The 56,833-nt window shown below is 68.3% G+C and carries 48 protein-coding genes (1 of these 48 cut by a window edge); 19 read left to right on the top strand and 29 right to left on the bottom strand.

What is annotated here, in order from left to right; genetic code table 11:
* A protein-coding gene (rhmD, locus tag QZ814_RS16080; RefSeq protein WP_294334269.1) for an L-rhamnonate dehydratase crosses the window boundary here: on the bottom strand, positions 1-1,106 show its 5' portion. Its footprint begins 85 nt before the window's first position; 1,106 of the gene's 1,191 nt are visible here — the first part of the coding sequence; its start codon is at positions 1,104-1,106; its stop codon lies beyond the left edge, outside the window.
* A 194-nt stretch (positions 1,107-1,300) separates the two neighbouring features.
* Here rhmD and QZ814_RS16075 point away from each other — a divergent pair, with 194 nt between their 5' ends.
* The 3 genes from QZ814_RS16075 to QZ814_RS16065 are packed head-to-tail and all read left to right on the top strand — an operon-like array spanning position 1,301 to position 3,706.
* On the top strand, positions 1,301-2,137 hold the full coding sequence (locus QZ814_RS16075; RefSeq protein ID WP_294334268.1) for an IclR family transcriptional regulator: 837 nt from the start codon (positions 1,301-1,303) through the stop codon (positions 2,135-2,137).
* 16 nt (positions 2,138-2,153) lie between these two features.
* Positions 2,154-2,918: an SDR family NAD(P)-dependent oxidoreductase gene (locus QZ814_RS16070; protein ID WP_294334266.1), complete on the top strand. Its 765-nt coding sequence runs from the start codon at positions 2,154-2,156 to the stop codon at positions 2,916-2,918.
* Positions 2,915-3,706 carry a rhamnogalacturonan acetylesterase gene (locus QZ814_RS16065; protein ID WP_294334264.1) on the top strand — a complete coding sequence of 264 codons (792 nt, stop codon included), beginning with the start codon at positions 2,915-2,917 and terminating at the stop codon, positions 3,704-3,706. The genes QZ814_RS16070 and QZ814_RS16065 overlap by 4 nt, the downstream gene beginning before the upstream one ends.
* On the opposite strand, the gene QZ814_RS16060 is transcribed toward QZ814_RS16065, so the two are convergent.
* The 4 genes from QZ814_RS16060 to QZ814_RS16045 are packed head-to-tail and all read right to left on the bottom strand — an operon-like array spanning position 3,703 to position 7,245.
* Entirely contained in the window at positions 3,703-4,464 is a 762-nt protein-coding gene (locus QZ814_RS16060) for an AAA family ATPase (RefSeq protein ID WP_294334262.1), read from the bottom strand. The genes QZ814_RS16065 and QZ814_RS16060 overlap by 4 nt on opposite strands.
* A 14-nt stretch (positions 4,465-4,478) precedes the next feature.
* Positions 4,479-5,513 (bottom strand): aldo/keto reductase, encoded by a 1,035-nt coding sequence (locus QZ814_RS16055; protein ID WP_294334260.1) that lies wholly within the window; start codon positions 5,511-5,513, stop codon positions 4,479-4,481.
* Positions 5,510-6,391 carry an amidohydrolase family protein gene (locus QZ814_RS16050; protein ID WP_294334258.1) on the bottom strand — a complete coding sequence of 294 codons (882 nt, stop codon included), beginning with the start codon at positions 6,389-6,391 and terminating at the stop codon, positions 5,510-5,512. Before QZ814_RS16050 ends, QZ814_RS16055 begins: the two co-directional genes overlap by 4 nt.
* Positions 6,391-7,245, bottom strand: coding sequence for a fumarylacetoacetate hydrolase family protein (locus QZ814_RS16045; RefSeq protein WP_294334255.1), 855 nt, complete (start codon positions 7,243-7,245; stop codon positions 6,391-6,393). Before QZ814_RS16045 ends, QZ814_RS16050 begins: the two co-directional genes overlap by 1 nt.
* A 256-nt stretch (positions 7,246-7,501) precedes the next feature.
* Here QZ814_RS16045 and QZ814_RS16040 point away from each other — a divergent pair, with 256 nt between their 5' ends.
* Positions 7,502-8,515: a zinc-binding alcohol dehydrogenase family protein gene (locus tag QZ814_RS16040; RefSeq protein ID WP_294334254.1), complete on the top strand. Its 1,014-nt coding sequence runs from the start codon at positions 7,502-7,504 to the stop codon at positions 8,513-8,515.
* 18 nt (positions 8,516-8,533) lie between these two features.
* On the opposite strand, the gene QZ814_RS16035 is transcribed toward QZ814_RS16040, so the two are convergent.
* A complete protein-coding gene (locus QZ814_RS16035) occupies positions 8,534-9,610 on the bottom strand; it encodes a PLP-dependent cysteine synthase family protein (RefSeq protein ID WP_294334252.1) in 1,077 nt (358 codons plus the stop codon).
* A 216-nt stretch (positions 9,611-9,826) separates the two neighbouring features.
* On the opposite strand from QZ814_RS16035, the gene QZ814_RS16030 reads away from it, so the two are divergent.
* The 3 genes from QZ814_RS16030 to QZ814_RS16020 all read left to right on the top strand — a co-directional run bounded on the left by QZ814_RS16030 (position 9,827) and on the right by QZ814_RS16020 (position 13,208).
* Positions 9,827-11,872 carry a M3 family metallopeptidase gene (locus QZ814_RS16030; protein WP_294334250.1) on the top strand — a complete coding sequence of 682 codons (2,046 nt, stop codon included), beginning with the start codon at positions 9,827-9,829 and terminating at the stop codon, positions 11,870-11,872.
* Positions 11,873-11,907: 35 nt separating this feature from the next.
* A complete protein-coding gene (locus QZ814_RS16025; protein ID WP_294334249.1) occupies positions 11,908-12,384 on the top strand; it encodes an Lrp/AsnC family transcriptional regulator in 477 nt (158 codons plus the stop codon).
* Positions 12,385-12,494: 110 nt separating this feature from the next.
* Positions 12,495-13,208: an alpha/beta hydrolase gene (locus QZ814_RS16020; RefSeq protein ID WP_294334248.1), complete on the top strand. Its 714-nt coding sequence runs from the start codon at positions 12,495-12,497 to the stop codon at positions 13,206-13,208.
* On the opposite strand, the gene QZ814_RS16015 is transcribed toward QZ814_RS16020, so the two are convergent.
* Genes QZ814_RS16015 through QZ814_RS15975 form a run of 9 tightly spaced genes read right to left on the bottom strand, consistent with a single transcriptional unit; the run spans position 13,205 to position 23,457 of the window.
* A complete protein-coding gene (locus tag QZ814_RS16015) occupies positions 13,205-14,170 on the bottom strand; it encodes a fumarylacetoacetate hydrolase family protein (RefSeq protein WP_294334246.1) in 966 nt (321 codons plus the stop codon). The two genes, QZ814_RS16020 and QZ814_RS16015, sit on opposite strands and share 4 nt — an antisense overlap.
* Positions 14,161-15,087: an NAD-dependent epimerase/dehydratase family protein gene (locus tag QZ814_RS16010; protein WP_294334244.1), complete on the bottom strand. Its 927-nt coding sequence runs from the start codon at positions 15,085-15,087 to the stop codon at positions 14,161-14,163. Before QZ814_RS16010 ends, QZ814_RS16015 begins: the two co-directional genes overlap by 10 nt.
* Before the next feature lie 2 nt (positions 15,088-15,089).
* Complete coding sequence (locus QZ814_RS16005) at positions 15,090-15,653, bottom strand: cupin domain-containing protein (protein WP_294334241.1); 564 nt, start codon at positions 15,651-15,653, stop codon at positions 15,090-15,092.
* An 11-nt stretch (positions 15,654-15,664) separates the two neighbouring features.
* On the bottom strand, positions 15,665-16,849 hold the full coding sequence (locus QZ814_RS16000; protein ID WP_294334239.1) for an MFS transporter: 1,185 nt from the start codon (positions 16,847-16,849) through the stop codon (positions 15,665-15,667).
* Entirely contained in the window at positions 16,846-18,003 is a 1,158-nt protein-coding gene (locus QZ814_RS15995; protein WP_294334237.1) for an alpha/beta fold hydrolase, read from the bottom strand. The genes QZ814_RS16000 and QZ814_RS15995 overlap by 4 nt, the downstream gene beginning before the upstream one ends.
* Positions 18,004-18,007: 4 nt before the next feature.
* Positions 18,008-18,910 (bottom strand): VOC family protein, encoded by a 903-nt coding sequence (locus tag QZ814_RS15990; RefSeq protein WP_294334235.1) that lies wholly within the window; start codon positions 18,908-18,910, stop codon positions 18,008-18,010.
* A gap of 21 nt (positions 18,911-18,931) precedes the next feature.
* Entirely contained in the window at positions 18,932-20,047 is a 1,116-nt protein-coding gene (locus tag QZ814_RS15985) for an FAD-dependent oxidoreductase (RefSeq protein ID WP_294334232.1), read from the bottom strand.
* Positions 20,048-20,050: 3 nt separating this feature from the next.
* Positions 20,051-21,022, bottom strand: coding sequence for an MBL fold metallo-hydrolase (locus tag QZ814_RS15980; protein WP_294334229.1), 972 nt, complete (start codon positions 21,020-21,022; stop codon positions 20,051-20,053).
* A gap of 11 nt (positions 21,023-21,033) precedes the next feature.
* Positions 21,034-23,457, bottom strand: a complete 2,424-nt coding sequence (locus tag QZ814_RS15975; RefSeq protein ID WP_294334226.1) for a TonB-dependent receptor — start codon at positions 23,455-23,457, stop codon at positions 21,034-21,036.
* A gap of 108 nt (positions 23,458-23,565) precedes the next feature.
* On the opposite strand from QZ814_RS15975, the gene QZ814_RS15970 reads away from it, so the two are divergent.
* The 3 genes from QZ814_RS15970 to QZ814_RS15960 all read left to right on the top strand — a co-directional run bounded on the left by QZ814_RS15970 (position 23,566) and on the right by QZ814_RS15960 (position 26,403).
* The gene (locus QZ814_RS15970; protein ID WP_294334224.1) at positions 23,566-24,477 is read left to right on the top strand and encodes a LysR family transcriptional regulator; all 912 of its coding nucleotides are present in this window, start codon (positions 23,566-23,568) and stop codon (positions 24,475-24,477) included.
* Positions 24,478-24,580: 103 nt separating this feature from the next.
* Positions 24,581-25,666 (top strand): aromatic ring-hydroxylating dioxygenase subunit alpha, encoded by a 1,086-nt coding sequence (locus QZ814_RS15965; protein WP_294334222.1) that lies wholly within the window; start codon positions 24,581-24,583, stop codon positions 25,664-25,666.
* A 47-nt stretch (positions 25,667-25,713) separates the two neighbouring features.
* A complete protein-coding gene (locus QZ814_RS15960; protein WP_294334220.1) occupies positions 25,714-26,403 on the top strand; it encodes a GntR family transcriptional regulator in 690 nt (229 codons plus the stop codon).
* A gap of 3 nt (positions 26,404-26,406) precedes the next feature.
* Here the strand turns inward: QZ814_RS15960 and QZ814_RS15955 are convergent, their stop codons facing one another.
* Positions 26,407-27,417: an aldo/keto reductase gene (locus QZ814_RS15955; RefSeq protein ID WP_294334218.1), complete on the bottom strand. Its 1,011-nt coding sequence runs from the start codon at positions 27,415-27,417 to the stop codon at positions 26,407-26,409.
* 2 nt (positions 27,418-27,419) lie between these two features.
* Complete coding sequence (pobA, locus tag QZ814_RS15950) at positions 27,420-28,589, bottom strand: 4-hydroxybenzoate 3-monooxygenase (protein WP_294334216.1); 1,170 nt, start codon at positions 28,587-28,589, stop codon at positions 27,420-27,422.
* A gap of 114 nt (positions 28,590-28,703) precedes the next feature.
* Between pobA and QZ814_RS15945 the strand changes: the two genes are divergently transcribed.
* Positions 28,704-29,597 (top strand): helix-turn-helix domain-containing protein, encoded by an 894-nt coding sequence (locus tag QZ814_RS15945; RefSeq protein ID WP_294334214.1) that lies wholly within the window; start codon positions 28,704-28,706, stop codon positions 29,595-29,597.
* Positions 29,598-29,716: 119 nt separating this feature from the next.
* Here the strand turns inward: QZ814_RS15945 and QZ814_RS15940 are convergent, their stop codons facing one another.
* From QZ814_RS15940 to QZ814_RS15915, 6 genes are all read right to left on the bottom strand, one after another.
* Positions 29,717-30,658, bottom strand: a complete 942-nt coding sequence (locus tag QZ814_RS15940; protein ID WP_294334212.1) for a Gfo/Idh/MocA family oxidoreductase — start codon at positions 30,656-30,658, stop codon at positions 29,717-29,719.
* Positions 30,659-30,681: 23 nt separating this feature from the next.
* Entirely contained in the window at positions 30,682-31,527 is an 846-nt protein-coding gene (locus QZ814_RS15935; RefSeq protein WP_294334210.1) for a class III extradiol dioxygenase subunit beta, read from the bottom strand.
* Positions 31,527-31,937, bottom strand: coding sequence for a protocatechuate 4,5-dioxygenase subunit alpha (ligA, locus tag QZ814_RS15930; RefSeq protein WP_294334208.1), 411 nt, complete (start codon positions 31,935-31,937; stop codon positions 31,527-31,529). The genes QZ814_RS15935 and ligA overlap by 1 nt, the downstream gene beginning before the upstream one ends.
* Complete coding sequence (locus QZ814_RS15925) at positions 31,934-32,959, bottom strand: amidohydrolase family protein (RefSeq protein WP_294334206.1); 1,026 nt, start codon at positions 32,957-32,959, stop codon at positions 31,934-31,936. Before QZ814_RS15925 ends, ligA begins: the two co-directional genes overlap by 4 nt.
* Positions 32,956-33,828, bottom strand: a complete 873-nt coding sequence (locus tag QZ814_RS15920; RefSeq protein ID WP_294334204.1) for an NAD(P)-dependent oxidoreductase — start codon at positions 33,826-33,828, stop codon at positions 32,956-32,958. Before QZ814_RS15920 ends, QZ814_RS15925 begins: the two co-directional genes overlap by 4 nt.
* Positions 33,829-33,892: 64 nt before the next feature.
* On the bottom strand, positions 33,893-35,050 hold the full coding sequence (locus QZ814_RS15915) for a LysR substrate-binding domain-containing protein (RefSeq protein ID WP_294334202.1): 1,158 nt from the start codon (positions 35,048-35,050) through the stop codon (positions 33,893-33,895).
* A 99-nt stretch (positions 35,051-35,149) separates the two neighbouring features.
* Here QZ814_RS15915 and ligK point away from each other — a divergent pair, with 99 nt between their 5' ends.
* The 3 genes from ligK to QZ814_RS15900 are packed head-to-tail and all read left to right on the top strand — an operon-like array spanning position 35,150 to position 37,753.
* Entirely contained in the window at positions 35,150-35,824 is a 675-nt protein-coding gene (ligK, locus tag QZ814_RS15910; RefSeq protein ID WP_294334201.1) for a 4-carboxy-4-hydroxy-2-oxoadipate aldolase/oxaloacetate decarboxylase, read from the top strand.
* Positions 35,817-36,878 carry a 4-oxalomesaconate tautomerase gene (locus QZ814_RS15905; RefSeq protein ID WP_294334199.1) on the top strand — a complete coding sequence of 354 codons (1,062 nt, stop codon included), beginning with the start codon at positions 35,817-35,819 and terminating at the stop codon, positions 36,876-36,878. Before ligK ends, QZ814_RS15905 begins: the two co-directional genes overlap by 8 nt.
* Positions 36,875-37,753, top strand: coding sequence for an amidohydrolase family protein (locus QZ814_RS15900; protein WP_294334198.1), 879 nt, complete (start codon positions 36,875-36,877; stop codon positions 37,751-37,753). Before QZ814_RS15905 ends, QZ814_RS15900 begins: the two co-directional genes overlap by 4 nt.
* On the opposite strand, the gene QZ814_RS15895 is transcribed toward QZ814_RS15900, so the two are convergent.
* Positions 37,729-38,664 carry a LysR substrate-binding domain-containing protein gene (locus tag QZ814_RS15895; RefSeq protein ID WP_294334197.1) on the bottom strand — a complete coding sequence of 312 codons (936 nt, stop codon included), beginning with the start codon at positions 38,662-38,664 and terminating at the stop codon, positions 37,729-37,731. The two genes, QZ814_RS15900 and QZ814_RS15895, sit on opposite strands and share 25 nt — an antisense overlap.
* A gap of 114 nt (positions 38,665-38,778) precedes the next feature.
* Here QZ814_RS15895 and QZ814_RS15890 point away from each other — a divergent pair, with 114 nt between their 5' ends.
* Positions 38,779-39,531: an SDR family oxidoreductase gene (locus QZ814_RS15890; protein WP_294334195.1), complete on the top strand. Its 753-nt coding sequence runs from the start codon at positions 38,779-38,781 to the stop codon at positions 39,529-39,531.
* Positions 39,532-39,674: 143 nt separating this feature from the next.
* Here QZ814_RS15890 and QZ814_RS15885 read toward each other — a convergent pair whose 3' ends face one another.
* Positions 39,675-40,385 (bottom strand): TetR family transcriptional regulator, encoded by a 711-nt coding sequence (locus tag QZ814_RS15885; protein WP_294334193.1) that lies wholly within the window; start codon positions 40,383-40,385, stop codon positions 39,675-39,677.
* Positions 40,386-40,411: 26 nt separating this feature from the next.
* On the opposite strand from QZ814_RS15885, the gene QZ814_RS15880 reads away from it, so the two are divergent.
* From QZ814_RS15880 to QZ814_RS15865, 4 genes are all read left to right on the top strand, one after another.
* Entirely contained in the window at positions 40,412-41,077 is a 666-nt protein-coding gene (locus QZ814_RS15880) for a class I SAM-dependent methyltransferase (protein ID WP_294334191.1), read from the top strand.
* 328 nt (positions 41,078-41,405) lie between these two features.
* Positions 41,406-44,300, top strand: a complete 2,895-nt coding sequence (locus tag QZ814_RS15875; RefSeq protein WP_294334189.1) for a TonB-dependent receptor — start codon at positions 41,406-41,408, stop codon at positions 44,298-44,300.
* Between the two features lie 20 nt (positions 44,301-44,320).
* Positions 44,321-46,966, top strand: coding sequence for a family 78 glycoside hydrolase catalytic domain (locus tag QZ814_RS15870; protein ID WP_294334186.1), 2,646 nt, complete (start codon positions 44,321-44,323; stop codon positions 46,964-46,966).
* A 24-nt stretch (positions 46,967-46,990) separates the two neighbouring features.
* Complete coding sequence (locus tag QZ814_RS15865; protein WP_294334184.1) at positions 46,991-48,235, top strand: MFS transporter; 1,245 nt, start codon at positions 46,991-46,993, stop codon at positions 48,233-48,235.
* Positions 48,236-48,265: 30 nt separating this feature from the next.
* Here QZ814_RS15865 and QZ814_RS15860 read toward each other — a convergent pair whose 3' ends face one another.
* From QZ814_RS15860 to QZ814_RS15845, 4 genes are all read right to left on the bottom strand, one after another.
* A complete protein-coding gene (locus QZ814_RS15860; protein ID WP_294334182.1) occupies positions 48,266-49,762 on the bottom strand; it encodes an efflux transporter outer membrane subunit in 1,497 nt (498 codons plus the stop codon).
* Positions 49,759-53,073 carry an efflux RND transporter permease subunit gene (locus QZ814_RS15855; protein WP_294334180.1) on the bottom strand — a complete coding sequence of 1,105 codons (3,315 nt, stop codon included), beginning with the start codon at positions 53,071-53,073 and terminating at the stop codon, positions 49,759-49,761. The genes QZ814_RS15860 and QZ814_RS15855 overlap by 4 nt, the downstream gene beginning before the upstream one ends.
* A complete protein-coding gene (locus QZ814_RS15850) occupies positions 53,070-56,180 on the bottom strand; it encodes an efflux RND transporter permease subunit (RefSeq protein WP_294334179.1) in 3,111 nt (1,036 codons plus the stop codon). Before QZ814_RS15850 ends, QZ814_RS15855 begins: the two co-directional genes overlap by 4 nt.
* A gap of 3 nt (positions 56,181-56,183) precedes the next feature.
* Positions 56,184-56,833: efflux RND transporter periplasmic adaptor subunit (locus tag QZ814_RS15845; protein WP_294334177.1), on the bottom strand; the 650-nt coding region annotated here is incomplete at its 5' end.

The following is a 56,833-nucleotide window of genomic DNA, read 5'->3' as shown; positions in this document are numbered from 1 at the left end:
CGGCCGTTCTGCGGCACCGGCTCGCCCAGCAGCTGCGGGTGGAACATCGGCACCACCTCGGTCGGCCCGGGATGCATCATCAGGAACTCGGCGAAGGGCGAGTTGTGGCGGGTGATGACGAAGTGATAGCTGTAGACCGACGACCCGTGCGGCACGACCAGCTTGCCGCGCGCATCGGCCAGTGCCGAGATCTTCAAGAGCTCGGTCACGCCGCCGCACCAGCCCACGTCCGGCTGGATAATGTCGCAGCAGTCCATCTCCAGCAGCATGCGGAAGCCCCAGCGGGTCGCCTCATGCTCGCCGGTGGTGACCAGCATGCCGCGGGGCACGTTGCGCTTGAGCTCGGCATAGCCCCAGTAATCGTCGGGGCTGATCGCCTCCTCGATCCATTTCAGGCCATGCTCGTGCGCGGCGATGGCGAGGCGGGTGGCATAGTCGACGTCGAGCGCCATCCAGCAGTCCCACATCAGCCAGAAATCGGGGCCGACGCGGCTGCGCATCTCGGCCAGTTCGGCGATGTTCTTCTTGAGCCCCTCGATCCCCTCGGCGGGGCCGTGGTGGAGGGGCAGCTTGCCGCCGATGAAACCCAGTTCCTTGGCGATGTCCGGCCGCGCGCCGGTCGCGTAGAATTGCAGCTCGTCGCGCACCGCGCCGCCGAGCATGTGATAGACCGGCTCGCCACGCAGCTTGCCCAGCAGGTCCCACAGCGCCAGGTCGACGCCGGAAATGGCGTTCACCACCAGCCCCTTGCGGCCGTAATACTGCGTCGAGAAGTACATCTGGTCCCAGATCTTCTCATACTCGGTAGGGCTGCGGCCCTCGAGGAAGCGCGCGAGATGCTTCTCGACGATGTAGCAGGCCGGCTCGCCGCCGGTGGTCACCGCAAAGCCGATCGTGCCGTCCTCGGCCTCGATCTCGACGATCAGTGTGCCGAGCACGTTGATGCCGAAGCTCTGCCGGCTTGCACGATAGTCGGGATAGCGCGCCATCGGCGTCGCGATGTGGTCGTCGATCCAATGGCCTTCGCCCTGGTCGTGATAATCGGCGCCGCCGCCGCGGACGGTATAGGCGCGTACCTGCTTGATCTTGGAGAGTCCGGCTATCACGGCTCGACGCTTCCCTTCTGACGTCCATCCCAGATGGCTGGACGGCTTCCGACAATGTGAAATTCGGGCGCGCGGCGTGCCAGCATGTGGTACGTTCGCACCCAAGAGGTTCGGGTGGGTCGCAGCCGCGATCGGCTGCCCGGCATCCTCCTATATGCTTTACTTTCTCACTTTATGGGATAGGATGTTAATTGATGGAACGATCCACGTCAAATGCTGAAAGTGCGGAGGGCGCTGCACCGGCCGGCGGGGGCGCCAAGATCCAGGGCAGCCAGACGCTGCTGCGGGGCCTGGACATGCTGGACAAGGTGATCGACGGGCCGGTGAAGCTGGCGGAATTGTCGGCGCGGATGGGGCTCACCCGCTCGACCACCCACCGCCTTGCCAATGCGCTGATCGACCGTGGTTTCCTCAGCTACCTGCCGCGCGACGGCTATCAATTGGGGCCGAAGCTGATCCAGCTCGGCTTCCTCGCGCAGAGCCAGGCGGACATCGTCCAGATCGCGCGCCCGCGCATGGAAGCGCTTGCGGCGGAGACCGAGGATACGGTGCATCTCGGCCGGATGGACGGCGACCTCGCCCTCTATCTCGACAAGATCTCCGGCCGCCGCCGCGTCGAAATTTCCAGCCGAATCGGCGACCGCCAGCCGCTGACCTCGACGGGGCTCGGCAAGGCCCTCCTGATCGACACGGGCGAGAGCGAATGGGAACGGCTCTACGCCGCCGACGAAGCGCGCGGCCAGCAGCATACCGATCGCGGCCTCTGGTTCGAGCGGATGCGCAGCTATGCGGGCGCCGGCCATGCCTTCGACCTGGAGGAAAACGAGGATCTGATCCGCTGCGTGGCGGCACCGGTGCGCGACGTCTCGGGCCGGATCGTCGCGGCGATCAGCGTGTCGAGCGCGGCGCAGTACATGGACGACGATCGCATGGCGGCGCTGAGTGCGCAGGTGCGCGGCACCGCGGAGGCGATCAGCACCGATCTCGGCTGGAGCGCGGAGATGCGCCCGGCGCGCAAACACCGACGATAACAAGGAGAGGATACCCGTGAAGCTGTTGGAGGGGAAGACGGTGCTGGTCACCGGCGGGTCGACCGGCATCGGCCGGGCGGCGGCGATCGGTGCGGCGGAAGCCGGTGCGGACGTGGCGATCAACTATCACAGCCGCGACGAGGATGCCGCGGCGGTGGTCGCCGCGATCGAGGCGAAGGGCCGGCGCGGGCTGGCGGTGAAGGGCGACGTCGCCGATCCCGCCACCGCCACCGACTTCGTCGCGCGCGCGGTGGCGGCATTCGGCAAGGTCGACGTGATGGTGTCCAACGCCGGTATCTGCCCCTTCCACGCGTTCCTCGACATGCCGGTGGAAACGGTGCAGCGGACCATGCAGGTCAACCTGCTCGGCGGCTATTTCATGTGCCAGGCGGCGGCGAACCAGATGGTCGCGCAGGGCCATGGCGGGGCGATCGTCGCGGTCTCGTCGATCTCGGCGCTGGTCGGCGGCGAATATCAGACGCACTACACCCCCACCAAGGCAGGCCTGCACTCGCTGATGCAGTCGGCTGCGATCGCGCTGGGACGGCACGGCATCCGCTGCAACTCGGTGCTGCCGGGCACGATCCTCACCGAGATCAACAAGGACGATCTCGCCGACGACGAGAAGCGGAAATACATGGAAGGCCGGGTGCCGCTCGGCCGGCTGGGCCAGCCCGAGGATCTTGCCGGGCCGATCATATTCCTCGCCTCCGACATGGCGGCCTATGTCACCGGCGCGGCGCTGCTGGTCGACGGCGGCGCCTTCGTGAACCTGCAATGAGGGGGGCGCTGTTCGCCGCGGCAGCGTGTCTCGCCGCCCTCGCCTCGCCCGTCGCCGCGCAGACCCGCCTGTTCATCGCGAGCGATTCGACCGCGCAGAACTACGCGGCCGATCGCTATCCGCAGACCGGCTGGGGGCAGATGCTCCCCTGCGGCATGACGCCGGACGCGGTGGTGGTGAACCGCGCGATCGGCGGCCGCAGCACCAAGTCGTTCCTCGCCGAGGGCCGCTGGGATTCGCTGCTCGCCGAAGCCAAGCCGGGCGACGTGGTGCTGATCCAGTTCGGCCATAACGACGCGAGCACGGGCAAGCCCGAACGCTATGCCCCTGCCGCGACGCTCTACCGCGACAATCTGCTGCGAATGATCTGGGAAGCGCGCGGACACGGGCTGGTCCCGGTGCTGGTCACCCCGCCGGTGCGGCGCAGCTTTGACGGCACCCGGGTGAAGGCCGACTTCGCCGCCTATAGCGAGGTGATGCGCGCGCTGGTTTCCAGCACCAACACGCCGCTGCTCGACCTGGAGGCGCGCTCGGCCGATCTGCTCCAGCGGCTGGGGCCGGACGGGTCGCGGAAGCTCTACCTGCACTATACGCCCGAGGACAAAGCCATCGGCTTCCCCAAGGGGATCGACGACGACACCCATTTCAGCGAGTTCGGCGCCCGCGCCATGGCCGAACTCGTCGCGCAGGAGCTGAAGAGCCTGAAGCTGCCGATCGCCGACAAGGTGCTGGCGACGCGTCCCGACCTTACCCGCACCACGCCGCTCGGCAGCGCCGCCTGCCACTAGGCGGCGCGCAGGCTGCGGCGTTCGTCGAGCGGCAGCACGAGGTCGGCCCGGCCCGGCATTTCCGCGAGGATATGCCGGGTCAGTCGCTCATAATGCTGGATGAAGCGGGCAACGGCGGCGTCGTCCATTACGCCGGGACCGCTGGCACCGGCGGCGCGGAGCGTTTGTTCCTGCTCGGTACGCCAGCGCAGCACCGTCTCCCAGCCGGGCGCTTCGAGCAGCACCAGCCGGTCGACGCGCGCGAACAGCGCCTGATAGGATCCGGCGAGCGCGGCATTCCAGCTGCGTCGCCAGCGGCCGTCGCCATCCTCGTTTCGTTCCAGCGCATTGATCGGCTCGGCCAGATCCGCGTCGGCGATCGGGCGGGCGCCGACGCACCAGCCCTCGAAGAGGATCAGTCGCACCGCCCCGGCCTCTGCCACGTCGCCGTCGGGCACCCGATCGTCGACCGCCTTGTCAAAGCGCGGCAGCCGGATGCGGGCACCGGCACGCAGCGCGTCGAGCGTCGCGATGCCCAGGTCGACGTCGTGGGTGCCAGGCACGCCGCGTGTCGCGAACAGTGGATGGATGGTGGCGGCTAGGTCACGCCGCGCCGCACGGGTGCGATAGAGGTCGTCGAGCGAGAGTATGACCGTGTCCGGCACCGCCCGCGCAACCGCTGCCGCCAGGGTGGACTTGCCGCTGCCCTGCGCGCCGCAGAGCCCGAGCACCACCGGCCCGGTCGCCTTGGCGAGCAGCCGGTCGACGAACCCGAGCAAGGCGGTTTCCGGCGTCAGGCGGCGTCCTCGGGCACCGGCGCGTCGGCGCGCAGCAGACCCTTGGCGCGGAGCTCCTGCCAGAAGGCGGCGGGGATGGCTTCGCGGTAGAGATCCACCGTCTGCGCGACGCGCGCCGCACTGCCGATGCCGGGAATGACGCTGGCGACCAGCGGATGCGCCAGCACGAAGGCGAGTGCCGCCGCCGGCAGCCGTACGCGGTGGCGATCGGCGACGGCCTCGATGCCGCGCACCTTTGCCACGACGGCTTCGGGCGCGGGCCCGTAATCATAGTGGAGCGTGCCGCCGCGCTTGGTGCCGGTGGCGAGAATGCCGCTGTTGTACGGGCCGCCGATCACGATCGAGGTTCCCGCTGCCGCACAGGCCGGGAACAGCGCGTCGAGCGCATTCTGCTCGAGCAACGTGTAGCGCCCGGCGAGCAGGATCGCGTCGAGGCGCGCCTCGCGCATGACATCCAGGCACACGGCGATCTCGTTCACGCCCACGCCGAAGCCGGCGATGCTGCCTTCCTCGCGCAGCCGTTCCAGCGCCTTCAGCCCACCGCCGGTGGTGAGCTGCTGCCAATAGCCCTCCGCCGCATCGCCATGCGTGTAGCTGCCGATATCATGGATGTAGAGCAGATCGACGCGTGCCACGCCCAGCCGCTGCAGGCTGTGCTCGTGGCTGCGCAGGATGCCGTCATGCGTATAGTCGTAGCGCATGCGGAAAGGCATGGGCGAGCGGAAGCCATCGCGCTCGCGATCGTCGACGACGCTGGTGTCCGGGTCCATCAAGCGGCCGACCTTGGTGGAGAGTACCACCTCGCGCTGGAGCCGTACCGCCTCGCCCACCCGGCGCTCGGAGAGGCCCCGGCCATAATGTGGCGCGGTGTCGACATAGCGGAGCCCCGCCGCCAGCGCCGCATCGATCGCGCCGCGCGCATCGGCATCGCTGACCGGCGCGTAAAGATTGCCGAGCGACGCCGCGCCGAAGCCGAGTTCGGGAACGGTCAGGCTGGTGCGGCCGATGGCACGGTGAGGAATGGCAGTCACAGGTCGAGATCCAGTCGATAGATGCGGGCGGCGTTGCGGCCCCAGAGGTCGCGGCGCTCGTCGTCGGAATAGCCGGCGAGCAGCGCCTCATAGGCGGCGAGCGTGGTGTCCAGCGGCGCGAACAAGCGATCGGTCGGGAAGTTGCTGGCGATCATCACCCGCTGGGTCCCGAACAGGTCGATCACCTCCGCGACGATCGGCGCGAAGGCGGTGGGGTCGAAGGGGGCGGCCACGAAGCCTGCGCCCGACAGCTTGATCGCCACCTGCGGCATCGCCGCCAGTGCAGTCAGCCCGGCCCGCCATGCCTCCAGCCCGTCCGCGAGGATCGGCAGCCCGAGATGATTGACGATCACCGGTACGTCCGGATGTGCCGCCGCCACGTCGGCCAACCCGGCCAGCTGGGGCGGGAAGCCGTGAAAGTCGTAGCTGAGGCGATGCCGTGCCAGCAGCCCGAAGCCGCGCCGCCAGGCCGGATCCACCGTCAGATCGCGCGGATAGGCCCGGCGAGCAGGATCCGGATGCCAGTTGATCAGATGGCGGATGCCCACCACCCGCGGCCGCACCGCCTGGCGGGCAAGCACCTCCGCCACATCCGGTGCATCGAGTTCGACCCGGGCGACGATCGCGCTCGGCAGCCCCTCGGCATCGGCGACGCCGTTCAGCCAGTCGGTCTCGCGCTCGCCGTCCTCCGGATGGGCGCCGGCATCGACGTGCACGGCGCCCACCAGGTTCCAGTCGGCCGCCGCCGCGCGGTGGTCCGCCACCCTGTAGGTCGCGGCGATCGACGCCTTGTCCGCCTCTTCCAGCCACGGGTAGCGCAGCCGCTCCCGATCCCAGAGGTGGAGATGCGCATCGACGAACGTCGGCCGCACGGGCATCAGCCCCGCGGCGTACAGGCGACGAAGTCCTGGCGCTGCTCGCCGAGCTTCTCGATGCCCAGCGTCACCACGTCGCCGGCCTTCAGATACCAGGGCTCGGGCTTCTGGCCCATGCCGACGCCCGGGGGCGTGCCCGTCGTGATGATGTCGCCCGGCTCCAGGGTCATGAACTGCGAGCAATAGGCGATGATCTCGGCGACGGTGAAGATCATCGTCTTGGTGTTGCCGTCCTGCACGCGCTTGCCGTTGACCTCGAGCCACATCGACAGGTTCTGCGGGTCGCCCACCTCGTCGGCGGTGACCAGCCAGGGGCCGACCGGACCGAAGGTCGGGAAGCCCTTGCCCTTGTCCCAGGTCGCGCCGCGCTCGATCTGCCAGTGGCGCTCGGACACGTCGTTGATCACGAGGTAGCCGGCGACGTGGCTAAGCGCCTCTTCCGCCGATACATATTCGGCGCGGGTGCCGATCACGACGCCCAGCTCGACCTCCCAGTCGGTCTTCTTCGAATCGCGTGGGATGACGACCGGGTCGTTCGGGCCCTGCAGACAGCTCACCCATTTGTTGAACACCACGGGCTCCGCGGGGATCGGCAGGTTCGATTCCGCGGCGTGATCGGCATAGTTGAGGCCGATCGCGACGAACTTGCGCGTGCCCGACACCGGCACGCCGTAGCGAGGTGAGCCCTCCACCAGCGGCAGGCTGGCGGGATCGATCGCGGCGAGCTTTGCCAGCACGTCCGGCGCCAGCGTCTCGGGCGTGATGTCGGCAATGCCGGCAAGCGCGCGCAGGTTGCCGTCGGCATCGATCAGGCCGGGTTGCTCGTGGCCGGGAGCGCCATAGCGACAAAGCTTCATGCGAATTCCTTTATGCGTGTCGAAGGGAAAGGGCCTGGGATGCGGCGACGGCACGGCAGGGCGCACCCGCATAGGACCGCGTCCGGTCCTTCCGCTTTTGCCTGCGATGATTCGTCGCACCCATGAAAACCCGGTCTCACAAAAGCGCGCGGGCGCCAAGGTGGCCCGGACTATCCTGCTTGCTTTCGCATATGAAAAAGCACTATCGCCTGCGCGAAACAGCGGCGTGTTGGGCGCCGGTGAAAAGAGAGATAGCATGAAGGCACTGGTCTGCGTCGGTCCCCATCAAGCCCGTATCGAAGAGCGGCCGGTGCCGGCGCTGCGCGAGGGCGAGGTGCTGATCCGGATGCGCCGCGTCGGCATCTGCGGTACCGACTATCATATCTTCGACGGCAGCCAGCCCTTCTTCACCTATCCCCGCCTGATCGGCCATGAGCTGTCGGGCGAGGTTACCGATGCACCGGCCGACAGCGGACTGGCGATCGGCGACGTGGTCACGGTCAACCCCTATCTGCCCTGCGGCACCTGCGTCGCCTGTCGCCGGGGACGGCCGAACTGCTGCAGCCGGATCAGCGTGCTGGGCGTCCACGCAGACGGGGGCATGGCCGAATATATCGCCGTCCCCGCTGCCGCGGTGATCCCCACCCCGGGCCTGTCGCTCGACCATGCCGCCATGGTGGAATTCCTCGCCATCGGCGCGCACGCGGTACGCCGCGCACGCATCGAGCCGGGTGCGCGGGTGCTGATCACCGGCGCCGGCCCGATCGGGATCGGCTGCGCGTTGTTCGCGCGGATTGCGGGAGCGGCCGAGATAGTGCTGCTTGATCGCAGCCCGGGTCGGCTCGCCACCGCAGCCCAGGCGTTCGGCTTCGACCACGGCGTTGTGGCGGGGCCGGACGCCACGGCCGCGCTCGCCGCGCACACCGACGACGAGATGTTCGACTATGTGTTCGACGCCACCGGCAACATTCACGCGATGAATGCCGGCATTGCGCACGTCGCCCATGCCGGCACCTACGTTCTGGTGGGACTCAACCGCGACGAACTCCGCTTCCCCGATCCCGAATTCCACAAGCGCGAGACAACGCTGCTCGCCAGCCGCAACGCGCTGTCGGCCGATTTCGCGCAGGTGGTCGCAGCAATCCGCGACGGCAGCGTCCCGATCGACCGATTCCTGACCCACCGGGTGGATCTGGCCGATGCGCCCGAGGCCCTGCCAGGGCTGATCGCGGCGCAGGAGGACGTTCTGAAGGCGGTCATCACGATCTAGCCTCGATGCCCTGCCGGCCTATCGATAGACGCCGGTCGAGAGGAAGTCCCGCATCCGTGCTTCCTCCGCGCCAACCGCGAGCGCGCGCGCCTCGATCCAGGCATCGTTGAAATAGGTCGAGGCATAGCGGTCGCCCGAATCGCACAGCAGGGTGACGATCGAGCCGTCGACCCCGGCGGTCGCCATCTCGGTCGCGAGCCGTGCGCACGCAACGAGGTTGGTGCCGGTCGAGCCCCCGACACGCCGCCCCAGGTGCTGCGAGAGCACCCGCGCCGCCCCGATCGAGGCCGCATCGTCGACCACTTCCATGCGGTCGATGACCGTGGGCACGAACGAGGGTTCCACCCGCGGCCTGCCGATCCCCTCGATCAGGCTGCAGCCACCGGCAGCGCCGCATATGGTCCGATCCCGCCAATGGCGGTGGAACACCGATGCTGCCGGATCGGCCACGCAGATACGGGTAGGATGGCGATGGTACCGCACGAACCGGCCCAGCGTGGCCGACGTGCCCCCGGTCCCCGCACCGCACACGATCCAGTCCGGGACCGGCGACGGTTCGCGAACCATCTGCGCGAAGATGCTCTCGGCGATGTTGTTGTTGCCGCGCCAGTCCGTCGCGCGTTCGGCGAAGGTGAACTGGTCCATATAATGCCCGCCACGCTCGGCGGCGAGCCGTTCCGCCTCGCCATAGACGGCGGCGGGTTCGCTGACGCGGTGGCACAGTCCGCCCAGCGCTTCGATCGCGGCAATCTTCTCCGCCGCGGTGCTGTGCGGCACGACGGCGATGAAGGGCAGCCCGAGCATGCGGGCGAAATAGGCCTCGGATACCGCCGTCGAGCCGGACGACGCCTCGACCACCGTTGTCTGCTCGGTGATCCAGCCATTGCACAGTGCGTGGAGGAAGAGCGAGCGCGCAAGCCGATGCTTGAGGCTGCCGGTCGGGTGGCTGCTCTCGTCCTTGAGATAGATCGCAACCCCCGGCAGCGCGGGCAGCGACAGCGGGATCAGATGGGTGTCGGCAGACCGGGTATAGTCGGCTTCGATCCGGCCGATCGCCCAGTCCGTCCAGCGCTCGCCGATGCAGCCCCCGACCATCGTCTCCTCCGAAAACCGCCCGTGCACGCTGCCTCGCCACCCTTTTTGCCGATAAGCGCAGGAATAGCAGCTTTATAGACCGATCCGGGTGCAAAGTTTTCGGCAAACGCCCATTTTCCTGCACGCCTGATGCACTATCTCGGCACCGTGCAAATTCGAATTGCACCGGGTGGCGTGTTTCGCCACGTTGGCGGAACCGTTCGCAGGAGAGTTCGTATGTCCCACCCCAACCCGCTGGTCCGCTTCGGCCGAAGCAGCGCGGCCCTTCCCGCCTTCGACGCGATCCGGCCGGAAGATGTGGTGGAAGGCGTTCGCACTGCCGTGGAGGACCATGCCCAGGCGATGGCCGCCTGCCGCGCCATGCCGGGGGATCCGGCGCTGCTCGCGCACAAGGAAGCGGCAGATCTGGCGCTGGAGCAGAGCTGGGGTCTTGTCGGTCATCTGCTCAGCGTATCCAACTCGCCTGCCCTTCGGGCCGCGCACGCAGAAGCACAGGCGATCGTCGACGCGCATCTTGCCGCCATCGGCCAGGACAAGGTGCTGCACGCGGCGATGGCGCAGATTCCGACCGAAGGCCTTGCGTCCGCCAGCCGCCGCGCGCTGGCCCTCGCCCTCCAGCAATTCGAGCTTTCCGGCGTGGCGCTGGAAGGCGAAGCCGCAAGCCAGTTCTCCGCGCGCTGGATGGAGCTCAGCCGCCTGTCGACCGCGTTCTCCAACGCGGTGCTCGATGCGACCGAGGCCTGGAAGTTGCACGTGACGGATGCGGAAACGTTGCGCGGCATTCCCGAGGCAGCGCGCGCCGGCATGGCCGCCGCGGCCGAGCAGGCGGAACTGCCCGGCTGGCTCGTCACCCTGCACGCGCCTTCGTTTCTCGCGGTGATGTCGCACGGCGAGGATCGCGACCTGCGCCGGCAGGTCTATGCCGCGTTCGGCACGCGCGCCTCCGATCAGGGGCCCAACGCCGGCCAGTTCGACAATAGCGCGACGATGCGGGAAATCCTCCGCCTGCGTGCTGCCCAGGCGCTGGCACTGGGCTTCGAAGATCCGGTCGCGCAATCGCTGGCGACCAAGATGGCGCCCGACGCGGACACGGTCGAGACATTCCTGCTTCGCCTCGCGCGCCTCGCCCGGGAGAAGGCGGAGGCGGACCTCGGCGACCTGCGGGCCCATGCGGCCGAGCATCTCGGCATCGAGACGCTCGAGCCGTGGGACATTGCCTTCGTCACCGAGCGGCTGCGCCAGGCGCGGCATGCGCTGGACAGCGCCGAGATCCGCGCCCATCTGCCGCTCGCCAAGGTGCTTGAGGCGCTGTTCGGAGTCGTCGGCGAGCTGTTCGACGTCGAGGTGCGGGAAGTAACCGGCACCGCGCTCTGGCACCCCGACGCCCGGCATTTCGAGCTGCACCGCCGCGGCGCGACGGACGGGGACCGCCCGATCGCCGCGCTGTTCGCCGACATGTTCGCCCGCGACGGCAAGCGCGGCGGCGCCTGGATGAATACCTGCCGCGCCTATCAGCAGGGCGGCGCGATCTGGCCTATCGCCTATCTCGTCACCAACTTCGCGCCCCCGGCCCCCGGCGCGGTCGCGACCGTCAACCATGACGAGATGGTGACGCTGTTTCACGAGATGGGCCATGTGCTCCACCACCTGCTGAGCGCGGTCGAGGTGCCCAGCGTCTCGGGCATTTCGGGGGTGGAGTGGGACGCGGTGGAGCTGCCCAGCCAGTTCCTCGAGAATTTCGCCTGGGAACCCGCGGTGCTGAAGGCCGCGTCCGCCCATGTCGAAACCGGCGCGCCGCTGCCCGACGCGCTGATCGAGCGGATGCTCGGCGCGCGCCATTTCCAGCTGGCACCGCTGCTGCTGCGCCAGGTGGAATTCGCGCTGTTCGACCTGCGGCTGCACCGCGCCGCCGGTGGCCCGAACGCGCCCGATCCGCAGGCGATCCTGGAGGCAGTGCGCGACGAAGTCGCCCTGGTCCGGCCACCCGCATGGCATCGCTTCGCGCATGCCTTCAGCCACATCTTCGCGGGCGGCTATGCGGCCGGCTATTATTCCTATCTCTGGGCGGAACTGCTCTCCAGCGACGCCTATGCCGCCTTCGAGGAAGCGCCGCTGGCCGATCGCCCCGCACTCGGCGCGCGGTTCCGCAACGAGGTGCTGTCGCCGGGCGGGTCGCGGCCGGCGATCGAGAATTTCGTCGCCTTCCGCGGACGCGAGCCCTCGGAAACCGCCCTGCTGGAAGCCTGGGGAATCGCCGCCTGAGGGCGTCGCGGATCATCGACGGACGGAGCGCGCCGATGCTGACACCACGAGACCGGGCCATCCTCGACATCCTGCAGCGGGACAGCGACACCCCGCTCGCCACGGTCGGCGAGCGCGTCCACCTGTCGCCTTCGGCCTGCTCGCGGCGGATCTCGAACCTGCGCGACGAGGGCGTGATCAAGCGCAACGTCGCGGTGCTCGATCGGGAGGCGCTGGGCCTGACGACGACGATCTTCGTCACCGTCAGCGCCACGGTGCACAGCGCGCAATGGACCGAGCGCTTCAAGGCGGCGGTGTGCGAGATCCCCGAGATCGTCGAGGTCTATCGGCTGACCGGCAGCATCGATTATCTGCTGAAGATCATCCTGCCCTCGGTCGAGGACTATGACACCGTCTACAAGGCGCTGGTCTCGCGCATCGAGATGAACGTGGTCTGCGCTTCGATCGTGATGGAGACCGTCAAGGACGCCGAAAGCCTTCCCCTCGTTCTGTCGACGAAACCGCGCCTCTAGCGCGATTCCGGTGGAGCGGACGTCGAAAGTCCCGTAGTTGGCATTGGATCCAAAATCCGCTCCAGACCACCGGCGGGCGGGATCGAACGATACGGAGGGGTAAGAGCAGGATGACGCGGCCGACGCTGGTGCTGCTGTGCGGATTGTTGTGCGACGCGCGCATCTGGGAGCCGGTTCGCGCGGCGCTGTCGCCCAGGCTCGATGCGCGGATCCTCGCTTTCCCCGGTTTTCGTACGATCGAAGCCATGGCTGCAGACGTTGCGGAACGCGTTCCCGGACCGCTGGTGGTGATCGGCCATTCGATGGGTGGCCGCGTTGCGCTGGACGTCGTTCGCCAGGCGGGCGACCGCGTGGTGGGGCTCGGGCTTGCCAATACGGGCATCCACCCCCCGGCGCCGGGCGAGGCGGCCGGTCGCCAGACGCTGATCGACTGCGCGCGCACCCGTGGCATGGAAGCGCTGGCCGATGCCTGGCTGCCGCCGATGATGGGCGCACCGGACGATCGCGTAGCCGCGCTGATGCCCGAGCTCCGCGCGATGGTCGCCGCCAACACGCGCGAGAGCTATGAAGGCCAGATCGCCGCGCTCCTGGCCCGCCCCGATGCCGAGACGCCGCTCCGCAGCTACAAGAAACCGCTGCTGCTGCTTGCCGCCGATCGGGACCGCTGGTCGCCCCCGGCGCAGCACGAGGCGATGCGGGACCTCGCGCCGCAGGGCGAACTGCATGTGCTGGCCGAGGCCGGGCACATGCTGCCGGTGGAGCGGCCGGAGGCAGTCGCCGCGCTGATCGACGACTGGTTCGGCCGCCATTGGCCGGCGGCCTAGCCGGCCGTCAGCCGCACCCGCTGGTCGATCCGGCCGAAAAGCGCCGCGTTCTCGCCCACCTGCATCTCCACCCGGTCGCCTTCCTGCAGGAAGCTCGTGCGGAATTCGCCATGCGCGATCTTCTCGATGGCGCGGCGCTCGGAGATGCAGGTCGACCCCACCACCGCATGATCGGCATTGGAAACGGTGCCCGAACCGATGATCGTTCCCGCCGGCAGGCTCCGGGTACGGGCGGCATGCGCGATCAGCTCGTGAAAGCCATAGGCCATGGCGCTGCCTTTCGGGCTGCCGAACCACGCGCCGTTTACCGTCACCGTGAGCGGCAGGCAGACGCGCCCATCCCGCCAGGCATCGCCGAGTTCGTCGGGCGTCACTGCAAACGGCGCGACGCTGCAGGCGGGCTTGGCCTGGACCCAGCCGAAGCCGGTCTTCATCTCGATCGGCGCGATGGTGCGCAGCGACCAGTCGTTGATCAGCACGATCAGCCGGACATGCGCCAGCGCCTCCTCGGCCGAACAGCCCATCGGCACCGCGCCGGTGACCACGCCGAACTCGCCTTCGAAGTCGATGCCGTCGGCGGCAGAGGGAAACGGGGCATCCTCGGTCGGGGCGAGGAACTGGTGACTCATGCCCTGGTACATCAGCGGCATGTCGGTCTCGATCGGTGGCAGGTTGAACGCCTGCTGCATCAGCTCGCCATGCGTCGGGAAGGCGGAACCGTCGAGCCACTGCCATGTCCGCGGCAGCGGGGCGCGAAGGGTGGCGGGATCGAGCGGCTCGCCTGCCCCGGCCGCCAGGCAGGCCCCGGCAGCGTGCAGTGCCAGCCGTGCGGTGTCCCAGCGCTCGAGCGCCGCGAGCAGCGTCGGGCTGTCGGGTCCGGCAGGCACGCAGCGCGTCCCGTCCGCGGAGACGAGAACGAGTTCGCCGTCTGGCGTGCCATTGTCGCGGGTGGCTAGGCGCATCGGGGATATCCTTGTGTCGAGTTCGGGGAGAGATCGGCCAGAACCGCGTCGATCAGCGCGTCGACGTCGGGTTCGGCGGTGAAGCCCAGCGCCGCTGCGCGCGAGGTAACGAGCGGCGGATAGCTGCCAAAGGTGCGGCGCAGCGCCACGTCCTCGGCGTGGGAAAGCGCCGCTCCCGGCAGACGGGCTTCGAGTGCGTCGACGAGATCGCCCATCCGCACCCGCAGTGCCGGCAGCGTCACCGGGGCTTGCTCGGCGCCTTCGCCGAGCAGGGCATGGACGAGGTTCGCCGCGCAGGCGCGGACGGAGCAGAGCCAGCTTGTCGCATCGGAGCCGACCGGGACGACATAGGGCCGCCCCGCGGCTGCCGCATGGAACACGTCGCTCAGAAAGGCGGAGCCGAAGCCGCTTCCCCCCGCAGGCCGTGCGACGATGCCCGGCAGGCGCAGCACCGCGCCTACGATGGCGCCGCGGCGCACCGCGTCGGCAAAGGCGAGCTCGACCATGCGCTTGTGGGTGCCATAGACGCTGTCCGGCACCGGCACGGTGCGGTCGTCGACCGGCCCGGCCGGGGCAGCGCCGAACACCGCGATCGAGCCGGCCAGCACCAGCCGGCGGCCCGCCATCGCCTCGATCAGCCGCAGCGGCACGTCGAGGTTGATCGCCCGCGAGGCGGCAGGATCGCGCTCGGCGGCGCCGCCGGGCAGTGCAGCCAGATGCAGCAGCGCATCGCAATCGCGAGTCGCGGCCGCAAGCACGGCGGGATCGGTGAGGTCCCCCGCCAGCCGGCGCTCCGGACCCGCCTCGGCGAACGTCCGGTCGACCAGCAGCAGCGCGGCGGCCGCGCCGGTTTCGCGCAGCCGCCGGACGACCGCCCGGCCGACAAAGCCGTCTGCGCCGGTGATCGTCAGCCGCATGGTCAGCGCTTCAGGCTCTCGTCGAACGCGCCGTCGATCAGGATGAAGGCGATGCGGCAATTCTTGTCCGAGCGATTCGCCCAGCCATGGTTGGTGCCGCGCTGGATGACGATGTCGCCGGCGCGCACCGTCGTCTCGCCTTCGTCCATGATCAGCACGAGCTCGCCTTCGAGGACGATACCATAGTCGATCGTCTCGGTGCGGTGCATCAGCGCGTGGCGCGAGCCCTCGCCATGCGCGGAGGCATCGCCGGCGCCGATCTCGGCGAAATGCGCACGCGCCTCCTCCGGCGTCATGTTGCGGATGCCGTCGCCTTCGGGCGGAATGTCGAGCACGCGGATGCGGGTGCCGTTCTTCGGGGGCGCGAGCACGATGCCGTCCTCGTGCGGCTCGCCCGATGCGGCATCGATCGGCGCCGGCGTCGCCTGGGTATTCCAAACCTCGTGGAACATCGGGCCGATGTCGCCGCCGACGCGCTGCACGCGCGGCACGGCGCCGTCTTCCTGGATGATCGCGCGACCCTGGGCATCATGGCCGGTGACGACGCGGCGAACGGACTTTTCCATCAACAGATCCTTCAAGCGGGGGTGAGTGCGGAGGTCCGGCTGCTCGCTATCAGCGCGGCCAGCGCGCCCGCCAGCGCCAGCCCGGTGTAGAGCAGCAGGGTTTGCGACAGACCGCCCGTGGCAGGCGCCAGTAGGGAGGCAATCAGAGGGGCAGCGAACTGGCCGAGGAAGAAGGCGCCGGTCCAGGCGCCGGTACCGGATCCGCGCGCCGGGGCCGGCAGGCGACGCATCACCCAGGCGAGCATGTTGGGCAGCATCAGGCCGCTGCCGACGCACGCCAGGACGGCAAAGCCGGTGATCGCCGCGAAGCCCGGAGCCAGCGCCGCGCCGGCATAGCCCAGCCCGACCAGCGCCAGCCCTGCGGCCAGCAGCCGCGGCCCGGCATGGGCTTTCAGGCGGCCGAACAGGATGCTGCCGATCGCCACGCCGAGGTTGGTGCCGGCCGCCGCCAGCCCGATCAGCGCGGGCGAGGTAACGCCGCTCCGCTCGATGATCGGTCCGACCTGGACGATGATGGTGTAGAACAGCACGCCCACCGCCACCGTGATCAGCAGCACCGGCAGGATCGTCCCCATCGGCAGCCGGACCTTCGGGGCCGTACCGCGGGCGCGCTGGACCGGCTCGAACAGCATCGCCGCGACCGCAGCCGCGATTGGCAGCGCGACAAGATAGAGCAGGAACGGACCGCGCGATCCCAGCGCTTCGCCGAGCGCGCCGCCGATCGCCACCAGGGCGATCGCGCTGACGCTCACCGACGCCATCTGGGTGGCGATCCAGCGCTCGCGGCGCGGCCCTTCGAAATAGTCGCCGAGCATCGCCGTGGAAACCGTCATGATCGCCGCCTCGGCAAGGCCGAGCACCGCCCGAGCGGCGATGATCGCGATCAGGTCGTGCAGCACCAGCGGCAGCGCGCCGACCAGCCCGTAGACCAGCATCGCAACGAGCAGCACCGGCTTGCGCCCCAGCCGGTCGGACAGTGCGCCCGCCACCGGCGAGAACAGCGCGATGCACAGCGCCGGGATGGTCAGCGCCACCGGCACCAGCACCGCCGATCCCGGCACGGCGGCAAATTCGCGCAGCAGCATCGGCAGCACCGGCACCAGCGCGACAATGCCCATGGTGGGCATGATCGCGGTGAGGATCAGCAGGATCGCGTGCCGGCTGGACGCGACCTGCGCTCCTGCTGCCCGGCTCATGCGACGTGCCCGTCCAGCGTCTCGGCGAACCAGTCGGCGATATAGTCCCGGCCGTACGACATGTTGTCGGCACCGACATGCTCGACCCCGCCCTCGCGTGCGGTGAAGATCTTCAGCTCGCGCTTCGGGCTGTTGATCAGCTGGTCGTAGCAGTCGTGCGCGTACTGGACGCTGATCTGTCGGTCCTCGGCGCCGTGGGTGACGAGGAAGGGCACCTTCACCCCGTCCATATGGCCGTTGAGGTTCATCTCCGCCGCCTTGGCGAAGAAATCGTCCATGTCGGTGGCGCCGAACGCCCACATCACATGCGCCCAGTAATGCGGCACGGGGTTCTCGCCCTCGCGCTTCAGGCGCTTCTGCTGCACCTCGGCCCAGTTATGGTTCGCACCCCAGCAGGCGCCCGAGGCGAAGCGGGGCTCATAGGCGACGGCGCGTGGCGCGAAATGGCCGCCGAGCGAGATGCCGGTCATGCCGATGCGCTTGGGGTCAACGTCCGGCTGTTGCTCCAGCCAGTCCACCGCCTTCGAGGCCCAATGCTCCGAATGCGGGTCGACCGGCAGGTTCTGGAGGCGCAATGCCTCGCCGGATCCGGGCTGGTCGACGCAGAGGGTAGAGATGCCGCGGCGGGCGAGCGCCTCGGGCAGGCGCGACCAATAAAGCAGCTCCTTGCAGCTATCGAGACCGTTGCAATAGACCACGACGGGCTTCGGCCCCTCGCCCGGCGCGCGAGTATAGAGCGCCGGCATCGTGCCGGTCTCCAGCGGGATTTCCACCCGCTCGCGGTTGATCTTGCCGAGCACGGTGGAGCGATCGAAGGTCGCCCGCGCCTTGGCATAGGTCTCCTTGCGGCCGGGATGGCCATGGCCCTGCATCCGCTCGCCGGTGAACAGGTAGAGCGCCGCGCGCTCCAGCTTGGTCGAAGCGGAAAAAGCGCGGCCCCGCGCCTCGTCCTCGGCGGCGAGGTCGATCAGCTTGTCGGCCATCGCCACCCACTGCGCCATGAACTGAGGCGTCCCGGCATCCGCACCGGCGGCGGCCGCGTCCTTGATCGGCTGGCACATGTCGACCAGCTCGCCGATCTGGCCGCCGCTCTCCATCGCGATCGCGACGGAGAGGTTCCAGATATAGTTCGGGAAATATTCGAACAATGCCATTGGATCAGGCCTCCACCGCCACGAACAGACCGGGGTTCGGCGCCGGGTGCGGCAGCGTCTGCGGGCCGCCGGTGCCGATGCCCCACTGGTCCATGATCAGCGGCGCGGGCGTGTAGACCTGATGCTGATGCGCCTCGAAATCGACCTCTTCCAGCTCCGAGGTATATTCGGTGACGAAGCCGCTGGGCGTCACGAAATAGCTGAAGGTGTTGTTGCCGGCGGTGTGGCGGCCCGGGCCCCAGCCGATGTTGATGCCGTTGAGCTTCAGCCGGTGGGCGCCGCGCATCATGCCGTCGATGCCTTCCATGTCGTAGGCGACGTGGTTGAGGCAGGCGGGCCCGGGCAGCAGCGCGATGCGGTGGTGCGCCGAGTTGCAGCGCAGGAAGCACATGAAGTCGCCGAGCCAGTCGCTCACCTTGAAGCCAAGCACGTCGGTGAAGAATCGCACCGCCGCCTGGTGATCGGGCGAGTGCAGCACGATGTGGCTGATCTTGACCGGCACGCCGTCCCAGCGCGCGATCTCGCGGCGCTGGCCGCGGGCGACGTCGCTGGAGATTTCGAACAGCAGGCCGTCGGGCGAAAAGAAGCGGAAGCCATAGCCGCCGCCCGGCGTGGTGAGGGCCGCGGGTGCGCGCACGACCTTGCACCCGGCTGTCGTCACCCGGTCGTGCAGCGCGTCGACGTCGGCGCGGCTGTCGGCGGCCAGCGCGATCACGTCGATCCGGTTCTCCTCGGCGGGACGAAGGCGGACGACATGGTGCTCGTCATGCCCCTGCGCCTTGAACCAGGCGAGGCCATCGTCGCTGGGCACGGGCTCCAAGCCCCATACTTCTTCGTAATAGCCCTTCTCGGCGTCGAAGTCGGTGACGGCATAGCCGACATAGCGGATCTCGGTAACGCGGGTCATGATCGGTCTTCCTGGGGAGGGTCAGATGGGTTCAGCGGTGACGGCGAACATCTCGGCCGTCGCCTTGGCGTTATCGACCGGTGGGCCCTTGCCGAGCTGGCCGTGGCAGATGGCGAGGCTCTGGCGGACGATATAGGCGCAGCGATCGAAGCGGCGGGCGCGATAGGCGGTGAACGCCTCGTCCACCGTCTCGGCGCGCGCCAGTTCCTCGGCGAGGACGAGGCTGTCCTCGATCGCCATGCCGGCGCCCTGGCCGAGATGCGGGGTGGTCGCGTGCACCGCATCGCCGAGCAGCACGACGCGACCGCGATGCCAGGGGCCTCCGACCAGCATGCCTTCGAGCGGGCGATAGACCACGCCGTCGTCGTCGGTGATCTGCTCGGCGAGGTCGCGGATCGCGGGGGCGCAGGCGGCGAGCTTGCTCCGCATGGTCGCGGCAAGCCCGTCGCGCGGGTAGCGCGGATTGTCCGGCTCCGGCGTCGTTACATACATGTACATCAGGCTGTCGCTGATCGGCACGAAGCCGACGCCGGTCGGGCCGTTATAGACCTGGAGCGCATCCAGGTCGGCGAAGCGCGGGAAATTGTACCGCCACACCGCCTGGCCGGTGAATTGCGGCCGCTCGGCGTCGGGGAACAGGGTCGCGCGGGTCTGCGAATAGACGCCATCCGCGCCGATCACGATATCGTAGATCCCGCTGCTGCCGTCGGAGAAAGTAACCGCGACCTGCTCACCATCATCGACGATCGTCTCGGCGGTGATGCCGAGCCGCACGTCGGCGCCGAGCGCGATCGTGCGGTCGCCCAGCACCTTGTGGAGCGCCGGACGACCGATCCCGACATTGGCGGGATAGCCCTCCAGCAGCCGCGGCGCGGGTACCCGGGCGACCTTCACCCCGTCCGGCCGGAAGATCTCCACCGCATCGAACCCGACGCCGGCGCCGAGATAGTCGTCGAGCAGGTCCAGCGCCTTCATCGCGCGGAGCACATTGGCCTGCTGGATGATGCCGACGCCGTAGACCGACCAGTTCGGATCGCGCTCGATCACTTCGACGGCGAAGCCATTTTTCCGAAGCGCGATCGCGGCGGTAAGCCCGCCGATACCGCCGCCGATGACGAGGATCTTGAGAGACTGCATGGCTTAAAATCGTTCCAGATCTTGGGCGGCCGTGACCGGCCCGGGGAAGGATTGGTGGATGGTGGCGATGGCCCGATCGATCGCCGCCTGGTCCGCGCGGGCGATCACGAGGTGGGTCAGCACCACCTGCTTCACCCCCATCGCCTTGGCCATTTCGCCGACCTGCTGCGGGGTGAGGTGATGGCGGGTCAGATGCTCGGCCATTGCGTCGCGCTGCGCCGCGGGCATGTTCGGCTGGATCCGCGCGATCGCCGCCATCGTGGCCGGCACGTCGATCATCTCGCTGACCAGCAGGTCCGCGCCGCGGCCGAGCGCGTCGACTGCCGGGCTCGGCCCGGTGTCGCCGGTGTAGACGATCGATTTGCCCGGCAGGTCGAACCGCAGCGCCAGCGACTGGTAGTGGCTGTCCTCGGCCGATCCCGGCGGGAAGCTGTAATGGCTGTTCTTGGCGGCGCGCACGGTGAAACCGCCAAGCGTCTCCGTCGTGCCGTCCACCATCTCGGTGACGACCACCGTCGTCGCCGGATCGATCACCGGCGCGCCGGGCAGGCCATAGCCCGCAGCCGCAGCCGGCTGCATCGAGGCGACCAGCCCGTCGACCAGCGCCTTGGTGCCCGGCGGGCCATAGACGTGGAGCGGGCCGGGCGCGTTGGTCTGGTAGCGCAGGCCGATCAGCGCGGCGAGGCCGCCGGTATGATCGAAATGCAGGTGACTGAGGAAGACCGCCTTCACCTGCAGCGCCTGGAGGTCGACCTTGGCGAGCTGCTCTACCGCTCCGTCGCCGACATCGACGAGGTAGACGTCGCGGCCGAGGACCAGCGCATTCGCGGGCTGCGACCGCGCCGGTTCGGGAACGGGACCGCCCATCGTACCGAGGGTTATCCAGGCCGGCGCAGCAGTCGGCGTCTGTGCTCTGGCGGTGCCTGCTGCCGAAAGCAGCAGGGCGGCGAGAAGCAGGGCGCGCAAGGGGTGCATCGTGCCCGCCCTCAGAACTTCGAGCTCACGCGCACGCCGTAGGTCCGCGGCGGCGAGTAGACCGCAAGCGCGGCCGAGCCGGCGCTGTAGATCTGCGCGCTCGCCTGGTAGCGTTCGTCCTCGATGTTGCGGACATAGGCGGCGATCGACCAGCGATCGTCGGCCGAGCCGAAGGCAATCTGGGCATTGCTCACCCAGGTCGCGCCGACCAGCTGGTTGGGCATATATTCGAACCCCACCACCCGGCTGGACCTATATTGGGTGTCGGCGGACAGAACCGCCTTGTAGTCGCCCAGCGGCACGGTTTGTTGCGCGCCGAGGTTCATCGTCCATTTGGGCGACTGGTAGGCGGTACGGCCCGAGCAATCGATGTCGTACATGCCGGCAGTCGCGCTGGCGCGATAGGGGCAGCCGCTGATCGGCGGCGTGGCGCCGATCGGCTCGCGATAGACGAAATTGTCGTACTTCGCGTCGAGATACTGGACGTTGACGCTCAGCAGCGTGTTGCGCGTGGCGAGGAACTGGGCCTCGACCTCGACGCCCTTGTTGGTCGACTTGCCGACATTCTCGGTGAACTGGCCTTGGTTGCCGTTGCGATCGATGCCGGTGTGGTTGACCTGCTGGTTGCGATACTTCCAGAGGAAGGCCTCCAGGTTCAGCTGCAGCCGGTTGTCGAAGAACCGGTTCTTCATGCCGATCGTGTAGGCGTCGATATATTCGGGCTGGAACGTCTCGTAGCCGGCGGAAAGCGCAAAGCCGCCCGAGCGATAGCCGGTCTCGTAATTGGCATAGAGCAGCGAATGCGGGCCGACGTCGAATTCGGCACCGAGGTGGTAGGTGAAGCGGTCGTTCGACAGCGGCGTGTTCACCGGCGTGACGGCATGGATCAGCAGCGCGCCGGTCGTGCCGATCGGGCGGGCCTGGTTGTCCGGCACGCTGGGATAGCCCAGCGACGTCAGATCCTGATAGCGCCCGGTCGAGGGCAGCAGCGGCGCGGTGGGACAGCTCGGCCGGCCCTGCACGACGACGGTGCAGCGGACGAGGAACACGTCGGCGCGGCCGTTGAAGTCCTTGTCGTCCTTGGTGTAGCGCAGACCACCGATCAGCCGCAGGCGATCGCCGAAATTGGCGGTGAGCCGTCCGAACCCGGCATAGGATTTGGTGCCCGAGGTGAACTGCTGATACGCGTTCAGCGCCTGCTGGGCATAGAGATAGGTCGCCGCGACGGACTCGTCGAAATAATAGGCGCCCAGCATATAGTCGAAGATGCCGACACGATTGCCGGCGAAGCGGACCTCCAGGCTCTTCTGCTCGTCGGTCTCGGCGACATCGCCATAGAAGGCCGGCACCGCGAACCGGTTGTCGAGCTTGGAATAGCGCCAGGACGGGATCACGGTCAGCGTGCCGGCGCCGGTGCGCAGACTGATCTCGGCGTTGGCGCCGTAGTAATTGTTGTCGAGATAGGGCGGCACGTCGAGCGGCACCAGCGTTCGACCCGCAAGCCCGCTGAACAGCGTTTGGCGATAGGCCTGGGCATCGGCCGAGAACAGCCCGGTGTCCGCTCCGAGGCCCGACGGGACGAATTGGTTGCTCGTGCCGTTGAACACGATCCGGCCGGCATAGGTCGAGCCAGGCCCCTTGCCGCCGCTGTGCGAGAAGTCGCCGCCGATGCGCACGGTGAGGTCGGGCGTCAGCTCGGTCAGGAACTGGACACGCAGCGCCTGGGTCTTCTCGTCGCTGGTACCGTCCTTCTGGTAGCCGTCGCGGCTCAAGACGTTCCCGGCGATGCGCAGCGCGCCATGCTCGCCCATCGCGATGTTGACCGCACCCTGGACGTTGATCGCGTCGTAATTGCCGTAGCTGGCGGTGACGAAGCCGCTGTTCTCGCCGATCTTGGGGCGGGTCGGCAGCACGTTGATCGCGCCCGCGGTAGCGTTGCGGCCGTAGAGCGTGCCCTGCGGTCCCTTGAGCACCTCCACCCGCTCGAGATCGTAGAAGATGCCCGAGGTGGAGGTCGCCCGGCCGAGATAGACGCCGTCGTAATTGAAGGCGACTGCCGGGTCGCTATAGCCGTTGACGGTGAAGTTGCCGACGCCGCGCAGGAAGAAGACGGTGTTAGCGCCGCCCTGCGGCTGCGCGCTGAGCGACGGCACCGAGTTGCCCAGCTCGTTCGAGCTGGTGAGGCCGCGGCTTACCAGCTGATCGCCGGTGACGACCGCGACCGGAATACCCGCACGCTGCAGATTCTCGGCCTTGCGCTGTGCGGTGACGATGATTTCCTGCAGCCCCTGCTGGTCCGCCGCGCTGCCCGCTTGCTGCTGCTGCGCGTCGCCGCCTGCCTGCCCCTCGCTCTGCGCATGCGCCTGCGTCGCGATGCCTGCGATCGTGAGGGCCAGTATCGAACTGGTCCGCCTCCATGCCCGGTTCACATCCATTCTCCTGAAATGCAGATCTTCGATCGTCCGCTGCGCACGAGAATGGGTCGCTTTTGACATTAATCAAAATTCTAATATTTTATGCTTATCCAATCATGGGATTGATGCATGCGGCTTGATCGTTTCGACCTGAACCTGCTCGTCGCCTTCCACACCCTGATGGAGGAACGCAGCGTCACCCGGGCGGCCGAGCGGCTTCGCCTCACCCAGCCGGCGATGAGCGCGGCGCTGCGCCGGCTGCGCGAATCGTTCAACGATCCGCTGCTGGTCGCCAACGGCAAGCAGATGGTGCCGAGCCCGCACGCGCAGGAACTGGCGCCCCGCGTGGCCGAAATCGTGGCGAACGCGCAGGCGCTGATCTCCAGTTCGACGCTGTTCGATCCGCAGACCTCGAGGCGCCGCTTCCGGATCGCCGCCTCGGACTATGTCACCTCGATCGCCGTCCAGCCACTGCTCGCCGAGATGGCGGTGCAGGCGCCCGGAATCCGCTGTTCCGTGATCGCGCCGCATAGCGGCGTCACCGAACAGATGGAGCGCGGTGAGGTCGACTGCATCATCTCGCCTGAGCAGTTCCAGGCGCACGGCCACCCGACCGAGCTGCTGTTCGAGGAGGAGCATGTCGTGCTCGGCTGGTCCGAGAACCCGCTGTTCGCGAAGCCGATCACCGAGGAAGAATATCAGACCGCGGGCCATGTGGTGGTCGAGCTTTCCAACACCCCGGCCTTTGTCGAGCAGTTCGTCCGCGCCCGCGGCGACACGCGGCGGATCGAGGTGACCGTCACCTCCTTCACGCTGGTGCCCTGGCTGCTGCCCGGCACCCACCGGATCGCACTGGTCCATGCCCGGCTCGCCCGGCTGTTCATGGACAAGCTCCCGCTCGCCATGGCGCCCCCGCCCTTCCCGCTGCCCCGGATGCGCGAGATGATCCAGTTCAGCCGGACACGCGCCAGCGACTCCGGGTTGATGTGGCTGCGCGAGGGGCTGCGGCGCCACGCCGGCGCGACCGAGGCGCGCGCATAGCCCAGTCCCGGAACACTCTGTCGAATTTTCGCCATAGCCGCTTGACGCAAGCACGATTCCGACCTCTATTGGATCCAATAATAAGAATCCGAGGACGAGGCGAATGGAACGGCACGGTGATTCTGCGCTCGGAGGCGAGCGCCCCTGGCCCCGCAACGCATGGTATGTCGCGGCGACCGCCGCCGAGGTACAGGACAAGCCGCTCGGCCGCACTATCTGCGGCGAGGCCATGGTATTCTACCGCAAGGCTGGCGGCGAGGTCGTCGCGCTGGAGGATTTCTGCCCGCATCGCGGCGCACCGCTGTCGCTCGGCTTCGTCCGCGACGGCGAACTCGTCTGCGGCTATCATGGGCTTACCATGGGGTGCGCCGGCCGGGCAACCTCGATGCCGGGCCAGCGGGTCGAGAAATTCGCCGGAGTCCGCCGCTTCGCGGTTATCGAGCGCTACGGCTTCCTCTGGGTCTGGCCGGGCGACGCCGAGGCCGCCGACCCCGCCAAGCTCCACTACCTGGAATGGGCCGAGAGCCCCGAATGGGCCTATGGCGGCGGCTATTATCACATCGCCTGCGACTACCGGCTGATGGTCGACAATCTGATGGACCTTACCCACGAGACCTATGTCCACAGCACCAGCATCGGCCAGAAGGAGATCGACGAGGCGCCGGTCGAGACATTGGTCGAGGACGGACAGGTCGTCACCCGTCGCTTCATGGACGGGATCGAGGCGCCGCCCTTCTGGAAGATGGCGCTGCGCGGTGCCGGGCTGCCCGACGACCAGCCGGTCGACCGCTGGCAGATCTGCCGCTTCACCCTGCCCAGCCATGTGCTGATCGAAGTGGGGGTCGCGCTGGCCGGCAAGGGCGGCTATCATGCCGAGGATCGCTGGAAGGCCTCGAGCATCGTGGTCGACTTCATCACGCCGGAAACCGAAACCTCGCATCATTATTTCTGGGGCATGGCGCGGCGCTTTGCGGTGGCGGATGCGGCGCTCACCGACACGATCCGCGCCGGCCAGGGCACCATCTTCGGCGAGGATCTGGAGATGCTGGAGCGCCAGCAGGCGAACCTGCTGCGCTACCCCGAACGACGGCTGATGAAGCTCAACATCGATGCCGGGGGCGTGCGCTCGCGGCTGACGATCGACCGGGCGATTGCCGCCGAACGCCCGCCCGCGGCGGAAGCCGCCTGAAACCAGCCCCTTGGCCCATCGCGTCCGGGGTGCTTTAAGCCGACGCGATGGAAAAGCCTGCCAAGCCGGGCCAGCAAGTGCTGGTCGCGCTCCGCCGCATGATTGCCGACGGCACGATCAAAGCCGGCGACCGGATCGCCGAAATCCCGACCGCCGAGGCGCTCGGCGTCTCGCGCATGCCCGTGCGCACCGCGCTGCGGGCGCTGGAGCATGAGGGGCTGGTGGTGAAGCTCGGCGCGCGTGGCTACACCCCCCGCGCGGTCGACGCGGATGCGATCACCGGCGCGATCGAGGTGCGCGGCGTGTTGGAAGGACTGGCAGCGCGGCGGGTGAGCGAGCGCCGGCTGACCGCGGCCGAGACGGCCCGGCTGGACGCGATCCTCGCCGAAGGCGACGCGCTGTTCGCCAAGGGGCATCTGGCGGACGGCGATCTAGACCTGTTCTATCGCTACAACCTCGCCTTTCACGACGCGCTGATCACGGCCAGCGGCAACCCCTCGATCGCGCTGGCGCTGGGCCGCAACAACCACCTGCCCTTTGCCTCGGCTGCCGCGCTGGCGCTCGACTGGGACGATCTGGAGGGCGAGTATCATCACCTGCTCCGCGCGCACCGCGAACACCGTGCGGTGTTCGAGGCGATCCGCGCGGGCGACTCCGCCAGGGCCGAGCAACTGATGCGCGGGCACGCGGCGGTGGCGATCGCCAATCGCCGCGCGTTCCGGATGCTCGCCGACTGACGCTCAGGCGAGCGGTTCGTCGGCCCAGACTTCAGTATCCACCTGGGACTGCGCCTCGGCGGCATAGCGCGGACCGGCAGCAGCATTGGGCGGGAACAGCGCGTCGACCGCCGACAGCGTCTCCGCCGAAACTGGATGCGCGAAAGTGCCGAGCAGGTCGTCGAGATGGTCGATCCGCGTCGTACCGGGGATCGGCACGATGAAGTCGCGGCGCGACAGCACCCAGGCCATGCAGAGCTGCGCCATGGTGCAGCCCGCCGCCTCGGCGAGAGCACGGAAGCGCGCAGCCATCGCCAGGTTGCGGGCGAGATTGTCGCCTTGAAAACGGGGCATCGCGCCGCGCAGGTCGCCCTGCGGCACGCCTTCGGCCCCCACGCCGCCGGCCAGCAGTCCGCGCGCGACCGGCGAGAAGGCGACGAAGCCGACGCCCAGTTCGGCGCAGGCATCAAGCACCGCGATCTCCGGATTGCGGGTCCAGGGCGAATATTCGGTCTGCATCGCGGCGATCAGGTGCACCGCATGCGCCCGGCGCAGCGTCGCCGCCGACATCTCGGAAAGGCCGATCGCGCCGATCTTGCCGGCTTCCACCGCACGGGCGAGCGCGCCGACCGATTCCTCTACCGGCACCTTCGGATCGAGGCGGTGCATGTAATAGAGGTCGATATGCTCGACGTTCAGCCGGCGCAGCGAATCCTCCAGCGTGCGGGTGATCGCCTCGGGGCTGCCGTCGATCCCGCGCTTGCCGTCCGATCCGCCCAGCACGCACTTGCTCGCCAAGGTGAACTCGGCGCGACGGTGCATGACGCTGCGGCCGAGCAGTTCCTCGTTCGCGCCGAAGCCGTAGAGCGCGGCGGTATCGAGAAACGTCACCCCCGCATCCAGCGCATGGAGCAGCAGCCGCTCGGCCTCGGCCGCGTCGGGGCGCGGCAGATAGGCGTGGCTGAGGTTCATGCAGCCGAGCCCGATCGCCGAGACGGTGAAGGGGCCAATCTTGCGGGTGGGAAGTGTCGGCATGGTCAGAGCGGCAATCCTACATAGTTTTCGGCGATCGTCGTCTGGGCTGCGCGCGACGTGGCGATATAGTCCAGGTCGGCCAGCTGCATCCGGCGATCAAACGCATCGCTTTCGGGAAAACGATGCATCAGCTTGGTCAGTTGCCACGAGAAGCGCTCGGATTTCCAGACCCGCGCGAGCGCCTTTTGCGAATATCCGCCGATCGCGTCCTGATCGCCCACCTTGAAGTACCGGACCAGCGCCTCGGAGAGATAGTGCACGTCCGAGGCGGCGAGGTTCAGCCCCTTGGCGCCGGTGGGCGGCACGATATGCGCGCTGTCGCCGGCGAGCAGCAGCCGCCCGTGGCGCATCGGCTCGAACACGAAGGAGCGCAAGGGCGCGATCGACTTCTCGATCGAGGGACCTCGCGTGAGGTTGGCGGCCGCCTCGGGCCCAAGGCGCACCGCCAGCTCGTCCCACAGCCGATCGTCGGGCCAGTCCTCGATTTTCTCGTCCAGCGGCACCTGGATGTAATAGCGGCTGCGCGTCTCCGAGCGCATCGACGCGAGCGCGAAGCCGCGATCATGGTTGGCGTAGATCAGCTCGTGGTGGCAGGGCGGCACATCGGCGAGGATGCCGAGCCAGCCGAACGGATAGACCTTCTCGTACGCCGCGCCGACGCCCGCCGGGATCGTCTTGCGCGCGGGGCCATGGAAGCCATCGCAGCCGCAGATGAACGCTGCGTCGATCCGCGCCTCGCGGCCGTCCTTGGTATAGGTGACAAAGGGCGCGTCCGTGTCGACATCGTGCAGCGCGACGTCGGCGGCGGCGTAGATCACCTGCAGGCCGCGCGCGGGGGCGGCATCCATTAGGTCGCGGGTCAGTTCGGTCTGGCCATAGACCAGCACGTGATGGCCGGTAAGCTCGGTGACGGGGATGCGGATCAGCCGGTCGCCATCGGCGAGCGCGAAGCCGTCATGCGGCAGGCCCTCCCGGTGCATGCGCTCGGCCAGCCCCACCCGCTCCATCAGCATCGTAGCGGTGCGCTCCAGCACGCCGGCGCGGATGCGGCCGAGCACATAGTCCGGCGTCGCCCGCTCCACCACCACCACGTCGATCCCTTCGGCCCGCAGCAGATGGCCGAGCAACAGCCCCGCCGGGCCGGCACCGATGATCGCAACCTGGGTACGCATATCCGCCTCTCCAACCTCTTGTTGCGCAGCATGCTGCGGCAACGGCGGGGCGCCGGTGAGGGATGGGTCAACTTTTTACTTGGACGATTCGCCCGATCGTGCGAGACCTTGCCCATGCGCGAGCGCAGCCCCATCCCCGCCTTTTACTTGTACGGCGAGCCGCAGCGCAGCGTCGCCGAAGGCTTTGTGCACGTGGAGAGCCTCGACGACCGCTCGCGCCCCAGCGAATGGACGATCCGCCCGCACCTGCACCGCGATCTGCACCATGTGATCCTGATCGCCGAGGGCGGCGGATCGATGACGGCCGAGGGCGAGACGGTGGCGTTCGACGCGCCGGCGCTGCTGCTGGTGCCGGCGGGCATCGCTCATGGCTTTACCTGGCACCGCGAATCGCGCGGCTGGGTCTGCACCATCGCCGACAGCTATTTCGCGCAGCTCGCCGCCCGCGACGCCGCGCTGGAAACCCTGTTCCGCACGCCCCGGGCGCTGGCGCTGGACCGGCAGGGCGGCGACGGGGTCGCCACCCTGCTCGCGGACGTGCAGCGCGAGCTGAACTGGGCCGCCCCGGGGCAGCGCGCGGCGGTGGAGGCGGCGCTGCTGGCCATTCTGGTGCGCAGCCTTCGCCAGGCCCGCACGGCCGCGCCCGCGGGCACCGGCAGCCGGCGCGAGGCGGAGATCGTCGCCCGGCTGCGAGCGCGGATCGAGGACCGCTTTCGCCTCCGCGAGCCGGTGGGGGTGCATGCCCGGGCGCTGGGGGTGAGCAACACCGCACTGCGGCTCGCCTGCTCGCGGATCGCGGGAAGCAGCCCGGCCGCGATGCTCGACGCCCGCGCGCTGCTCGAGGCACGGCGACTGCTGCTCTATTCCCAGCTGTCCGTCGGCGAGATCGCCGACGCCGTAGGCTTCGAGGATCCGGCCTATTTCTCGCGCTTCTTCGCGCGGCATGTCGGGATGTCGCCGCGGGGGTTTCGGGCGGGATCGAACGCGCCCTCGCCCCCCGCCGCCTAGCCGCCCTCCCCGCGCAAGCCGGGATCTCCCTGAGAAGCGCTGCACCGGTGCAGCACCGCCGATGGAGACCCCAGCGTTCGCTGGGGTGACGGTTGTAGCAGGGGCGATGGCTTGGCCGCTCACTCCGCCAGCTGGGTCTCCAGCTCGCCGAGCACGCGGTAGCAGTCGAACACCGCGGCCACCGAGCTGTTCGGATCGCGCCCCTCGCGGATCGCCGCGATGAACTCGCGGTCCTGCAGCTCGATGCCGTTCATCGACACGTCGACCTTGCTCACGTCGATCGGCGTTTCCTTGGCGTCCACCAGATCGTCGTAGCGGGCGATATAGGTCCCGTTGTCGCAGATATAGCGGAAGAACGTCCCCAGCGGCCCGTCATTGTTGAAGCTGAGCGACAGGGTGCAGATCGCGCCGCTTTCGCTCTTCAGCTGGATCGACATGTCCATGGCGATGCCGAGCTCGGGATGGATCGGCCCCTGCACCGCATGCGCCTGCACGATCTTACCGGCCTGATAGGCGAACAGGTCCACCGTGTGCGCGGCGTGGTGCCACAGCAGATGGTCGGTCCAGCTGCGCGGCTGGCCCTTGGCGTTAATGTTCTTGCGGCGGAAGAAATAGGTCTGCACGTCCATCTGCTGGACAGCGAGTTCGCCCGCGGTGATGCGGTTGTGGACCCATTGGTGGCTCGGGTTGAACCGGCGGGTATGGCCGACCATGCAGACCAGCCCGGTTTCCTGCTGCTTGGCCAGCACCGCCTGCGAATCCGCCCAGCTATCCGCCAGCGGGATCTCGACCTGAACGTGCTTGCCCGCGTTCATGCAGGCGATCGCCTGTTCGGCATGCATCTGGGTGGGCGTGCAGAGGATCACCGCGTCGACATCGTCGCGGGCCAGCGCATCCTCGAGCTCGGTCGAATGGTGCTTGGCGCCGTATTTCTCGGCGACGGCGGCGGCCTGGTCGGCGGTGCGGCTGATGATGGAGGTGATCTCGACCCCGTCGATCAGCTTGAGGCCGTCGAGATGCTTTTCGCCGAACGCGCCGGCGCCGGCCAGGGCAATACGCATGGAAGTCTCCTGTAACTCTTGGATCAGCGGACGGGTTCGAGCACGAGATGCCCCACCGCAGTGTTGGAAGCAGGCACGTGATAATGACGGTGCAGCGCCCGCACGTCGCGCCCCAGCGCGCCGCGCATGATCAGCCACATCACCATCTCGATCCCTTCGGAGCCTGTCTCGCGCAGATATTCGATATGCGGGATCGCGCGCAGTGCGTCGCCATTGGGGCCGCTCATCAGATCGAGGAAGCGATTGTCCCATTCGGCGTTGATCAGCCCGGCGCGCGGCCCCTGGAGCTGGTGGCTCATGCCCCCGGTGCCCCACACCTGCACGTTCAGATCCTCGGGGAAGCTTTCCACCGCGCGCGCGATCGCCTCGCCGAGCAGCCAGCAGCGATTGCCCGAGGGCGGCGGATAGGTGACGACGTTCACCGCCAGCGGCACCACCTTGACGGGCCAAGCCTCGGGCTGGCCGAACATCAGGCTCATCGGCACGGTGAGGCCGTGATCGACCTGCATCTCGTTGACGATGGTCAGGTCGAACTCGTCGAGGATGCAGCTCTGCGCGATGTGCCAGGCGAGATCGGGGTGACCGATCACGTCCGGTACGGGCCGCGGCCCCCAGCCCTCGTCGCAGATGCCGTAGCGCTCGGCGCAGCCGATCGCGAAGGTGGGGATGATCCGCATGTCGAAGGCCGAGGCATGGTCGTTATAGACCAAGATCACGACATCGGGCTTCTCCCCGGCGATCCACTGCTTGGACCAGTCATAACCGGCGAACACCGGCTGCCAATAGGGCTCGGCGGTCTTGCCGAGATCGATCGCCGCGCCCACGGCGGGGACGTGGCTGGTTGCGACGCCCGCGGTAATCCGTGCCATCAACGCTTCTCCCGGATCGAGCGGACGCCCTGCGGGCTGCGGCCGCCGGCGACCATCATCGCCTGATAGTCCTGCGGGCTCATCCCCGTCATCGTGCCCACCGCCTGCAGGAAGCTGAGCCCGTCGGTGGAGAAGAGCTTGGCGAGGAAATAGATGTTGCCGCCCAGATCGAGGCAGCGATTATAGTCGCGGTCGAGCAGCGCCTGCTTCTGCTCTTCGCTGAGCGGCCATGCGTCGAGATAGGCGCGCTCGTCGGCCTTGAAGCGTTCGCGGTTCTCGGCCTGCATCAGGCTCATCGCGAACTGGTTCATCCAATAGCCCTGCCGCGCGCGCGATGCGGTATAGACGCGGGTACCGGGGATATCCTCGAATTCCGCCAGATAGGCGTGGATGTCGCGGGGCCCGCTCACAGTCCGCGCGCCTTCAGCCGAGCGTCGAGCAGCGGGAAGACGCGGCGGGCATTGCCTTCGAAGATCGCGTGACGCTCCGCCTCGGGCAGGTTCAGCGCATCGACATAGCGCTTGGTATCGTCGAAATACTGGCCGGTGGTGGGATCGATGCCGCGCACCGCGCCGACCATCTCGGACCCGAACAGGATGTTCTTCGTGTCGATCACGTCCGCCAGCAGGTTGATGCCCGGCTGGTGGTAGACGCAGGTGTCGAAGAAGATGTTGTGCATCAGATGCTCGTCGAGCGACGGCTTCTTGAGCATGTCCGCCAGGCCGCGATAGCGCCCCCAGTGATAGGGCACCGCGCCGCCGCCATGCGGGATGATGAACCGCAGCGTCGGGAAATCCTTGAACAGGTCGCCTTCGAGCAGCTGCATGAAGGCGATCGTGTCCGCGGCGATGTAATAGCCGCCGGTCGCGTGCATCGCCGGGTTGCAGCTGCCCGAGACGTGGATCATCGCCGGCACGTCCAGCTCGACCATCTTCTCGTAGAAGGGATACCAATAGCGGTCGGTCAGCGGCGGATGGGTGAAGTGGCCGCCGCCGGGATCGGGGTTGAGGTTGCAGCCGATGAAGCCGAGCTCGGTGACGCAGCGCTCCAGCTCCTCGATCGAACCTGCCATGTCCGCCTTGGGGCTCTGCGGCAGCATGCACACGCCGACGAACGTCTCGGGGAACAGGTCGACCACGCGCCCGATCAGGTCGTTGCAGCGCCGCGCCCATTCCTGCGCCACTTTCTCGTCACCGACATGCGGCGCCATCGCCGAAGCGCGCGGCGAGAAGATCGTCAGGTCGGCGCCGCGCTCCTTGATCAGGCGCAGCTGGTTGGCCTCGATCGTCTCGCGGATCTCGTCGTCGGTGATGTCCGGATAGGGCGGCGGGCAGGTACCGGCCTTGAACGCGGCCTTCTGCGCCTCGCGCCAGGCGTCATGCGCCTTGGGCAGCACGGTATAATGGCCGTGGCAGTCGATGATCATCGTCATTGGGATTGCATCCTCTCCTCGATCGCGGCGAGCTTGGGGCCAAGCCCCTCGGGCGGGGTGCCGAGCCCAAGCGTGCCGATCGCGCGCTGGCGCTCGACCGTGCCGCGGGTCATGGCAGCGCCGGTGCCCAGCGCCTCCAGCGTCTTGACCACTTCCTCCATCTCGGCGGCGCGGCGCAGCCCGTGGATCAGCATGCGGTCGAAATTATAGTCGGCGCGTACCTCCCAGGGCCGCGGCCGTTCGCTGGCGTCGAGCGAGGCGAGCACCGCGTCACGCACGCCCGCCGCCTCGGCCGCGAGCAGGCATTCGGCGGTCAGCGCCTCGATGCCCTTCACCATCACCGAACGGATCATCTTGATCGACGAGGCACGACCCACCGCGTCGCCGACGGCGCTGATATTCTGGAAGCCGAGCCGGGCAAGCGCACCTGCCGCCGCCTCTGCCTGCGCCCCGCTCAGCAGTAGCGGTACGGCAAGACGGGCCGGATCGACGGGCGCGAGGATGGCGCAATCGACATAATGTGCGCCCGCCGCCTCCACCGCCCGTGCGGCGACCTGCTTGGTCTGCGGCGCGACGCTGTTGCCGTCGCAATAGAGCGCGCCCGGCGCAAGGTGCGGCGCGGCGGCCTGCGCCACGGCGAGCGCCTGGTCGGCGGTGACGAGCGAGAGCACCAGCGGACAGCCCGCCACAGCCTCGGCGAGCGTCGCGGCACCCTCGACCCCGGCATCGGCATAGCGTTCGCGCATCGCCGAGACACCGGCGGTGTCCGTCTTGCGATCGAACACCCGCGCATCGGCTTCCCAGCCGCCGGCGCGGGCAAAGGTAGAACCCGCCTCTCCAAAGCCGATCAGGGCAATCCTGTCTTGCATGGCAGCGGGCATGGCGGAGCCCCGCACGGGCGGCCAATCGAATCCGCCCGCTCGCTATAAGTTTTTACGTATAGAGCGCTGTCGCCGAGGCATGCAGCAGCGCGAGGAAGTCTGCCTGGGCGCGGGTCGGCCGCCAGTCGGCGCGGTGCGTGACCCCGATCGTGCGGGTGACCGCTCCAGGGGCCGGGCCGAGATCGACCAGCATCCCGGCCGCCAGCTCCACCGCCAGCTGGTCGACCGACAACAGGGTAAGTTCGTCGCCCGCCTGGAGCAGCTCGCGGATCGTCATCACCGACCCGCATTCGATCGGCACCGGCGGCAGCGGCCCGCCGATCGCGGCGAAGAGGTTTCGCCACAGGGTGCGCAGGGGCGTGCCCTCCGAGGGCACGATCCACCCGTAGCGGTGGAGCGCGGCCAGCCGGTTCGGCTCCTTCAACAGCGGGTGCCCGGCGCGGCCGATGATCGTCGGCCGATCGTCGAACAAAGGCGCTTGGACCAGATCGGGGCCCAGCGTCTCGGGATCGCGCAATGCGCCGATCATCAGGTCGATCTCACCGTCGCGGAGTGGCCCTACGAGTTCGCCGTGGGCGCCTTCGTGAATCAGGATGTCGATCCCCGCATGTTCGCGCCGGAAGGCGTTGATCGCGCGGGGCAATAGCCGTGCCCGGCACAGCGGCATCGCGCCTACCGAGATCCGGCCCGAGCTACGGCCGAGCAGCTCGCCCAGATCCTCCACGCCGGCCCGCAATTCGGCCAGCGCCAGCCGCAGTCGCCGGGCCACCTGCACGCCGTGATGGGTCAGGACGAGCCCCCGCCCCCGGCGGTCGACCAGCCGCTGTCCCAGTGCGAGCCCCAGATCGCCGACCGCGCGATGCAGCGACGAGACCGTCACCCCTGCCCCTTTCGCCGCCGCCGGATAGCTGCCCTGCTGCGCCAGCGCGACAAAGGCGCGGAGCTGTGCCGCCGTCACGCGGCTGCTGCCGATCAGCCGCAGTGCCGCCTCGACGCGCGGCACCAGCCGCTGCGCGGCCTCGGTCGGCACCATACCGCCGGGGCGACGCTCGAAGAGCGCGAGGCCGAGCTGCGCTTCCAGCTTGGCGATGCCCTGCGTTGCCGCTGGCTGGGTGAGGTGCACAGCCTCCGCCGCGCGGCTGACGCTGCCCAGCCGCACGGCTGCCGCCATCGCGGCGAGGTGGCGGATATTGAGCTGGGCGACGTCCATGCGGAACGATTAGCAAAATCTAATGGCCCTGCCATCCTTCCGATTGGCTCGCTCGTGCCGACGCGCGCACCTCCACCGGCAAAAGACAGAGGAGCTGCCATGTCGGGCATCGTCGTCCAGAATATCGAACGTGCCGATCCTGCGGTGATCGACGGTCTCGCCCATGCCGGCGTTGCGACCGTTCACGAGGCGCAGGGCCGCACCGGGCTGCTCGCGCCTCACCTGCGGCCGATCTATGCCGGCGCACGGATCGCGGGCAGCGCCGTCACCATCTCCGCGCCGCCGGGCGACAACTGGATGGTCCATGTCGCCATCGAGCAGCTGCGCGAGGGTGACATCCTCGTGCTCGCCCCCACCAGCCCCTGCACCGACGGCTATTTCGGCGACCTGCTCGCCACCTCGGCCCAGGCGCGCGGTTGTCGCGGCCTGATCATCGATGCCGGCGTGCGCGACGTGCGCGACCTGACCGCGATGGGCTTTCCGGTCTGGTCCAAGGCGGTGCACGCGCAGGGCACGATCAAGGCGACGCTCGGATCGGTCAATGTGCCGATCGTGTGCGCCAACGCGCTGGTGAACGCGGGCGACGTGATCGTGGCGGACGACGACGGCGTCTGCGTCGTTCCCCGGGCGCAGGCGGCAGCGGTGCTCGAAAAGGCCCAGGCGCGGGAGGCGCTGGAAGAGGCAAAGCGCAAGCGGTTGGCCGCGGGCGAACTCGGGCTCGATATCTACAACATGCGCCCGCGCCTCGAAGAGATGGGGCTGAAATATGTCTGAGCCCGCCTCCACCCGCGTGATGTGGATGCGCGGGGGCACCTCCAAGGGCGCGTTCTTCCTTGCCGAGGACCTGCCCGCCGACACCGCGGCCCGTGACGCCTTCCTGCTGCGGATCATGGGCTCCCCCGATCCGCGCCAGATCGACGGCATGGGCGGCGCCGATCCGCTGACCAGCAAGGTCGCCGTGGTCAGCAAATCCACCCGCGACGGCGCGGATGTCGACTATCTGTTCCTCCAGGTGTTCGTCGATCAGGCGATCGTCTCGGACGCGCAGAATTGCGGCAACATCCTCGCCGGCATCGGCCCCTTCGCGATCGAGCGAGGGCTGGTGGCGGCGGAAGACGGCGAGACCCGCGTCCGCGTCTATCTGGTCAACACCGGCCAGCGCGCCGAGATCCTGGTGCAGACGCCAGGGGCCCGCGTCACCTATGCCGGCGATGCCCGGATCGACGGCGTGCCCGGCACCGCAGCCCCCATCCCGCTCGAGTTTCGCGAGACGGCCGGCTCCTCCTGCGGCGCGCTGCTGCCCAGCGGCAATGCAGTGGACGTGGTCGAGGGCGTGCCGGTCACGCTGATCGACAACGGCATGCCGTGCGTGGTGCTGAAGGCCGAGGACGTCGGCGTCACCGGCTATGAGGATCGCGACACGCTCGACGCCGATACCGCGCTCAAGACCCGGATCGAGGCCATCCGCCTGGCCGTCGGCGCGCGGATGAACCTGGGCGACGTGCGCGAGAAATCGGTGCCGAAGATGATGCTGGTCGCCCCACCGAAGAACGGCGGCGCGGTGACGGTGCGCAGCTTCATTCCCCATCGGGCCCATGCCTCGATCGGCGTGCTCGGCGCGGTGAGCGTCGCCACCGCCTGCCTGCTCCCCGGCTCCCCCGCCGCCGAGGTCGCGGTGATTCCGGAAGGACGGCGCAAGACCCTGTCGGTCGAGCACCCCACCGGCGAGACGACCTGCGTGATGGAACTCGATGAAGGCGGCGCGGTCACCAGCGCAGCGATGCTGCGCACCGCGCGCAAGCTGATGGACGGAGAGGTTTTCGCATGAGCCGCATCACCAGCTGGCACGCCGATCCCAGCGTGCCGCGCTTCACCCCGCCGCCCGGCGCGGTCGATGCGCATTGCCATGTGTTCGGGCCGATGGCCGAGTTTCCGTTCAGCGCCAAGGCCAAGTATCTGCCCGAGGATGCCGGGCCCGACATGCTGTTCGCACTTCGCGACCGACTCGGCTTTTCGCGCAACGTCATCGTCCAGGCGAGCTGCCACGGCACCGACAACGCAGCGACGCTGAACGCCATCGCCAAGTCGAACGGCCGCGCGCGCGGTGTCGCGGTGGTGGATCCCGCGATCGGCGATGCCGAACTGGAAGCGTTGCACGCAGGCGGCATGCGCGGCGTGCGGTTCAACTTCCTCAAGCGGCTGGTCGACGACGCGCCCAAGGACAAGTTCCTGGAGATCGCCCGCCGCATCCAGCCGCTCGGCTGGCATGTGGTGGTCTATTTCGAGGCGGACATCCTGGCCGAACTCCGCCCCTTCCTCGATGCCATCCCCACGCTGCTGGTGATCGACCATATGGGCCGGCCGGACGTGGCGCAGGGGCCGCACGGTCCCGACCTGCAGGCCTTTCGCGCGCTGCTCGACAGCCGCGACGACATCTGGACCAAGGTCACCTGCCCCGACCGGCTCGACACCAAGGGCCCGCCCTGGGACGATTTCGCGGCCGCCGTCGCACCGCTGGTCGCCGACTATCCGGACCGCGTGCTGTGGGGCACCGACTGGCCGCACCCGAACATGCAGGACGCGATCCCCGACGACGGTGCGCTGGTCGACATGATCCCCCGCATCGCCCCCACCGCCAAACTGCAGCACCAGCTGCTCGTCGCCAATCCGATGCGGCTTTACTGGCCCGAGGAAACGGTCTGACCTTCGGACGGCGAAACCGTGATCGCCCGCCCGAAATGTTCGGCAAGGTGATCGATCAGGGCGCGGACGGCAGGGGAGAGTCCGCGTCGCGTGGTGAACACGAGATGCACGGTTCCACGCTGGCCGTGCCAGTCCGGCAGCACCCGGACGAGCCGGCCCGCGCTGAGCTCGGGCCGGCAGACCCGATCCGGCAGCAACGCGACGCCAAGTCCCGCCACCGCCGCCGCCAGCACCTGCTCCATGGCAGTGCACCCAAGCCGCGGCGCGATCCGGACCCTCTGCTTTCGCCCGTCCTCGGTTTCGAGATGCCAATCCACCAGATCATGGTCGTCGTTCGTCGACAGCGTCGGCACGGTCGCGAGCTGCGCAACCGTCGCGACCTGATGCGCGAGTGCCGGGGCCGCCACCAGAATGCGCGTGGACTGCCCCAGCGTCCGCACGGTCAGTTCGGCGTCGCTGCTCAGGTCGACACGCACCCGTAGCGCCAGATCGCAACGTTCCTCGATCAGGTCGACCGCGCGGTCGGTCGCAAGGAGCTGAAGGCGCACCCGCGGATAGCGCGCCAGGAAGGACGGGATCAGGCCAGAAACCGGCGCGATCATGCCGGTGGGGCAACTGAACCGGATGCGGCCATGCGGCTCCGCCTGCGCCTGCAGCACCAGCGCTTCGGCCTGTTCGGCTTCGGCCAGCATCGCGCGGCACCGCTCGTAAAAGGCCTGCCCGGTATCGGTCACGCGAAAGCGCCGGCTCGAGCGCTCGATCAGCCGCAGGCCCAGCCGCGCCTCGAGACCCGCGACCCGCCGGCTGAGCTTCGACTTCGGCTCCCGCAGCGCGCGGGCGGCGGCCGCGAAGCCGCCATGCGCCACCACCTCGGCAAAATAGGCAAGGTCGTTCAGGTCCGTCCGCATCATCGTTCCTCCAATGGAACGCTAGGTGCTGAAATCGCCTGCTACAAGCATCTACGTCCTGTTCGTACTTGCATTGGCGCAGCGGCACGTCGCCGCACGCTTCGCAGGAGACAGGACATGGCAACAGGTTTCAGCAACAAGGTGGTCGTCGTTACCGGCGGCACCAGCGGTATCGGCCTCGCCACCGCCAAGGCATTCGCGGACGAAGGCGCCGCGGTATTCATCACCGGCCGCCGCCAGGACGCGCTCGACGCCGCGGTGGAGGCGATCGGGAACAACGTCACCGGCATTCGCGCCGACATGTCCCGCCTCGGCGAGATCGACCGGCTGTACGACGCGGTGCAACAGCGGCACGCGCAGATCGACATCCTGGTGGCCAATGCCGGCGGCGGCACGATGCTCCCGCTCGGCGCGATCACCGAGGACCACTATCAGCAGACGTTCGACACCAATGTGAAGGGCGTGCTCTTCACCGTGCAGAAGGCGCTGCCGCTGCTCAAGGATGGTGCGTCGATCATCCTGATGAGTTCGAACGCCGGTGCATCCGGAACCCCCGCGTTCAGCGTCTACGCCGCGAGCAAGGCGGCGGTGCGCAACTTCGCGCGCAACTGGATCCTCGACCTCAAGGACCGGCGCATCCGCGTCAACGCCGTCAGCCCGGGGCCGATCGACACCGCGGGGCTCACCGACGTGTTCGGCGGCGGCACCCAGGCGGCAGGCATCAAGGACTATCTCGCAACCCAGATCCCGGCCGGCCGCATCGGGCGCCCCGAGGAAGTGGCCAGGGCGGTGCGGTTCCTCGCCTCGGAGGATGCAAGCTTCGTCAACGGGATCGAGCTGTTCGTCGATGGAGGCCTGACCCAGATCTGAGCGATCGCGTCCCGCCGAGCAACCCGCCGGCCACATATGGAAGTGTGATTTGGCGCGGTGCTCGACGGGCGCCCCGGCGAGCTGGTCGACCTCGCCCGCACCGACCTGCGGCTCTGACCTGCCGACACTGCGTCACGCCCGTCCTACAGTCGCAAGGGCCCGTCCGCCATTAATCGCTCCAGATAGGCGCACAACATGTCGGCAAGCGCGTCCGCGTAGATTGCGATCTCGGCGGGCGTGCGCGGCACTTCCGAGTAGGCGCTGCCGACGTGCCGCAGCGTCGTACGGATCAGGTCCGCCGCGAGCGCCTGCCGGTCCGGCGATGCTGACGGTGCCGCCGCCGCCACGAAGCGATCGAAAATGGCGGCGGCCGCCTGTCGCGCCGCAATCGCCTCGGGTGCATCGCGGTAGAGCGGCGCAGCGTCGTTCAACGCACCGCGCACCGCCGCCTCCTCGCATTCGCTGGCGAGGAAGGCGTGGACAAGGCGCCGCAACCGCACCAGCGGGTCCGCCGATTCCTCGTCGAGGATCGCCGCGAGCAGCGCGCTCGTGCGGCGCCATTCGTCGTGCTGCAGGCGGAACAGGATCGCCGCCTTGTTCGGGAAATATTGGTACAGCGAGCCGACGCTGACCCCGGCCCGTTCGGCGACTCGCGCGGTCGTGAATCGCCGCGCGCCCTGCTCCGCCAAAACCTGAACAGCCGCCTCGAGCACGGCGGCAAGAAGCGCGTTCGACCGGGCCTGACGCGGCTGTTTGCGCGAGACGACGGCGGCGGAAGCGGGCGGGCTGGAAGGCATGGGCGCCAATGCGAATAGGAAAGCTGACGAAGTACTCATATTTTCGGCGGCGAGCAACAACCGCTCGACCCAAGGAGAAGAGAATGACCACGCTCACTGCGGCGCCTGTGGCGCCGCTGATCGATCGCCTGTTCGCCGCGTCCGCAGCCCAGCCGTCGCCGCACAGCAGCCCGGCGTTTGCCGCGCTCTCTGCCGAGGAAGGCGATCGGCTGCTGCGCAGCAAGGACGACTATCGCGCGGTATATGCCGCGCTCGCTGACTTCGCTCTGCCCGTGTCCCCCGCCACGGGTCGGCTGCTCTACTTGCTCGCTCGCGCGATCGGTGCGCGATCGGTCGTCGAGTTCGGGACCTCGTTCGGCCTGTCCACGATCCATCTGGCAGCAGCGCTCCGCGACAATGGCGGCGGCCGGCTGATCACCACCGAATTCGAGCGCCCAAAGATCGAACAGGCGCGCGCCAACCTTGTCGAAGCGGGCCTGGCCGATCTGGTCGAGTTCCGCGATGGCGACGCGCTGCAGACCCTCGCCACCGATCTGCCGGAGACGATCGACCTGGTGCTGCTCGACGGCGCCAAGGCGCTCTATGGCGACGTGCTGACGCTTCTGGAGCCGCGGCTTCGGGCCGGGGCGCTGATCCTCGCCGACAATGTCGATTACTGCCCGGACTATCAGGCGCGGGTCCGCACCGGCGGCGGTTATCTGTCGCTTGCGTTCGGGGAGGAAGTGGAACTCAGCATGCGCCTCGGTTGAGCGGCGCGGCGCCGCGCGTTTGTCTGGCCGGACGTGTTGAGTACGAACGAATTGGAAAGGGACAACGCCGCTTGGAAAAGCGTCGTTGTCCCGCGTGATAGCACTGCTTGCTGAGGTAGCCTCGGTCTACGCTGCTTCGATTTCCCATCATACGGGAACTATGCCCGTAAATTGGTATGGACGAGTTGTCCGACAATAGGTACAGTCTGCGCGGCGGGTTGGCCTGACCAGCTTCGAACTGGGGCCCAGGAAACGCCGCTATATCTGCCGACGCCTGGCAAAGGCGCGGCTTGGGGAGGATCGGGCTATGCAATACCGTGGACGGAGTGTGCGTGGTGGGGTTTCGAGCATCGCGCTCGGGCTGGCGATGCTGTGCGGCGCGCAGCAGGTGCACGCCCAGGCAGCGGCCGATCCGCAAGCCGACGCATCGCAGGCCAACGATGAAATCGTCGTCACCGGCTTCCGCAAATCCTATGCCGATGCACTGAAGATGAAGCGCCAGGCCGAAGGCGTTACCGACAGCATCTCCGCCGACAGTCTCGGCCGCTTTCCCGATCTCAATGTGGGCGAGGCGCTCCAGCGTGTCCCCGGCGTCCAGATCAACCGCGAGGCCGCGTCGCGCGACGCGACGATCAACCTGCGCGGCCTGCCGGGCACCTATGTCCGCTACACGATCAACGGCCAGGCCTATGCCGATCCGCTGCTCGACGGATCGACCCCGCTCGGCGCATTCAATGCCGACGTCTTCTCCGCGATCACGGTGATCAAGACGCCGGCGGCGGGCGATCAGGCGGGCGGGCTCTCGGGCATCGTCGACCTGCGCATCGCCCCGGCCCTGTCGCGCACCGACGGCGGCTTCGCCAAGCTGGCCGGCGAGTACAATACGCTCGGCAAATACGCCTCGCCCGCCTTCACCCTTGGCTACAACAAGCACCTGTCAGACAATTTCGCGGTGTTCGGCGTCGTCGCGTTCAAGAAGGAAAAGTTCCGGCGCGATTCGATCTACCTCAACGCCTATTCACCGCTGAACGCGACGACCACGCCCAATTTCGCGCAATATGCCGATTATTACGCGCCCTTCGCGGCCAATGGCAGCTGCCCCTCGGGCAAGGTCTGCGCCGCCAGCGGCACCGGTACCAAGGGCACTACCGGCGTACGCTATGCCTCCGACCAGCGCCAGGCGGTGAAGTATAACGAGGGCACGCTATGGACCACGGCGGGCGGCGCCGAGTGGAAGGCCGACGACCAACTGCGCCTGTCGCTCAACGGCTTCTACACGCGCCGCAACCTGTCGAAGAACCTGACCAACCTGATCGAGGTCGACCTGCGCGGCGCCCGCACGGTGATTGCGCCGACGGATACGCCCAAGCTGCTCGCCGACGGCAACGCCTATGTCCAGAACTACAGCTACGCCAATGGCCAGGTGAACGATTCGATCCGCTCCGAGCCGCTGCTCGAACAGGCATGGGACGTGATCGGCGCGGCCGACTGGCAGAACGACGACTGGCACCTGACCGGCACCGTGGTGAAGTCGCGCGGCGAGAATAACGGCCTGCAGACCCAGATCGACGTCCGCAACCTGCCGACCGCGACCGGCAACGGGATCAACGGCAGCTTCGCCTCGGGCGGCTCGAACATCAACGGCTACAAGCTGACGATCGATCGCAACCCGGCGCTGATCGTGCCCGCCGGTCCCTGGTCGTGGAGCGCCGGCAATCAGCCGACCCAGATCGCCGCCAATGGCGATCAGCTCGTCGTCGCCGGGTCGTCCGGTTACGGGCTCAACAAGGTCGGTGCGGGCCAGTTCGATGTCGAGCGGACGCTCGATCTGCCGTTCCTCAAGTCGATCAACGCAGGCGGCCGCTACGAGCAGGACCGGTACATCTCGCGCGGCTATCGCACCAGCGCCAAGGGCATCCAGACCCAGAACATCAACAGCAGCTTCCTCGGCGCCAACCCCTATGCCGGCACCTTCTTCGGCGGGTCGGTGGGCGGGGTGCTGACCAACTGGCCGCAGGTCGATTTCGACAAGGCGGTCGCAGCACTCCAGCCGGTCACCGCTGCGGCAGGCGACGTGGTGACGCCCACCGGCTGGATCAACGATCCGACCAACGCCTCCTATTCGCTCTACAACTTCACCGTCGCCAACGACATCTGGTCGGCCTATGGCCAGGTGAAGTTCGGCTTCACGCTGGCGGGCATTCCGGTGCACGGCAATGCCGGGCTCCATTATGAAGAGACGCGCCAGCGCATCGACACGCAGAACCGCCAGATCGGCGCGGGCGGCGCGATCACCTATGTGCCGCAGCAGTTCCGCCAGAACTATCACAATGCGCTGCCCTCGGTGGTCGTGGCGGCGGACCTGACCAGCAAGCTGGTCCTGCGCGCCGCCTATTACGAGGCGTTCGTCCGGCCCCAGCCGCGCAACCTGACGCCGGCCACCGCGGTCAGCGCCAATTCGAGCGGCTATGCGATCTCCTATGGCGGCTTCGACCTGAAGCCCTATTCGGCGACTGCGCAGGACCTGTCGCTCGAATGGTACAACCGCCCCGGCGGCGTGTTCGCGCTGGCGCTGTACCGCAAGCGCATCACCAACCTGATCGGGCCGGAGAGCCGCCTCAACAAATTGTGCCCTGCCGACGCCTCCGCTTTCGGGCTCGGCCAGCTCACCCTGATCGGCACCACCTGCTACAGCAACCTGCTCGTCAACGGCCAGCCAGCGATCATCACCGCCTCGGGCAACTACAACCAGCCCAATCCGATCACGGTGAAGGGCCTGGAATTCAGCGTGCAGCAGAATTTCGATTTCCTGCCGGGCATGCTGAAGAACCTAGGCGGCCAGTTCAACTATTCCTACACCGACATCTCGGGCAAGAACCCGGACGGGACCGCCGCCGTGCTGCCGGGGGTTTCGAAGAACAACATCAACCTGATCGGCTATTACGAGACCAAGCGCTTCGGCCTGCGGGCGACCTATAGCTGGCGCGACGAATATGTGCTGACCGGCGGATCGACCTTCACCGGCGGCCAGAGCCTGGTGGCGGCGCGCGGCCAGCTCGATGCCTCCACCTCGTTCAACTTCACCGATCGCTATTCGATCTCGCTCGACCTGTACAACCTGACCAACGCCAAGCGCATCCAGTATCAGGTGACGCCGGACATTCCGCGCCAGGCGGATTATGACGGTCGCACCTTCACGCTGAGCCTGCACGGCACCTTCTAAGGGCCACGGGAAAGGAGCCGATGCCGCACGTCACGCGTCGCCACCTGCTCGGCCAGGGCACCGCCGCCGCGCTGGCGGGGCTCGCCCCGCCGAGCTGGGCGGCCGCGCCCGAGGCCGATGCACCGCACGGGCTGCTGTGCAACCTGCTGGCGGGGCCAGCGGTGGTCGAGGACGACGCCCGGCTCGCGTGGATCGTACCGGCGAGCGAGCAGCGCGGCTATCGGCTGCAGCTGGTGCGGGCTGCGGGGGGTACGCCGACGCTGTGGGACGGCGGATGGGTGGCCAGCGATCGCAGCACCGGGGTCGAACTGCCCGCCGCGGCGCGGGGGATGCTTCAACCCGATGACGCCTGCCTGTGGCGCGTGCAGGTCGAGGACCAGCGGGGTCGCCGCTCGGGCTGGTCCGCGCCACAGCTGCTGCTCGCCGCCCCGGCGCGCTGGCAGGCCCAGTCGATCTGGGCGCCCCGTGCGGATAGGCCGGACACGCCCGCCGACTGGGCGCTGCTCCGCCACGGCTTTGTGCTGGAGCACCAGCCGGTACTTGCATGGTTGCGGATCACCGCGTCCTCGCCCGAGCCGATCCGGCAATATGTGTTCCGCGCGTGGGTGAACGGACGGCTGGTCGGCGTCGGCCCGTCGCGGTCGTCGCAGCCGGGAAGCCACGCATACTATCTTGGGGCCGACGTGACCGACGCGTTGCGTGCCGGGCCGAACGCCATCGCCGCGCTGTGCTTCACCACCGAAGATCATGCGTTCCAGGCCGAACTGGTACTGCTCCACGCCGATGGCAGCCGCCGCGTGATCGCGAGCGGACCCGACTGGAAGGCGCGCGACGGCAGCGCCTGGCGCCCGTCCGTGGGCACGACCGGCGGCGGCTATTATGTCGCCCCGCTGGAGGCGATCGATGCGCGCCAGGAGCCGGTCGGCTGGTGCGACGCCGGCTATGACGAGGGCGGCTGGTCTGCCGCCCTGCCCCGCCCGCCGCTGCCGCCGCTGGTGCCCGAGCGGGTCGGTCCGCTCGTCGTCACCACCGAGAAGCCGGCGAGCCTCACGCGCGACGGCAGCCTCTGGCGGATCGACTTCGGCCGCGAGCTGGTCGGCGGCCTGTCGCTCGCCACCCGGGCGAAGGGCGGCGAACGGCTCCGCATCAGCCTTGGCGAGGAGCGCAACCCCGACGGTAGCGTCCGCGACCAGCTGCGCTGCGGCCAGACCTATCGCGAGCACTGGACGCTGCGCGCCGGTGCCCAGACGCTTGCGCATTGGGGCTACCGCGCCTTTCGCTGGGTGGAGATCGAGGGGCCGCCGCATCTCGACCTGCAGGTGACGGCACTGCGGCTGGGCCAGCCCTGGAACGCGGAGGAGGCGCACTTCGCCAGTTCCGATCCCGACCTGAACCGCGTCCATGATTTCTGCGCCTATTCGATCCGCGCCACCCGGCTCGATCTCTACCAGGACACTCCCACCCGCGAGCGCGGTCCCTATGAGGGCGATGCCGTGGTCAACCAGCTTTCCGAGCTGGCGGTGCAGCGCTCCTATGCGCTGGCCCGCCAGTCGATCGACTGGCTGATCGACCGCCCCACCTGGCCCACCGAATACCGGCTGATGCCGCCGATCCTCGCCTGGCGCGACTATCTCGCGACCGGCGACGACCGGCTGCTACGCACCCGCTTCGAAGCGATGGTCGCGGCGCAGTTGCTCGACCGGATCAACGCCGAGGGACTGGTCGAGAAAGATCCGGGCCAGTCGAGCAAGCCCTGGGGCGACCTGGTCGACTGGCCGATCGCCAATCGCGACGGCTTCGTGTTTGGTGCCGTAAACACCGTGATCAACGCCTGGCAGGTCGCCGCCCTCGATGCGCTGACGTCGATCGCTGTCGCCATCGGTCGCGTACCGGATGCGCGCGACCTGGCGGCACGGGCAGCGCGGATGCGCGCGGCGATCAACGCGCAGCTCCGCACGCCCGCCGGCCTCTATCGGGACGGGCTCGGCACCGAACATTGTTCGCAACACGCTACTGCCTTCGCCATCGCGCTGGGCGTGGCACCCGACGACACCGCTCGCGCCGGCGCCGCGCTGCTCGCCCGGCAGGACATGCGGATGAGCGTCTATGGCGCGCAGTTCCTGCTCGAGGCGCTGTATCGCGGCGGTCAGCCGGACGCGGCTCTGGCGCTGATGACCGCGCGCGGCGACCAGAGCTGGCTGGCCATGCTCGATCGCTGGCACGCGACGATCGTGATGGAAGCATGGAACCCCATGCTCAAGCCGAACACTACCTTCAGCCATGCCTGGGGCACTGCGCCGCTCAATCTGATCGCCAGCCGCCTCGCCGGGGTGACGATCATCGAGCCGGGCGCCCGGCGGCTGCGCATCGCACCGCAGCCGGGCCGACTGCCCCGGTTCCAGGCGCGGATGCCGACGATCCGCGGACCGGTCGAGGTCGCATGGCGCCGCGCCGCCCAGCCGGTGTTGACGCTGACGGTGCCGCCCAACGCTCGCGCCGATCTGGTCATGGCGCTGCCGGTCCCCGGACTTCGGGCCGCGCGGATGGCGAGCGCACGGGGCATCCAGCACCTCGCGGTACAGGACGATGTGCTTGCATGTCGCGATCTGGCGACAGGACGCTATCGCTTTGATTTCGGGCCGGCACCGCGCGGCGAACGACGATGAACACCAGGATCGGAGAGGAAGGCCATGGCGGCAACGGGGGGACAGGGATCGTGGCGTAACTCGATCCTGGCAGGGCTGGCCAATTATATCGACGCCGGCTCGATCGTGTCGGGGTCGGTTGCGCTGGCACTGTGGAAAGCGCAGTTCGGTCTGTCGGAGGGCTTTATCGGGCTGATCGGCGCGTTCAGCGCCAATGCGATCTCGGCGGGCGTCGGCGCGCTGCTCGGCGGCATATTGTGCGACCGCTTCGGCCGGAAGAAGATCTACCAGTACGACATGCTGTTCTACGCCTTCGGCATGCTCTGGCTGGTCTTTGCCAGCGCACCGTGGATGATCGTGCTCGGCTTCGTGCTCGTCGGCCTCGCAGTCGGCGCCGACATTCCCGCCTCCTGGTCGCTGATCGCCGAGCAGGCGCCGGATACGCGGCGAGGCGCGCATTCCGGGGTGGCGCAACTGCTCTGGTATCTGGGGCCGGTCGCGGTGCTGGTTGCCGCCTATCTCCTTCGCCCCTTCGGCATCGCCGGTGTCCGCTGGCTGTTCGCCCATCTCGCCGTTCTGGCGGTCGCCCTCACCTTCCTCCGCTCGCGCATGGAGGAATCGGAACGCTGGGAGGACGTCCAGGCCGCTCGCCGCGCAGGTGCCGCGACCATCGACTGGCGCACGCTGTTCGCGCCCCGCTATCTCGGCGCCATCGCCTTCCTCGCCGGCATGTACGGGCTGTGGAACCTGTGGGCGGGCTATAACGGCTTCTTCACGCCCTATCTGATCGCGCAGAACCACTTGCCCGAATGGACCGCGACGATGCTGCCGGCGAGCTATTTCCTGATCGGCATGGTCTCGATTCTCACCATCTTCATGACGCTGTCGGACCGGGTGAACCAGCGGCTGCTATTCGGCATCTCCGCAGCGCTGCACGTGCTCGGCATGGCGCTGCTGGCGATCTTCGGCTTCCGGCTGGAGATCGTGATCCTGCACATCGTGATCATGGGTGTGGCGGGCGGCTTCGGCGCACAGAGCTTCTTCCAGCTCTGGTCGGCCGAACTCTTCCCCACCGCGATCCGCTCGACGGCACAAGGGGTGACCTTCGCGATCGTCCGCATCGGCCTCGGCATCTGGAGCCTCGCCGTGCCGAGCCTCGCCGCGCACGACTTCACCACCCTGGCCTGGATCCTCACCGGCTTCCTCGTCGCTTCGGGCCTGATCGGGTTGATCTGGGCACCGCGCAACGAAGGCAAGTCGCTCGAGGCGATCGAACGGGCGCGAGCCTGAACGCTCGGGCAGCGGCTGGCGAGGAAGCGCCTAGCGGCCTTGGCCCTGAGCCGCCTGCCGCGCTTCGTCGCCCAGATCGGCCAGCGTCCAGCCGCCGCCCAGTGCCTGCACGAGCGCGACATAGGCGGTCTGCCGGTCGAGCTGCGCCTGGATGAGCGCGCGACGGGCGCTGAGCGCGGTCGCCTGCGCGCTCACGACATTGCTATAGACGACGATGCCGGCGCGATACTGGTTGCGCAGCGTCGTCTCGGACTGGTCGGCTGCGATCGACGCGGTGCGGAGATACTTCTCTTGCCGCGCGAGCACTTCCTGCGCGACCAGATTGTCCTGCACGCCCTGGAAGGCGGTGAGCGTCACCTGCCGGTAGTTGGCCACCGCCGCATCATAGGCCGCACGCGACTGCGCCACCCGGGCGCCGCGCGCGCCGAAATCGAGCAGTGTCTGAGTGAGCGAAGCGCCCAGCGACCAGAGCGTGGCGCCGGCGTCGAACAGGCTCGACAATGCATCGCTGGAGAAGCCGCCGCTGCCGGTGAGGCTCACCGTCGGGAAGAAGGCAGCGCGGTTGATGCCGATCGTCGCATTGGCGGCGGCGACCGCGCGCTCGGCGGCGGCGATGTCGGGCCGGCGCTCGACCAGCGCAGAGGGCACCGCCACCGGTGCCTCCGGTACCACCGGCGTCCAGGCGGTTCCGGCCGAGGGAATGCGGAAACCCGCTGGGTTCTCGCCGATCAGCACGGCGATCGCATCCTCATATTGCGCCCGCGTTCGCGCTTGGCCTTCAAGGTCCGACTGGGCCGAGGCGAGCTGCGATTGTGCCTGAAACACGTCGGTCTTGGCGACGATGCCGGCCTTGTACTGGTTGGAGGCGATCTCCAGCGAGCGCTTGTACGCCTCCACCGTCGCGCTGAGGCTGGCGATGGTAGCGTCGGTTGCGCGCAGGCTGAGATAGTCGGTGACCAGCTCGCCCTGGATCGCCAGCCGGGCATTGGCGACGTCCGCCAGCCGGGCCTCTTCGGTGTAGCGGGCGTTGCGGACCGTGTTGGTGACGCTGCCGAACAGGTCCGGCTGCCAGCTCGCCTGCACGTTGACGCGGTAGCTGTCCGAGCTCTGGCCGTTGACCACGGTCGCGCCGGTGCCGCTGTCGGTCGCGTTGCGCACCGAGGCGCCGCTCTGCGTGTGGGTCACCGATCCGGTGGCGCTCACCGTGGGGAATAGGGTGGCGCGCGCCTCGCGGGTGGCGGCGCTGGCCTGGCGCCAATTGGCAGCCGCCTGGGCGAGCGTCTGGTTATGCGCGTTGGCGCGGGCGATCAGGTCGTCGAGCGTCGCGTCGCCGAAGCTCGTCCACCAGTCGGGGCGGAGCGCTCCGTCATTGGGGTTGGCGGGGCGCCAGCCGTCCACCGTCTTCCAGGCGGCCGGCGTCGCGGTCGCGACCTCGGGGCGCTGATAGGGCGGTGCGAGCGAGCAGCCCGCCAGCGCGCTGAGCGCCAGCAGCGATGCGATCGGGCGAAGGCGGGTGCGGGTGGTCATGCGGGGAACTCGCGAACGGGCTGGGGAGAGGAACGCCGGCGGCGACGGCGCGACAGGCGATCGAGCAGGACGTAGATCACAGGGGTGGTGATGAGCGTCAGCACCTGGCTGGCGATCAGCCCGCCGACGATGGCGACGCCCAGCGGGCGGCGCAGCTCGGCACCCTCGCCGAAGCCGATCGCCAGCGGCAGCGCGCCGAGTGCCGCCGCGATGGTGGTCATCAGGATCGGGCGAAAGCGCAGCAGGCTCGCCTCGCGCGCGGCATCCTCGGCGGAAAGCCCGCGCTCGCGCTGGGCGGCAAGCGCGAAGTCGATGATCAGGATGGCGTTCTTCTTGACGATGCCGAGCAGCAGGAACAGCCCGATCAGCGCGATGATGTCGAACTCCATCCCGCAGACGATCAGCGCCAGCACCGCGCCGGTGCCCGCCGCCGGGAGCGTGGAGAGAACGGTCAGCGGGTGGATCAGGCTCTCGTAGAGGATGCCGAGCACGATATAGATTGCCACCAGCGCCGCCAGAATCAGCAGCGGCTGCGATCCTTGTTGCTGCTGATAGGTGAGCGCGGTGCCGGCAAAGGCGCCGTGCACGGTGCTGGGCATCGCGATCTGCGCCTCCGCCGCCTCGATCGCCGCGCGGGCATCGGACAGCGCCTTGCCGGGCTTGAGATCGAACGAGATCGTCGCCGCGACCTCGGTGCCCTGATGGTTGACGCTGGCCGCGGTCGGCGCCTGGCGGACGGTGGAGATCGCCGGCAGCGGGACCATCGCATGCGCGGTGTTGCTGAGCGCCGATCCCGTCGACGGGTTGCGCAGCGCCGGGTTGGACGGGACAGCGCCGCTGGTCGCGGCCTTCGTGGTCGCGGTGCCGGTGCTCGCACTGCCGGAGGTTCCGGTCGTGGTGGTCGTCGGCGGTGCTACGACATTCACCGCGCTGCCCGAGGCGCTGGTGCTGCTCAGATTGTCGGTCGCCACGGACTGGGCGGGGATGCGGATGTCCGGCAGCATGTGCGGGCCGGTGGTCGCTGCCGGATCCCAGCCCAGGATCACGCTATACTGGTTCACGTCCTCATAGATCGTCGCGACGTTGCGCTGGCCGAACGCATCGTACAGCGCATTGTCGACATCGCGCGAAGAGATGCCGACTCGCGCCGCCGCATCGCGATCAATCGTGACGAAGCTCTCCACGCCGTTTTCGGCCAGATCGCTGTCGACATTGGTGAAGACCGGGCTCTTCGCCATCGCGTCGTTCAGCTTCTGCGCCCAGACCTTCAGGTTCGCGGTGCTGTCCGCCATCAGCGTGTACTGATAGGTGGCGTTGCCCGAGCGGCCGCCGGCGCGCAGATCCTGCACCGGCGAGAGGAACAGCCGGATGCCCTCCACAGGCTGGAGCGCGCGCTGCAGCCGCTGGATCACCACCGTGCTCGGCTGGCCGGGGCGCTTTTCGATCGGTTTCAGGGCGATCAGCATGAACGCGCCGCCGCCGCGGCTGCCGCCGGTGAAGCCGACCACGCTCTGCACCGCCCGGTCCTTCTTGATGACATTGACGACCTGGGTGAGCTTGTCCTGCATCGAGAGGAACGAGACGCTCTGGTCAGCGCGCACCCCGGCGAAGATCAGCGGCGATTCCTGCTGCGGGAAGAAGCCCTTGGGCACGACGACATAGAGGTAGACGGTGAGCCCCATCACCGCGATCAGGAGCAGCACGACCAGCGGCTTCATCGCCAGCGCCCAGTCGAGCACCCGGGCATAACCGCGCTCGAGCCGGACATAGCCGCCCTCCAGCAGGCGGGCGAAACGGCCGGGACGCTTCGGCGGTGCATCGTGCTTCGGCACGCGCAGGAACCAGGCGCAGAGCATCGGCGTGGTGGTGAGCGACAGCACCAGGCTGATCATCACGGCCGCCGACAGGGTGACCGCGAACTCGCGAAACAGCCGCCCGACCAACCCACCCATGAACAGCAGCGGGATGAACACCGCGATCAACCCGATCGACATCGACAGCACGGTGAAGCCCACCTCGCGCGCGCCGCGCAGCGCCGCCTCGAACCGGCCCATGCCCTGTTCGAGATGGCGTGTGGTATTCTCCAGCACGACGATCGCGTCGTCGACGACGAAGCCGGTCGCGACGGTGATCGCCATCAGCGAGATGTTGTTGAGGCTGAAGCCCAGCAGGTACATCACCCCGAAGGTGCCGAGCAGCGAGACGATCGTCGCCACCGCCGGGATGAAGGTCGAGCGCACGTCGCGCAGGAAGGCGAAGACGACGAGGACGACCAGCACCAGCGCGACCAGCACGGTGATCTCGATCTCGCGGATCGAGGCGCGGATCGAGCTGGTCCGGTCCATCGCGACGTCGAGATGGATGTCGGCGGGGATCTGGGCGCGCAGCGTCGGCAGCTCGGCGCGGATCGCGTCGACCATCTTGATCAGGTTCGCGTCGGGCTGCTGGGTGATGTTGACGACGATCGCGCGCTTGCCGTTGTAGAGGCCGAGCGTGCGCAGATCGGCCACGCTGTCGCTCACGGTGGCGATGTCGCCGAGCCGCACCGGCGCGCCGCTCCGCCAGGCGATGACCAGCGGGCGATAGTCGGCCGCCACCCGGCCCGCGGCATTGGTGTAGATCTGCCAGGCGCGGCCGGTGGCGCTGCTCTGGAGCAGGCCCTTGGGGCGATTGGCGTCCGCCGCCTCGATCGCGGCGCGGACGTCTTCCATCGAAATGCCGTAGCTGTTCAGCCGATACGGGTTCACGTCCACCCGCACCGCCGGCAGCGACCCGCCGCCCAGTTCGACATCGCCGACGCCCTGGATCTGCAGCATGCGCTGCTGCACGGTGTTCGAGACCGCGTCGTAGATCTGTCCCGCGGTCTTGGTATCGGACCACAGCGCCAGCGTGATCACCGGCTGGTTGGCCGGATTGACCTTGCGATAGGTGGGGTTCTGCTTGAGCGTCGCGGGCAGATCGGCGCGGGCGGCGTTGATCGCGGCCTGCACCTCGCGGGCGGCGGCGTCGATGTTCACCGACAGGTCGAACTGGAGCGTGATCCGCGTCGTGCCCAGCGAGCTGGACGAGGTCATCTCGGTCACGCCCGCGATCGACGACAGGCGGCGCTCCAGCGGCGTCGCGATGCTCTGCGCCATCACCTCGGGGCTGGCGCCGGAGAGGTTGGCCGAGACGCTGATCGTCGGCAGGTCGATCGCCGGCAGCGGCGCCACCGGCAGCGCGAAAAACGCCGCGATGCCCGCCAGCGCCAGCCCGATCGTCAGCAGGATCGTGCCGATCGGGCGCCGGATGAAGGGCGCGGAGAGGTTCAAGCGCCCGCCTCCGGGGTGACGTTCGGGCTGGTGCGGGTGCCCCAGCCATGCTTGGCGAACTTCTGCTGCGCGCGATCGAAATAGAGATAGACGATCGGGGTGGTGAACATCGTCAGCAGCTGGCTGACCAGCAGGCCGCCGAAGATCGCGATGCCCAGCGGCCGGCGCAGCTCGGCGCCCTCGCCAAGGCCCAGCATCAGCGGGATCGCCGCGAACAGCGCCGCCAGCGTGGTCATCAGGATCGGGCGGAAGCGCAGGATCGCCGCCTGGCGGATCGCGGCGGCGGGGGCGAGCCCCTCGTCGCGCTCGGCGGCGATCGCGAAGTCGATCATCATGATCGCGTTCTTCTTCACGATGCCGATCAGCAGCACGATGCCGATGATGCCGATCACGTCGAGATTGTGCCCGGTCACCCAGAGCGCGAACAGCGCGCCCACCGCCGCCGAGGGCAGCGTCGACAGGATCGTCACCGGGTGGATGAAGCTCTCATAGAGCACGCCGAGCACGATATAGACGCAGATGATCGCCGCGAGGATCAGCACCAGCTGGTTGCCGAGCGAGGCGGAGAAGGCCCCCGCCGCGCCGAGGAAGGTCACCGACACGCCGGGCTTGAGCTTCAGCTGCGCGATGGTATCGCGGATCGCATTGGTCGCGGTGCCGAGCGACACACCCGAGGCGGTATCGAAGTTGACCGTCGCGGCCGGAAACTGGCCGACATGGGTGACGGCGAGCGGCGAGCGCCCTTCGCGGATCGTCGCCACGGCGCCCAGCGGAGTAGATCCGCCCTGCGACGGCAGATGCAGCAGCCCCAGCGATTGCGGATCGGTGGCGAGCCCCGGCACCGCCTCCAGGATCACGCGATACTGGGTGGTCTCGGTGAAGATGGTCGAGACGATGCGCTGGCCGAACGCCGAATAGAGCATGTCGTCGACGCTGGAGGCGGTGATGTTGAGCCGCGCCGCGCTGTCGCGATCGATGTCGACATAGGCGGCGGCACCGGTCGCACCGGCATCGGTCGAGACATTGGCGACCTTGGTCACGTGGCGCAGCGCCGCGGCGATCCGCTGCGCCTCGCCGTTCACGTCGGCGGTGTTCGATCCCTCGACCGAGAAGCGATACTGGGTCGGGCCGCTCTCGGCGTCGATCGTCAGGTCCTGGGTCGGCTGGACATAGAGGGTGATGCCGGCGATCCGGTCCACCGCATCCTCCAGCCGCCGCATGATCGCGCCCTGGTTGCCGTGCGATGCCTTGAGGTTGATCAGCATCGTGCCGACGTTGAGCGAGGCGTTGTTCGATCCGTCGACGCCGACATAGGAGGACAGCGTCTCCACGTCCGGATCGGCAAGGATCGCGCGGGCCGCCTGCGCCTGCAGCGTCGCCATATGGTTGTACGACACGCCGTTGGTGGCGACGATCCGCGCCTGGAGCTGGCCGGTATCCTGGGTGGGGAACAGCCCCTTGGGGATGACGAGATAGAGCAGCACCGTCAGCCCCAGCGTCGCGATCGCGACCAGCAGCGTCGCGAAGCGGCGGCGCAGGACGAAATCCAGGCCGGTTTCGTAGCGGCGCTCCACCCAGCCGAACAGCGCGGCCGAACGCTCGGCGACGCGGCTTGGCGTCTCCTCGTTCGGCCGCTTGAGCCAGCGCGCCGACAGCATCGGCGTCAGGGTCAGCGAGACGACCGCGGAGATCAGGATCGTCACCGCCAGCGTCACCGCGAATTCGCGGAAAAGCCGGCCGACGATGTCGCCCATGAACAGCAGCGGGATCAGCACCGCGATCAGGCTGACGGTCAGCGAGATGATGGTGAAGCCGATCTCGCCCGCGCCCTTCAGCGCCGCCTCGAACGGCGCCATGCCGTCCTCGATATGGCGCTGGATGTTCTCGATCATCACGATCGCGTCGTCGACGACGAAACCCGTCGCGATCGTCAGCGCCATCAGCGACAGATTGTCTAGGCTGAAATTGAGGAGGTACATCACCCCGAAGGTGCCGATCAGGCTGATCGGCACCGCGAGGCCCGCGACCAGCGTCGCCCGCCCGGAGTGCAGGAAGAAGAAGATCACCAGCACGACGAGGACGACCGCGAGCACCAGCTCGAACTCGACATCGTGCACCGAGGCGCGGATGCCGGTGGTGCGATCGGCCAGCACTTCGGCGTGGAGCCCGGCGGGCAGGCTCTTCAGCAGCTCGGGCAGCTGGCGCTTGATCGCGTCGGTCGTCGCGATGACGTTGGCGCCGGGCTGGCGCTGGACGTTGAGAATGATCGCCGGCGTATCGTTGGCGAGCGCGCCGAGCCTGCTGTTTTCGGCGCCTTCCACCACCTCGGCCACGTCGGACAGGCGCACCGGCGCGTTGTTCTGGTAGCTGACGATCAGCTTCTTGTAGTCGTCGACCGTCTCCAGCTGATCATTGGCGTTGATCTGGTAGGATCGGTTGGGCCCATCGAAGCTGCCCTTGGCCGAATTGGCGTTGGCGTTGCCGATCGCGGTGCGGATCTGGGCGAGGCTGAGGCCGTAGCTGGACAGCTTCTGGGTATCGGCGCGGATCCGCATCGCCGGCTTCTGCCCGCCGGCGAGGCCGACCAGGCCGACGCCGGTGATCTGGCTGATCTTCTGCGCCAGCCGGGTATCGACCAGCGACTGGACTTGCGTCAGCGGCATCGTGTCCGAGGTGATCGCCAGCGTCAGGATCGGCGCATCGGCGGGGTTCACCTTGGCATAGACCGGCGGCGCGGGCAGATCGGCCGGCAGCAGCGCCTGCGAGGCGTTGATCGCCGCCTGCACTTCCTGCTCGGCCACGTCGAGCCCGGTCGACAGGTTGAACTGCAGCGTGATGACAGAGGCGCCCGACGAGCTGGTCGATTCCATCCGGGTGAGCCCCGGCATCTGGCCGAACTGGCGCTCCAGCGGCGCGGTGACCGTCTGCGTCATCACCTCCGGGCTGCCGCCCGGATAGAGGGTGCTGACCTGGATCGTCGGATAGTCCACCTCGGGCAGCGCCGAGAGCGACAGGCTGTTGAAGCCGACCAGCCCCGCCAGCACGATCGCGACCATGAACAGCGCGGTCGCGACCGGGCGGAGGATGAAGATGCGCGACGGGCCCACCGATCAGCCGCCCTGGCCGCCGCTGCGGTGCCGCCGCTGGCCGCCGCCCTGGCCGTCCCGCGCCGGCGGAGCGTCGCCGGGAAGGGCCACCTTGGCGCCTTCGTTCAGCCGGTCGGCGCCGTCGGTCACCACCGTGTCACCGATGGCGAGGCCGTCGGTGATCTGCGTCTTGTCGGCCACCGCGACGCCCAGCTTCACCTTGCGCTCGGTGACGGTGCGATCCGGCTTGAGCAGCCAGACGAAGGGGCCGTTCGGGCCGGACTGGATCGCGGCCGGCGGCACGGTCACCGCCTTGGCCACCGTCTCGATGGTCAGGCGGACATTGACGAATTGGCTGGGGTAGAGCTGGAAACCCGCATTGGCGAAGCGGGCCTTGCCCTTGATCGTGCCGGTGCTGGTGTCCACCCGGTTGTCGAGCGTCGAGAACGTCCCGGTGTCGAGCGTCTTGGTGCGGGTGCTGTCGAGCGCGATCGCCGGGATCTGGGCGCCCTGGGCGATGCGCTTCTGGATCTCGGGCGCCTGCTGCTGCGGGATCGCGAACTCGACGTCGATCGGCTGGAGCGTGGTCACCACGACGATGCCGTTGGTGTCACCCGCGCCGATATAGTTGCCGATGTCGACCACCTTCAGGCCCGCGCGGCCGCTGACCGGCG

The sequence above is a fragment of the uncultured Sphingomonas sp. genome (assembly GCF_913777625.1).
Taxonomy (GTDB): Bacteria; Pseudomonadota; Alphaproteobacteria; order Sphingomonadales; family Sphingomonadaceae; genus Sphingomonas.
Note: the sequence above shows the minus strand (reverse complement) of the source record. Positions and strands in the feature narration are given on the sequence as shown.

What these genes read in the sequence shown, in the direction of transcription:
- QZ814_RS15970 (WP_294334224.1), top strand. Translation starts at nt 23,566, where the DNA reads ATGCGGCTTGATCGTTTCGACCTGAACCTGCTCGTCGCCTTCCACACC.
- QZ814_RS15865 (WP_294334184.1), top strand. Translation starts at nt 46,991, where the DNA reads ATGGCGGCAACGGGGGGACAGGGATCGTGGCGTAACTCGATCCTGGCA.
- QZ814_RS16045 (WP_294334255.1), bottom strand. Translation starts at nt 7,245, where the DNA reads ATGAAGCTTTGTCGCTATGGCGCTCCCGGCCACGAGCAACCCGGCCTG.
- QZ814_RS15985 (WP_294334232.1), bottom strand. Translation starts at nt 20,047, where the DNA reads ATGCAGTCTCTCAAGATCCTCGTCATCGGCGGCGGTATCGGCGGGCTT.
- QZ814_RS15955 (WP_294334218.1), bottom strand. Translation starts at nt 27,417, where the DNA reads ATGCCGACACTTCCCACCCGCAAGATTGGCCCCTTCACCGTCTCGGCG.
- QZ814_RS15895 (WP_294334197.1), bottom strand. Translation starts at nt 38,664, where the DNA reads ATGATGCGGACGGACCTGAACGACCTTGCCTATTTTGCCGAGGTGGTG.
- QZ814_RS15995 (WP_294334237.1), bottom strand. Translation starts at nt 18,003, where the DNA reads ATGGCATTGTTCGAATATTTCCCGAACTATATCTGGAACCTCTCCGTC.
- QZ814_RS15975 (WP_294334226.1), bottom strand. Translation starts at nt 23,457, where the DNA reads ATGGATGTGAACCGGGCATGGAGGCGGACCAGTTCGATACTGGCCCTC.
- QZ814_RS16030 (WP_294334250.1), top strand. Translation starts at nt 9,827, where the DNA reads ATGTCCCACCCCAACCCGCTGGTCCGCTTCGGCCGAAGCAGCGCGGCC.
- QZ814_RS16000 (WP_294334239.1), bottom strand. Translation starts at nt 16,849, where the DNA reads ATGAGCCGGGCAGCAGGAGCGCAGGTCGCGTCCAGCCGGCACGCGATC.
- ligK (WP_294334201.1), top strand. Translation starts at nt 35,150, where the DNA reads ATGTCGGGCATCGTCGTCCAGAATATCGAACGTGCCGATCCTGCGGTG.
- QZ814_RS16075 (WP_294334268.1), top strand. Translation starts at nt 1,301, where the DNA reads ATGGAACGATCCACGTCAAATGCTGAAAGTGCGGAGGGCGCTGCACCG.
- QZ814_RS16040 (WP_294334254.1), top strand. Translation starts at nt 7,502, where the DNA reads ATGAAGGCACTGGTCTGCGTCGGTCCCCATCAAGCCCGTATCGAAGAG.
- QZ814_RS15965 (WP_294334222.1), top strand. Translation starts at nt 24,581, where the DNA reads ATGGAACGGCACGGTGATTCTGCGCTCGGAGGCGAGCGCCCCTGGCCC.
- QZ814_RS15990 (WP_294334235.1), bottom strand. Translation starts at nt 18,910, where the DNA reads ATGACCCGCGTTACCGAGATCCGCTATGTCGGCTATGCCGTCACCGAC.
- QZ814_RS15925 (WP_294334206.1), bottom strand. Translation starts at nt 32,959, where the DNA reads ATGACGATGATCATCGACTGCCACGGCCATTATACCGTGCTGCCCAAG.
- QZ814_RS15945 (WP_294334214.1), top strand. Translation starts at nt 28,704, where the DNA reads ATGCGCGAGCGCAGCCCCATCCCCGCCTTTTACTTGTACGGCGAGCCG.
- QZ814_RS15980 (WP_294334229.1), bottom strand. Translation starts at nt 21,022, where the DNA reads ATGCACCCCTTGCGCGCCCTGCTTCTCGCCGCCCTGCTGCTTTCGGCA.
- QZ814_RS15890 (WP_294334195.1), top strand. Translation starts at nt 38,779, where the DNA reads ATGGCAACAGGTTTCAGCAACAAGGTGGTCGTCGTTACCGGCGGCACC.
- QZ814_RS16020 (WP_294334248.1), top strand. Translation starts at nt 12,495, where the DNA reads ATGACGCGGCCGACGCTGGTGCTGCTGTGCGGATTGTTGTGCGACGCG.
- QZ814_RS16015 (WP_294334246.1), bottom strand. Translation starts at nt 14,170, where the DNA reads ATGCGCCTAGCCACCCGCGACAATGGCACGCCAGACGGCGAACTCGTT.
- QZ814_RS16005 (WP_294334241.1), bottom strand. Translation starts at nt 15,653, where the DNA reads ATGGAAAAGTCCGTTCGCCGCGTCGTCACCGGCCATGATGCCCAGGGT.
- QZ814_RS15920 (WP_294334204.1), bottom strand. Translation starts at nt 33,828, where the DNA reads ATGCAAGACAGGATTGCCCTGATCGGCTTTGGAGAGGCGGGTTCTACC.
- QZ814_RS15940 (WP_294334212.1), bottom strand. Translation starts at nt 30,658, where the DNA reads ATGCGTATTGCCCTGGCCGGCGCCGGCGCGTTCGGCGAAAAGCATCTC.
- QZ814_RS15900 (WP_294334198.1), top strand. Translation starts at nt 36,875, where the DNA reads ATGAGCCGCATCACCAGCTGGCACGCCGATCCCAGCGTGCCGCGCTTC.
- QZ814_RS16050 (WP_294334258.1), bottom strand. Translation starts at nt 6,391, where the DNA reads ATGCCCGTGCGGCCGACGTTCGTCGATGCGCATCTCCACCTCTGGGAT.
- QZ814_RS15880 (WP_294334191.1), top strand. Translation starts at nt 40,412, where the DNA reads ATGACCACGCTCACTGCGGCGCCTGTGGCGCCGCTGATCGATCGCCTG.
- QZ814_RS15870 (WP_294334186.1), top strand. Translation starts at nt 44,321, where the DNA reads ATGCCGCACGTCACGCGTCGCCACCTGCTCGGCCAGGGCACCGCCGCC.
- QZ814_RS16025 (WP_294334249.1), top strand. Translation starts at nt 11,908, where the DNA reads ATGCTGACACCACGAGACCGGGCCATCCTCGACATCCTGCAGCGGGAC.
- QZ814_RS16065 (WP_294334264.1), top strand. Translation starts at nt 2,915, where the DNA reads ATGAGGGGGGCGCTGTTCGCCGCGGCAGCGTGTCTCGCCGCCCTCGCC.
- QZ814_RS15960 (WP_294334220.1), top strand. Translation starts at nt 25,714, where the DNA reads ATGGAAAAGCCTGCCAAGCCGGGCCAGCAAGTGCTGGTCGCGCTCCGC.
- QZ814_RS16010 (WP_294334244.1), bottom strand. Translation starts at nt 15,087, where the DNA reads ATGCGGCTGACGATCACCGGCGCAGACGGCTTTGTCGGCCGGGCGGTC.
- pobA (WP_294334216.1), bottom strand. Translation starts at nt 28,589, where the DNA reads ATGCGTACCCAGGTTGCGATCATCGGTGCCGGCCCGGCGGGGCTGTTG.
- QZ814_RS16035 (WP_294334252.1), bottom strand. Translation starts at nt 9,610, where the DNA reads ATGGTCGGGGGCTGCATCGGCGAGCGCTGGACGGACTGGGCGATCGGC.
- QZ814_RS15905 (WP_294334199.1), top strand. Translation starts at nt 35,817, where the DNA reads ATGTCTGAGCCCGCCTCCACCCGCGTGATGTGGATGCGCGGGGGCACC.
- QZ814_RS15935 (WP_294334210.1), bottom strand. Translation starts at nt 31,527, where the DNA reads ATGGCACGGATTACCGCGGGCGTCGCAACCAGCCACGTCCCCGCCGTG.
- QZ814_RS15915 (WP_294334202.1), bottom strand. Translation starts at nt 35,050, where the DNA reads ATGGACGTCGCCCAGCTCAATATCCGCCACCTCGCCGCGATGGCGGCA.
- QZ814_RS15860 (WP_294334182.1), bottom strand. Translation starts at nt 49,762, where the DNA reads ATGACCACCCGCACCCGCCTTCGCCCGATCGCATCGCTGCTGGCGCTC.